We start from the raw sequence: 54,253 nt of genomic DNA, 5'->3' as shown, positions 1-54,253 counted from the left end.
ATGTCGCGCTCGCGCTCCGGCGTCGGGTACCCGATGTGCAGGTAGAGGCAGCGCCGCTTGAGCGCCTCCGACAGCTCCCTGGCGGCGTTCGAGGTGAGCACCACGTACGGCCTGCGCACGGCGCTGATCGTGCCCAGCTCCGGGATCGTCACCTGGAAGTCCGACAGCAGCTCCAGCAGCAGGCCCTCGACCTCGACGTCCGCCTTGTCCATCTCGTCGATCAGCAGCACCGACGGCTCCGCCGACCTGATGGCCTTCAGCAGCGGGCGTTCCAGCAGGAACTCCTCGGTGAAGATGTCGTCGTCGGCGCTCGTGGCCTGGATGCGGAGGAGCTGCTTCTTGTAGTTCCACTCGTACAGCGCGCGGGCCTCGTCGAGGCCCTCGTAGCACTGCAGGCGTACGAGGGCGGACCCGGTGGCCTGCGCCACCGCCTTGGCGAGCTGCGTCTTGCCCACCCCGGCCGGCCCCTCGACCAGCAGCGGCTTGCCGAGCGCGGCGGCCAGGAACACCGAGGTGGAGATGGCGTCGTCGGAGAGGTAGCCCACGGCGGCGAGCCGCTGCGTCACGTCGGCGGGGGAGTCGAACATGGATGCTCCTGTCTGCAGGCCGAACTTTATTCTAGCGACCCGCTCCCCATCGATGCCGATTCGACCAAGATGCGGAGTGCCGGTATATTCCTCTCTGCAGGCGCCGCTAGCTCAGTTGGTCAGAGCAGCTGACTCTTAATCAGCGGGTCCGGGGTTCGAGTCCCTGGCGGCGCACTGGCGAGAAACCCCAGGTCAGTTCTGCTGACCTGGGGTTTTTGCATGTGGTGACGTCTCCACGGCGCCCGCGCTCAACCGTGATAGCCGAGCGCGGGCTTGCCGGGCACGTCGACCCGGGCCGCGAAGAGCGAACCGGCTGCGGGTTCCTCCGCCGGGTCCACGCCGTGCGCCGAGGTCGTGACGTAGAGGGTGCGCAGCCCCTCCCCGCCCAGGGTGCAGGCGGAGACCTGACTGACAGGCAGCTCGATCACGGCGTCCAGGTCCCCCGACGCGCGGTAGCGGCGGACGGCCGCGCCGCCCCACAGCGCCACCCAGACGTTGCCGGCGGAGTCGACGGTGAGTCCGTCCGGAAGCCCCGCCTCGACCGGTACCTGGACGAAGCGGCGCCGCTCGGCGAAACCGTTCTCCGCGTAGCCGAAGACGTCGATCCTCCTGGTGGCGCTGTCCGTGAAGTACGCCAGACGGCCGTCAGGACTGAAGTCGATGCCGTTGGAGATCGTCAGGCCACCGAGCACCGGGCCGGCCGTGCCGTCCGGATCGAGCCGGTACAGCGTGCCCGCGCCCGGCCGTGCCTCGTCGTGCATGGATCCGCAGTAGAAGCGCCCAAAGGGGTCGCAGCCGCCGTCGTTCATGCGCACGTCGGGGTCGGTCCACAGCGGTGGCAGCCTCCGCTCGACGTGCAGGTCCGCGTCGAGCAGGACGAACCGCCGCCTGGTGGCCACCACCACTCCGCCGCCGGTCCGCGGACGCAACGCCGCCGCGATGTCCCCGACATGGCGCCGGTCGACGCGGCCGGAACGTTCGTCCAGGGTGAGGATGTCCCCGGCCAGCATGTCCACCCACCGCGGCCCGGGCCAGGACGGGTGCCACACCGGGCCCTCGCCGTGATCACTGACCGGGCCGGTGAGCGCGGCGGCGGTGAAGCGCCTGACTACCACTCCGCGAAACTCCCGTCGTCCTCGTAGAGCCAGGTGTCCGCCCCGGCGCTCAGCGGGCCTGCGACCACCGCCTCGCGCACCGCCTCCTCGTCGATCTCGATGCCCAGACCGGGGCCGGTCAGGACCGGGATCCGCCCTGCGACAGGCCTCAGGACCGTCGGATCGCGGAGGAGTTCGAGGCCGAGCCCGGCTCCCGGGTCGTGGACCTCGATGACCGTCTCCTGGGTGTGGAAGTTGGGGACCGCGGCGTCCAGCTGCAGGCACGCGGCCAACGCCACCGGCCCCAAGGGGCAGTGCGGAGCGATCTGCGCGTCATGGCTTTCGGCCAGGGTGGCTATGCGGAAACACTCGGTGATGCCTCCCGCGTGTGACAGGTCCGGCTGAACGATCGCGATGCCGTGCGGCAGCACGCGCAGGAACTCCTCGCGCGAATACAGACGCTCCCCCGTCGCGATCGGGATCGAGGTCGTCGCGGTGATCCGGCCGAGTTGGTCGGAGTGCTCCGGGCGGAGCGGCTCCTCCACGAACGCGGGGTGGAACGGTTCCAGCAGCGGCAACACGTGCCGGGCCAGCGCGGTGGAGAAGCGGCCGTGCAGATCGATGGCGATGTCCACGTCGCCCCCGACCCGCGAACGGAGATCGCGGATGTCCTCCACGAACTCCTCGACGTAGCGCTGGGTCTCGGTGAAGCGGGCCTTCTTGGCGGCAGCCACCTTCACCATGGTGTAGCCGTGAGAAGCGAGCATCGCGGCGCGATCGGGATCGCCGGTGTGCTCACCCCCGCTGTTGGAGTGGGCGTAGATCCGCACGGAGTCGCGTACCGCGCCGCCGAGGAGCTCGTGGATCGGGGCGTTGAGCGACCGTCCTTTGATGTCCCAGAGCGCCTGATCGATGCCGGCGAGGGCCGACAGGATGACCGGGCCACCCCGGTAGAAACCGCCCCGTGCCAGGACCTGCCAGTGGTGCGTGATCCGGCGAGGGTCCTGGCCGACCAGGTAGCCGGCCATCTGCCGTACGGTGGCGTCGACCGGGCGGACCCAGTTCTCCAGCGTCGCCTCCCCCCAGCCCGCGACACCCGCCGAGGTGGATATCTTGACCAGCAGCCGCCGGTTGCTCAGGACGAAGGTCTCCACAGATGTGATCTTCAAAGGGCTCTCCTTGCGAAGCCGAAGGCGGCGGAATCAGTCCTCGACCGACCGGAGTTCCGGCATGGGCATCGAGTAGCGGGGCACGAACCCGATCTCCGCGAAGGCGCGATCGGTGCTGACCGGAACCGCCCGCCCGGGGAAGCCGCGCCTGCGTGGCACCTGCGGCGCGTAGCGGTCGAGCAACTCCTCCGTGGGGAAGGGGACGAGCGTGTCGCGAGCCGCCAGGTGCAGGACCGACGCGCCGGTCGCGGGAGCTTCCAGCGACAGGCGGATGGCTTCGGCGCCGTCGCGGACGTCCAGATAGGCCCAGCCGAGCCGGAGTCCTGCCTCCGGGTCCTCGGTCCATTCCGCCGACACGGCCCGCAGCACCTCCTGGTTGTTCACCAGCGGGAACCGGAGCGCGACGACCGGCATGCCCCAACGGCTGGCGACCATGGCGGCGGTCCGCTCGTCCGAGTACTTCGACAGCGAGTACCAGTCGTCGTGGGCGATGGGCGTCTGCTCGTCGAGCGGGAAGTAGGGCGGAAGGACGCCGTAATGGTTGCCGGCGATCCCCGAGGCGTGGATGCTGCTCGCGATCACCGCTCGCCGCACTCCGGCCGCGGCGGCGTGCGTGAGCACGGTGAACGTGCCGACGACATTGGTGGTGTAGACGGCGTAGGGGGTGCCGGAGTCCCAGTGCGGAAGCGCGGCCAGGTGGACGACGGCGTCCACGCCGCCGCGCAAAGCCTCGTCGACGTCGTGCTCCACCGTGACGTCGCCCGTGACGAGCCGTGCCGCACCGGCGACTCCTGATCCGAAACTCAGCGAGAACGCGACGACCCGCCAGCCGTGCGCGCTCAGATGGGCAACGGTGGCACGCCCGATGTTGCCGTCCGCACCCGTCACCAGGACGGTGCGTTCCCCGATGGTCATGATGTGACTTCCTAGCCTTTGTTGGTGAATCCGGGCCGATCTCCGGCGCGTCCTGTCCTCGGTGTCATGAGAGGTACGTGATCCGCGGCGCCCAGGTCGTCGAGTCGTAGGCCGGGTCGCCGCCCTGGTCCAGGCGGAAGGAGATCACGTCGCCGGCCGAGACCGTCAGCCGGACCGAAGGGGAGTAGCCGGTCGTGTCGTCGTGGGCGACCGCCTGCCACGCGCCGTCGCCCGGCCACATGTTGGTCTGGTTCCGCCAGATGCTGACGTTGACGCCGTCGCCGCCGCGGGTGTCGAGCTTGGCCACCCCGCCGGTCACCAGCACCGTCCCGCTGCGCGGGGCCGTCCAGTTCACCAGCACCTGGTCGCCGTCCGGTGACAGTTCGAGGGCGTTGTCGCCCAGCCACACCACGTCGTACGTGGCCGTCCCGTGCCACCGGTTGTCCGCGGTGCTCCATTTCATCGGCGTGAATCCGACGCCCGCGATCCAGGTCTGGTAGGACCACGGGCCGGACCCGTCCTGGGAGCCGATCAGGTAGCCGTGGGAGGCGTCGAAGAGGTCGTCGTTCCAGGCGGCGTCGGGAGTGACGCGGACGGGTCCGGCCGGGAGGGTGACGGACGCGCAGGGGTTCTCGATGGTGACGCTTGAGACATAGGCGTTGATGTTCAGGTGCGGGTCGCTGAAGTCGCAGACCGGCCGCCCCCCGATGGCGACGTTGTCCAGGGTCACGTTCGAGATGCCGTTACGGCGGCTGAAGCCCTCCATGCGGATCTCGTTGGAGCCGCTGGATCCCGAGGTGACGTTCCGGAACGTGACGCCGTGGATCGTTCCCGGCCAGGTCTGGTTCCCGAGCTGGGAGCCGAACCACACGCTGTTTCTGACGGTCAGGTCGATGAGGCGCTTGGCCTGGTTGACCCGGATGTCGCTGAAGGTGATGTCGCGCATGTCGGTGCCGTTCAGCATCAGCACGGTCATGGCGGCGCGGTCGGTGAGGGCGTCCGGATGGCCGGCGTCGTCGAAGCTGTACAGGACGTCGATGTCGTCGAACGTGATGGCCGAGTAGCTCGCCGCCAGGGTCTCCTCACCCACGACCATGGCGTTGTTCGCGTCGCTCCACAACTGGGCGTTCCGATAGGTGATGTTGTGGATCGCCGGGCTGTCGGCGGGATTCGCGAGCGGGTCGTAGCCGTTGGGCGTGAAACCCTTGATGGAGACCGTGTCGTCGGCGCAGCGGACGAACACCCCGTCGAAGGTGACGTCATGGCTGCTGACGATGTCGAAAGCGTCGGTGCTGGCGTACGCGGGGCTCACCACGTGGTAGTTGGTGACCCTGACGTCGCTGGACCGGCTGATGAACCCGGTCCAGCTCGCCACGGACCGGTTGGCGATGACGCCGTCGATGGTCACGTCGCTGGACTTGCTGACCGCCAGAGTGACATCGTCGTCGTCCCGGCCCGAGGGGGTGTGCCGGTAGTCGGTCATCAGCACCCCATGTCCCATGATCCTCGCGCCCGTCGCGTTCTGGACGCGGACGCGGGCGTTGAGGACGGCTCCGGGAGCCAGGTAGAGCGTCTGACCGCTCCCGATGATGATCGGGGAGCCGGTCCGTGCGTGGTATCCCGGCGGGAAGAAGACGACGCCGGGGTCTGTCGGTGAAGGGACGTCGCTCTCGGGGGCCTGAGCGAACAGGTGGAGGACTCTTCCCTGGTAGTCGCCGTCCAGGACGAGGCTGAGGTTCGCCGGTCCGGCCAGGGTGAAGGTGATCGTCCGGCCTGTGGCGGTCGCCCTGACCGGTGGCGAGGCGGGAAGCAGCGAGAAGCCGGAGAAACCGAAGCCGACCGTGATCGCGACGGTGACGGGGCCGCGCGAGAAGTCGAAGGTGGAGAACGACACGTGGTTTCCCCACGAGTTGACGCCGGCGTCGTAGACGCCCGCGCCGACCCCGTTCGCCGTGACCGTGAAGTCGCCGCTGGCCCGCGCGCCGGCCGGCACGGGATAGGCCGTCACGGTGGCGGTGTCGGTGGCGGTTTCGGTGGCGGTGGCGGCGTTCGCCGTGTTCCCGACACCTGCGAGGAGGAGCAGACAGGCCATGAGGACTGTCACCGTTCTGGAGATCGCGGATCCGACTGATCGGGTCATCACTGCCTGACCACCTTCTTTGACGTGGTGTGCGTGCTCGGACTCGCCCGCTATCCCTTGAGCGCGCCGCTGAGGCTGGCGCCGCGCAGAAGCTGGCGGTGGAACACGAGGAAGACGAGGAGCGGGATGACGAGCGCGATGAACATGGCGGCCATCTGGACGCTCAGCTCGGCGTTCTCGGCGACCCGCGGCAACGCCACGGAGATCGGCTGCATGTCCGGCTCCTGCAGGGCGAGGCTCGGCCACAGGTAGTCCTTCCAGGCGGCCATCATCACGAGGACCGCCTCCACGACGACCATCGGCTTCGCCAGCGGAAGGACGACGTGCCACAGCGTGCGGAGCGGTCCCGCCCCGTCGACTGACGCGGCTTCGAGGATCTCCCGCGGGAAGTCGTCCATGAAGCGCTTCATGATCAGGACGTTGAAGGCGTTGGCGCCTGCGGGCAGCCACACCGACCAGTAGCTGCTGACCAGGCTGGTGTGCAGCAGGGGCAGATCCGAGATGGTCATGAACAGCGGGACCATCGCCACCGCGACCGGGATGAAGAGCGTCGCCAGTACCGCGCCGTAGACGATCGGCCCCCACGCGGGGCGCAGGATCGCGAGCGCGTAGGCGAGGGTGACGGTGACGACCAGGCTCACCGCGATCTCGCCGATGGTCATCACCGCTGAGTTCAGGATGTACCGGCTGACATCGACCTGGTGCCAGGCCGTGGACAGGTTGTCCCAACGGGTCCCGGAGGGGAACCACCCGTACGGGTGCCGGATGGTGTCCTGCGTGGTGGAGATCGACGCCTTGAACAGCCAGACGAACGGCCCCAGGCTGGCGAGGAGGAGCGACGCCAGGATCAGGACGCGGGAGGTGCCCAGGGTGAGGCGTACCGAGGCGCGGTGCAGGTCGTTGGGCGAGATGATCGATCGGCTCTGTGCCGTCGGCTCAGGCTGACTCGTCCTCATGACCGGGACCACCTTCTGGTCGCGGCGAGGTAGAGGGCCGCCACCAGCGTCAGCACGGCCATGAGCATCGCCGACAGCGCCGCGGCCGCCCCGAAGTTCCCGTACACGAACGCGTAGTTGTAGATCAGCATCAGCACCGTGGTGGTGGAGTTCGCGGGTCCTCCGCCGGTCAGCAGGAAGGGCTCGGTGAACACCTGCAGGGTTCCGATGAGTTGCAGGAGAAGGAGGACGAGGATGAATCCGCGCATCTGCGGCAGGGTCACGTGCCAGATGCGCTTCCAGATGCCGCACCCGTCGATCTCGGCGGCCTCGTAGAGCTCTCCGCCCACCCGGCTCAGGGCCCCGAGGTAGACGACCGTGGTGGATCCGGCGGTGGCCCAGATGACCTCCATCACCACCGCGGGCATGGCCAGGGAGGTGGAGTTCAGCCACGAGTACGGGCCGAGGCCCACCTGACGCAGGAGCGCGTTGAGCGCGCCCTCCGGCGACGGATCGTAGAACACCCGCCACAGCAGGATCGCCACCACCGGCGGGATGACGGCCGGCAGGTACGCCAGCACGCTGAAGGTCGATCGCCAGCCGCGCTGCTCCGAGATGAAGACGGCCAGCGCGATCGGGATCGGGAAGCCGAGGACCAGGCCGAGGAGCGCGAACCACAGGGTGTTGCGTACGGCCTGTGGAAGTGCGGGGTCGTGCAGGACGTAGGCGAAGTTCCGAAGGCCGACCCACGAACCGCCACCGATCAGGTTCGTCTCCTGGAAGGCCATGATGCCCGAGCGGATCATCGGCCACCACGAGAACAGTCCGAAGACGGCCAGACCGGGTAAGGCGAGCACGATGGCGGTCGTCCAGCCGTGCCACCGGCGGCGCCGGGCAGGCGCCCGCCGCACCGCCGCCGCAGGTTCGCCCGTCGCGGTGGCCTGGAGCGCGTCGGTGAGCATCCCTACCTTCTCTCTGAGATCTTCATTGCCTCGCCCCGGTCTCGCCGGCAGGTCTCGTGCGCCGGCACGGCCCGGCCCGCGAGACGGCGGCCGCTAGTGACCGAGCCGCCCGTCGACGTTCTGCTCGGCGGTGCGCAGGAGCGCGTCGATGTCCGCGTCCTTGTTCGTCAGGACGGCCTGCAGGACCACGTCCAGCTGCCCGTAGAGGTACTGGGCGTTGCCGCGAGGTTCCGGGACGATGCTCTGCTTGTCCGCCACCGCCGTGTATCCCGCGAAGTTCGCCACCGGCACGTTGGCGAGGGGCTTGATCCACTCCTGGTACTGCTGGTACTTGGCCTGGCTCAGGGGGGTGAGCGCGGGCAGGCCGACGAGTGCTCCGTCCTTGGTCGCGGCCTGGGCGGCGGCCACGGCGGCGGCCTGGCTGGAGTACTGGTTGAAGCGGTTGAACTTGATCCACTTCAGGCCGGCCACGATCTCCGCCTCGCTCGCGCGGGGGTTGAAGACCTGGACGATGCCACCGGACAGGGAGACGCTCGTGCCCGTCTGCTGGGGCAGGGCGGCGAACCCGTAGTCGTCGGGGTCCATCTTGTAGTTCTGCACGATCGCCGGGTAGTCCTGAGGCAGATTCAGGATCATGCCGATCTTGCCCGCCGCGAAGTCCTGGAGCGCGGGTTTGGCACTGTAGTTGAAGTTGGAGCCCATGCTCGTGTCGGTCCATCGCATCGTCTTGACGAGGTTCAGGTAGGCCTTGAGCTCCGGGATGGCGAGGGTGGCCTTGGTCCCGGCGGCGTCCTCCAGCCTGCCGCCGAAGCTGTAGGTGGCCGCGGTCGTCATCCAGCCGCCGAAGTGGTCCTGGTCGTAGGTCGCGTAGCCGGCCTGATGGGTGGCCTTGGCGATGGCGGCGGCGTAGGTCCGGACCTGCTCCCAGGTGGCCGGGGGCCGGTCGGGGTCGAGCCCCGCCTGCTTGAACAGCGCCCGGTTGTACGCCAGGCCCACGGAGTAGACGTCGGTCGGGACGCCGTAGGTGGCGCCGCCGCTCTGCGCGACGCTCAGCACCGACTGGTTGAGCTCGCCGTCCAGGCCGGTCGCCTTCAGGGCGGCGGTGATGTCCGCGACCTGGTGGTTCTTGATCAGCGATGCCGGCTCGGTGAACGGCACGCCCATCACCGTCGGCATCTGGCCGCCGGCCAGGAGGGCCTGGAAGGTCTGGGCGTTCCAGGAGGTCTCCTTGGAGACGACCTTGATGTTCGGATTGGCTGCCTGAAACTGCTGGATGGAGGTGTCCAGCGCCTTCTGCAATTCGGGCTGGCTGCTGGGCGGCCGGTCGCCCACCGTGACAGTGATCACGCCGTTCTTGTCTGAGCCCTGAGATTCGGCGGCTGACGAGCACCCGGTGACAACCAAGGCGATCGCCGCCACGCCGGCCATGACCACGTTTCTCTGCACAGCAATCCCCTTGGGGTGGGCCGACGATGTCGGGGGCTTGAGGAACCCGGGTTGCGCAACCGGTTGCTCAGAGATGTTGCCTTGACGTTTCACGAGTGTCAATAGCCAGTTCAGCCCGCCCTTATCTGGGATTCCAGGAAGATGACGGTTTGGGCAACCGGTTGTGCACATGGGGTCGGCCGCGGCCTTGCCGTCCGCTCGGGATGCCGGGCCGCGCGACCGTTCGTCAGACCCGGTCGGACTCGGGCGTGCCCGTCGAGTGGCCGACCACGAGCCGGCACGGCAGCTCGTGCACGCCGCCGGACAGCGCCGTGTCCGCGATCAGTCCGAGAAGGTGCGACGCCACCGCTTCGCCGAGCGCGCCCAGCATGGGGTCGATCGAGGTGAAGTACGGTTCGTCGCCGATGTACTGCTCCCACAGGTCATGCCCGACGATCGCGAGGTCGTCGGGGATCCGGGCTCCCCGTGCCGTCAGCACCTCGGTCAGGCCCATGGCGATGAAGTCGTTGCCGCAGACGACGGCGTCCAGGGAGCCCAGACGGCCCACGATCTCCTCGGCGGCCGTCCGTCCCCACTTCCTGGTCCAGCCGCCGTGCATCACAGGACGCGCCCAGTCGAGACCCGCCGCGCGGAGCGCCTCCTGCGCCCCCTCGACCCGGCGGCCCATCGCGTCGGACCTCGCCGGGCCGGCGACGCACGCGATCCGACGCCTGCCGATCGACAGCAGGTGCTCCACGGCCAGCCGGCCGGCCATCCGGTCGTCCGGAATGAACGCCGGATCCTCCGCGTGGTCGCTGACGCCGAAGGCGTAGACCGCCGGAGGATCCATCAGATGCGAGATCGACGGCAGGACGCGGTCGTTGCCGTCTCCGACGACGATCAGGCCGTCGATCTGCCGTGCGTGCAGCTTCCTGATATTCTCCGGCCGGGCGCCGACGTCGTCCTCCTCGGCGCCGTAGACGACGACGGCGACGTCCTCCTTCGCGAGCCGGCCCGCGATGCCGAGGATGACCGGCATCGAGAAGGTGCCCGTCGCCTTCTGCGCGAGCACCGCGACCGTGTGGCTGCGACCGGTGGCGAAGAACTGGGCCAGCGCGTTCGGGCGGAACTCCAGCCGCCGCGCGGCGTCCATCACCCTCTTACGGGTCTCCGTCGACACGCGGCCGGTGCCGTTGAGCACGCGCGAGACAGTCGAGACCGAGACCCCTGAGATCGCGGCGATGTCACGGAGCGTCGCGGCACTGCGGACCTTCACTCGGTCATTCCTCCCAGACGGCGACCGACTCGTGGGGCGAGTCGGGACGCGACGTGGCAGCAGTGTAATCGCCGCCGTCCGGCGAGGGAGGAATCGCGTTCTCCAGACGCGTCAACGGGTGGCGTCAATAGGTGGCGCGGCCCCCGCTGATGTCGTACACCGCGCCGGTGGAGAAGCTGACCTTATCGGAGGCGAGCCAGGCGATCAGCTCGGCGACCTCTTCCGGATGCCCGATCCTCCGCATCGGGATGAGGCTCGTGATGTGGGCGAGCGCCTCGGGAGCGGTGGCCGCGTTCATCGGGGTCTCGATCACCGCCGGGGCGATGACGTTGGCCAGCACTCCGCTGGTGGCCAGCTCCTTGCCGAGGGACTTGGTCAGCGCGATGACGGCGGCCTTCGAGGCGGAGTAGGCCGCCATGTTCGGGTTCCCGTCCTTGCCGGCCATGCTGGCGATGTTGACGATGCGTCCCCAGCCCCGATCCCGCATGCCCGGCGCGAAGGCGCGGCAGGTGTTGAAGGTGCCGTGGACGTTGACCTCGAAGGTGCGTCGCCAGCCGTCAGGCGGCACCTCCCACAGCGGTGCGTTGGGTCCGACGATGCCGGCGGAGTTGACGAGGATGTCGATCGGCCCCACCTGGTCGGCGGCCGCCTGCACCGCGGCGGCGTCGGTGACGTCGACGACGAGATCGGCTCCTTCCGTGATGTCGAGCGTTATGACCGAAACGCCCTCGCTCTGCAAGCGGTCGGCCGTGGCCTTGCCCAGGCCGCTGACGCCTCCGGTGATCAGTGCGGTGCGAGATGTCGTCATGGCGTTGACTCCAAGGTCGGGTTCGACGGTTCAGTGGGATTCGCGCGGCACGCCGTCGCCGCTCGAACCGATGAGGAAGTCCAGGTCGGCGCCGGTGTCGGCCTGCCGTACCGTCTCGACGTAGAGACGCTGCCAGCCGCGGTCGGGCCGGGCGAAGGCCCGCACCGCGGCCGCCGCCGGCTCGCGCGCGGCCAGCTCCGACGCCGGGACGTCGACGTCGAGCCGGCGGGCGGCCACGTCGAGGACGATCATGTCGCCGGTGCGCACCCGCGCCAGCGGGCCTCCCGCCGCGGCCTCGGGCGCGACATGCAGCACGACCGTGCCATAGGCGGTGCCGCTCATCCGGCCGTCGCAGACGCGGACCATGTCCCGCACGCCCTCGGCCAGCAGCTTCGAGGGCAGAGGAAGGTTGGCCACCTCGGGCATGCCGGGGTAGCCCTTGGGCCCGCAGCCGCGCAGGATCAGCACCGAGTCCGCGGTGACGTCCAGGTCCGGATCGTCGATCCTGGCGTGCAGGTCCTCGACGGAGTCGAAGACGACCGCGGGGCCGCGGTGGCGCAGCAGGTGCGGCGAGGCCGCGGCCGGCTTGACGACGGCGCCGTCGGGGGCGAGGTTGCCGTGAAGGACGGCGATTCCCGCGTCCTCCCGCAGGGGTTCGCGGAAGGTGCGGATGACGTCGGGGTCGTGGATGCGGGCTTCGCCGACGTGGTCGAGCAGCGGCCGTCCGGTGACCGTCAGCGCGGCGGGGTCGAGCAGGTGGCGGACCTCGCGCAGCACGGCGTGCAGGCCGCCGGCCCGGTACAGGTCGTCCATCAGGAAGCGGCCCGCCGGTTGCAGGTCGACGAGCAGCGGCACCCCCGAGCCGGTGCGGTCGAAGTCGTCGAGGGTGAGGTCCACGCCGAGGCGACCGGCGATGGCCAGCAGGTGCACCACGGCGTTGGTGGAGCCGCCGAGCGCGGCGAGGGCCACGATGGCGTTGAGGAACGAGGCGCGGGTCATGACGGCGTCGGGCCGGCGGTCGGTCGCGACCAGCTCGACGGCGAGGGAGCCCGTGACGTGCGCGGCCTCCAGCAGGCGGCTGTCGGAGGCCGGAGTGCCGGCGACACCTGGCAGGGTCATGCCCAGGACTTCGGCGAGCAGCCCCATGGTGGAGGCGGTGCCCATCGTGTTGCAGTGGCCCTTGCTGCGAATCATCGACGACTCCGACTGGAGGAACTCCGCCTGACTCAGCGTGCCGGCGCGGACGTCCTCGCTCAGCCGCCACACGTCGGTGCCGCAGCCCAGGGGCGCTCCTCGGAACGTCCCGGTGAGCATCGGCCCGCCGGGGACCACCACCGCCGGCAGGTTCACCGAGGCGGCGGCCATCAGCAGAGCGGGGATCGTCTTGTCGCAGCCGCCGAGCAGCACCACGCCGTCGATCGGGTTGGCGCGCAGCATCTCCTCGATGGTCATCGCGGCGAGGTTCCGCCACAGCATGGCCGTCGGCCGCACCTGCGTCTCGCCGAGGGAGACCGTGGGCAGGTCGAGCGGGATCCCGCCCGCCTCGTACACGCCGTTCGCCACGCTCCGCCCCACCTCGTCGAGGTGGGCGTTGCAGGGGGTCAGATCGGAGGCGGTGTTGGCGATCGCGATGTGCGGACGTCCGTCGAAGGCGTGCGGAGGCAGTCCGCGCCGCATCCACGCCCGGTGGATGTAGGCATTCCGGTCCGTACCCCTGTACCACTGCGCACTACGGGGAGTAACCAACTGAGATCATCTTCCAATAATCGGAATCTGAATCTGTTATTCAGAATGTGGTGGCACATTAGCCCCATGCGTGCCGGAATGGGAAGGGAGGAGACGCCTGCTTCCGATTCCCGGAACGATGGTCTACTCTTCGAAACGTGAATGAGGGAGTGGCCGACGGCGAGTCCAGGCTCGTCGGATCCGACCGTGTTCTCGCGGTCCTGGCCGAGCTGGCCCGTCACCCCGACGGCATCGGCCTGGACGAGATGGCGCGCAGGGTCGCGAGCCCGAAGCCGACGGTGCACCGGGCGCTGGCCTCGCTTCGCCGCGCGGGCTTCGCCTCGAAGGACGGCCACGGCCGCTACATCCTGGGCGACGAGTTCCTTCGGATGGCGTTCGCCCACCACGAGGCACGGCCCGATCACGTCCGTGCCGTGCCCCTCCTCCAGGCGCTGTGCGAACGGTACGGCGAGACCGCGCACTACGCGGTGCTGGACGGCGCCTCGGTCGTCTACCGTTCGAAGCTCGACCCGCCGGCCGGCGCCGTGCGCCTGACCTCCGTGGTCGGGGGGCGCAACCCCGCCCACTGCACCGCGGTGGGCAAGGTCCTGCTCGCCGACGCGCTCAGGGACGAGGACGCGGTGCGCGCCTGGGCGGGCGACCGGAGACTCGAGCGCCGCACCGAGCGCTCCCTCGGCACCGTCGAGGACCTGCACGCCGAACTCGTGCGGATCCGCGAACAGGGCTACGCCGTCGACGACCAGGAGAACGAGCCCGGCGTCAACTGCGTGGCCGTCCTGGTCCACCTGACCTCGCCCACCACACCCAGTGGCGCGATCAGCGTCAGCGGGCTGACCTACCGCACACCCCTGTGGAAGCTCGTCGAGGACCTCCCCGCCATCCGGGCCATCGCCGCCGGCGGAAACCCCTCCTGACCCCCACCGGCACCACCAGCTCCCCACCAGAAGAGGACCTCTTGTATCTCATGCGCATAGGCGCGCCAGGCGCCGAGAAGCCGGTCATCCGCGTCGACGAGTCCCACTACGTCGATGTGAGTGACCTGACTCCCGACTTCGACGAGAAGTTCTTCGCCACGGGAGGCCTCGACCTGCTCGCCGCACCCGTCGCCGACCGTGTCGCCCGCGGCGAACTGCACTCCTTCGCGGGCGAGCGGATCGGCGCGCCGATCGGCCGCCCGCACCAGATCCTCTGCGTCGGCCTCAACTACAGCGACCACGCCGCGGAGACCGGGCAGGCCGTGCCCGACGAGCCGATCCTGTTCACGAAGTCGCCCAACACCCTGGTCGGCCCGAACGACGACGTCCGCGTCCCCCGCGGATCCACCAAGCTGGACTGGGAGGTGGAACTCGGCATCGTCATCGGCAGGCGCGCCTCCTACCTCGACACGGCGGAGGAAGCGGCGGAGGCCATCGCGGGATACCTCGTGGTCAACGACGTCAGCGAGCGCTCCTTCCAGTTGGAGCGCGGCGGCCAGTGGGCCAAGGGCAAGTCGGCCGAGACGTTCAACCCGGCCGGCCCCTGGCTGGTCACTCCCGACGAGATCGGCGACGTCCGCGACCTCGGCCTGTGGCTGGACGTCAACGGCGTGCGGCGGCAGACCGGCAACACCAAGACGATGATCTTCGATCCCTTCTTCATCGTCCGCTACCTGAGCCAGTTCCTCGTCCTGGAACCCGGCGATCTGATCAACACGGGCACCCCGCCCGGCGTCGGGATGGGCCACACCCCACCGATCTGGCTGAAGCCGGGCGATGCCATGGAGCTGGGTATCGACGGCCTGGGCAGCCAGCGCCAGCGTGTAGTGGCGCCGCGGTAGGGCCGCGGCGTGCGGGCACTGGTTCTCACCGGCCCCGGCCGGGCGGAGGTCCACGACGTCGAGCCACCGGTCGCCGTACCCGGCCAGGTGATCGTCGACGTCGAGCGAGTCGGGGTGTGCGGCACCGACGTGGAACTGTTCGCCGGCACGATGAGCTATCTGAGCACCGGCCGGTCCCGGTATCCGCTCCGCCCCGGTCACGAGTGGTGCGGCCGGGTGGCGGCGATCGGTGAGGGCGTCGACGGGTCATGGCTGGGCCGCCGGGTCACCGGCGACACGATGATCGGGTGCGGCACCTGCCACCGGTGTCGGGCCGGCCGCCACCACGTCTGCGCCGATCTACGCGAGATCGGCATCAGCGGCGGCGTCCCCGGCGCCCTGGCCGAGCAGCTCAGGGTGCCGGTCGGTGCCCTGCACACGCTGCCGGACACCGTCGACGAGACCGCGGGCGCGCTGGTGGAACCCGGCGCCAACGCCCTGCGCGCCGTCCTGGGCGCGGGGGCAGGACCAGGTGGACGACTGCTGATCCTCGGCACGGGAGCCATCGGGTCGCTCGTCGCGCAGTTCGCGCGGGCGCGCGGGGCCGAGGTCCACATGATGGGACGCGACGAGGAGGCGCTGCGTCTCCCCCGGCGCCTCGGTGTCGACGGTGCCTGGCTGCGCGAGTCGTTGCCGCCCCTTCCGTGGCACGCCGTCATCGACGCCTCCAACGCCCCGCAGCTGCCGGCCCTCGCGCTGGAGCTCGTGGAGCCGGCAGGTCGCGTGGTGTACATCGGCCTCGCCGGGACACCGAGCACCCTCGACACCCGCGATCTGGCGCTCAAGGACATCGTGGCCGTCGGCATCCTCGGCGGCTCCTCCGGGATTCCCGGCGCCATCGCCGCCTACGCCGACGGCTCGGTCGACCCCCGCCCCCTCGTCGCCGCCACGGTCGGCCTGGGCGAGGCGGCCGGCGTGCTGGCCGGGAACCGCTCGGCCGCCGGCCCGGGCCCGAAGATCCACATCGACCCTCGACACTGACCCGGCACCGAGTCCGCCGCGCAACGGGGCCGGGTGTCAGGCCGGGTGATCCAGGGCGTCGCGGGCCGCCATCAGGGCGAAGCCGAGGAGGTTGAGGCCCTGCCAGGTGGTGGGGGAGGCGGCGCGGTCGTCGCCGGCGGCCAGGCCGATGCCCCAGACGCGGTCGCGCGGGCTGGCCTCGACCAGGACCCGGTCACGGGTCCCCAGCAGGTACGCCAGCAGCTCCGGGTGCTGCGAGAACTTGGCCGTGTTGCCGCGCGCCACGATGCCGGACCGGTGGGCGTCCCAGGTCTCCTGGTCGAAGCCGCGTACGGCCCTGCCCAGCGCCTGCGCCTCGCCCGGGTGGCCGGCGGCGAGGATCTCGGCGGCCTTGGCGTCGTCGCCGAACAGCCACGCCTTGTGCGCCATCATGTAGTGCTCGGCGGAGGCGAAGGAGCGGCCGTCCTCGGTGAAGACGACGGGCCACCACTGCGACAGGCAGCCCGGCCCCGCCTCGCCGTCGCGGGACGGCTGGTGCCGCCAGAAGTTCAGGTAGCGCAGGCGCCGACCCGACCGCTCCGCCGCGATCGCCTCGGCCACGCTACGGGGAAGTCGATCAGTCACCCCCCAACCGTGCCACGCCCGGATGAACGGTGTCATGTCCATTTCCCGTGGGGGGGTTCCCTTCCGGCGGGGGGCTTCTAGGGTGTGGGTCATGGCCGATCATCGGGACGTCCGGGCGGGCGACCGCGACCGGGAGCGCGTGGCCGAGCTGCTCCGCGTCGCCGTCACGGAGGGGCGCATCAGCCTGGACGAGCTGGGCGAGCGGATCGACCGCGCGTACGCGGCCAGGACGCTCGGCCAGCTCGACGACGTGGTGTCCGACCTGCCCCAGGAGGAGCCCCCCGGCCTGCCGGCCGCGGCCGGCGGCGCCGAGCTCGTCCTGCACACCGTCAGCAGGAGGGTCAGCCGGACGGGACGCTGGACGGTGCCGCGGCGGATGAGCGCCAAGGCTGGCAGAGGCGGCACGGTCCGCATCGACTTCACCGGGGCCGACTGCCCGCACAGGGAGGTCGTCCTGGACGTGGAGATCACGTCCTGGTTCGGCGACATCAGGCTGGTGGTGCCGCGCGGCTGGTGGGTCAGGGACGAGGAGGTGGTGCGGGTGGCCCTGGGCGCCGTGCACAACAGCCCGCCGGAGCCGCTCGCGCCCGACGGCGTCACCGTACGGCTCACCGGCTACGTGAAGACGGGCGACGTGTGGGTGAGGTACCGCCGCCGCGTCACCGGGGGCGCGTCGCCCGCGGGGTGACCGGACGGCTGCCGCCTGCCGCCTGCCGCACGGAGGCAAGGGGGTACGGCCGGTGCCGCGGCGGAAATCGCAGGGCCGCGGCGTGAACTCTTCGGCGGAGCAGCGGTAAGAACAGGCGAATCTGCCCGCACCCGCGAGAAGGAGCTGAACTGTTCATGGCCGAACCGGCGACAGCCGAGGCCGCCGACACCGACCTGATCCGTCGCTCCCTGCGGGAGCCGCAGGCATTCGCCGCGCTGTTCGACCGGCATGCTCCCGCCCTGCATCGTTACGCGGCCCGCAGGCTCGGTCCGGAAGCGGCCGAGGACGTGGTGTCCGAGACGTTCCTGGCGGCGTTCGAGCACCGGCACCGCTACCGGTCCTGCCAGGCCGACGCCCGGCCCTGGTTGTACGGCATCGCCTCGAACGTGATCGGCAAGAGGCGCAGGCGCGAGGCGGCCCGCTACCGGGCGTACGTGCGTGGCGGCGTACACCCGGCGGAGATCGGCGGCGGGCTGGTGGAGGACGGCGTGAACACGCTCGCGGTGAACAAGCCGCTGGTGGCGGCCCTGGCCGGGTTAGGCGCCCGCGACCGGGACACGCTGCTGCTGGTGGCGTGGGCGGGGCTGACGTACGAGGAGGTGGCCGAGGCGCTGGACGTCCCGGTCGGGACTGTCCGCTCCCGGCTCAACCGGGCGCGCAAGAAGATCCGGCAGGCTCTGGAAGGGACAGGCCATGAATGAGATGGAGGAGCTCGGCCGCCTGTGGGCCGACACGCCCGAGCCGGGCGCGCACGACCTGGCGGCCTCCCGGGCTGCCCTGATGTCCGCGATCGCCCGTCCCGGCGGACGGGGAGCGCTCGCCCGTCCGCGTGGCCGTGGGGTGCTCGCCCTTCCCGGCGCCTTCCTGCGTACCAGGCGAGTCGGCCTGGCCGGCGCCATGACGGCGGCGCTCACCGCCGGCATCCTCGCCGCCCAGGTGGGCCTGGGCGGCTCCGATCCGGGCAACCCGCTCGCCGCGCCTCCCGCCGACGCTCAGACGCTGCTCAAGCTGGCCGCGCGGGCCGCCGCCGAGCAGCCGGACATGGTGCCGCCCCGCGGCCAGTACGTGCACACCAGGAGGCTGACCCAGCGCAGCCTGTTCACGGCGGACGAGGCAGGCACGCCGCAGTACACCGACGTGCTGGTGCTGGTCAACGAGGAACGCTGGGAGGCCGCCGACGTCGGCAAGCCCTGGCTGAGCCGCGAGCAGGCCGTGTCGGCCACGGGATCGGCGCCCCGCAACCGCTGGGACCACGGCGTCGAGGACACCGTGTACGAGCCCGCGGCCTGCCCCGGCCAACCGGCCTACGCCCGGCTGCGCAGCTGGCCCACGGACCCCGCGCGGGTGCGTGCGAAGATCTTGGCCGACACCGGCCCGGATCCGCTGCGCATGTGGTCCTCCCTCCAGGGCCTGGTCGCCGAGTCGGTGGTCCGCCCCAGCTTGAGCGCCGCGCTCTACGAGGTGGCCGCGGGGCTGGACGGCATCGTGCTCATCCCCGACACCGTGGACGTCGCCGGCAGGCCCGGCCTGGCCGTCGGGATGGACCAGGGCGACGGCACCCGCTCGGACCTGATCTTCGACAAGCGCACCTATCGCTACCTGGGCGAGCGCACGGTGAACACCAGGGACAGAAAGGCGAGACTGCCCCTCGGCGAGGTCATCGAGAGGAAGGGCACGGCGAACGGCACCGCGGTGCTCACCGTCGAGGTCGTCCCCGGCCTGCCCGAGGTGTCGCCGAACGCGTCCCGCATGCAGATCCCCTGCTGAGACTTCCCCCCGACCCGGCCTTCCGGCCGGACGTTCTGTTTCGCATGCGTGTTTTCGCATGCCCAAGTGAAGGAGCAAACCATGTTGATCGCAGCGAAGGCCGTCGCGGCCACCCTGCTCGTCGGTACGTTCAGCGGTCTCCCCTCGCCGGAGACGCAGGCCGCCTACGAGAAGAAGGCCGCCATGGAGGAGACCAGGGTGGCCTGCATGCAGGAGAAGGGGTTCACCTACCTGGCCGAGCCGGTCGTCAAGCGCAAGTGGCAGCCGGGAGAGCTCGAGCGGCTGGACGGCGACCATGAGGCGCTGCGCGCGTACCGGGCCAGGTACGGGTTCGGCGTCTGGTCCAAGCTGGTCTATCCGGGTGACCCGGTGGTCAACCCGGTGTCCGGGGAGAACGTGAACAACAAGAACCTGATGGCGATGCCGGCGGACGAGCTCAAGAAATGGCGCACGGCCGACGACGCCTGCTTCGCCGAGGCGGCCGAGAAGCACCTGGGCCTCACCGTCACCTCGCAGCAGGGCGACTACCTCACCCAGCTCAACGCGGCACTGGACGAGTCCGTGGCCGCTCTCGACAAGGACGAGCGGCTCGCGCGGCTCGGCAAGCAGTTCGGCGCGTGCCTGGGCATCAGCGAAACCAGGCCTTCGGCCCTCGCCGAACGCGGTCGGTCGGCGTTCACGAAGCAGGCCACGCAGGTCGCCAAGAAACTGCGCAAGGGCCCGCTGCCGAAGGTGCCCGAGGGCCGCACCCTGGTCCTGATGCCGCCGCTGAAGCCGGAGCAGGCCAAGCCGTACCTGGAGAAGGAGATCAAGGCGGCGCTGAAGGACCTCGAATGCGGCAAGTCCTTCTACGCCGCCTACTCGCCCAGGGCGAAGGCGGCCAACGAGCAGGTGTACCAGAGGTTCGCCGCGGACTTCGCGCTCTGACCGGGGCGGGCGCGAGGGCCTGGTCGCTCGGGGCGAGCGAGCGACGTTCGAGGTGATGGAGGGGGCCGCGGGGTGAGCCGGCCTGCGGTCAGTGGGGTGCGCGGGGGAGCACGGCGGTGACCACGAGGCCCCCGTCCTCGCCCGGCCTGGCGGTCACGTCGCCGCCGTGGGCCAGCGCCACCGACCGGACGATCGACAGGCCGAGCCCCGCGCCCCTGCCCGTCACGACCCGCTCGGGCCCCAGCCGGTGGAACGGCTTGAACAGCAGCGGGATGTCGTACGGCGGCACGTGCGGCCCCGAGTTGCTCACCTCCACCTCGACCAGGCCGCCGGGGACGGTCCTGCTGGCCACGCGCACCCAGCCGGTGCCGTCGTCCACGTTGTGCCGGACGCCGTTCTCGACCAGGTTGTGCACCAGGCGTTCGAGCAGCAGCGCGTCACCGGTGGTCGGCGCGGGCCCGGCGTCCTCGCGCACGCTCACCCCGGCGCCCGCGGCCTCCATCGCGGTCTGGGCGACGACGTGCGCGACGACGTCGGCGAGGTCCACGTGTGAGCGGTCCGCGATCTCCTGCTCGGAACGGGCGAGCAGGAGCAGGCCGCTGATGAGCCGCTCGTGCCGCGCGTTGATCTCCAGCAGGCTCTCGCCGAGCCGCTTGACGTCGGCGGAGGCGTCGTGGCGGTGCATGGCCAGTTCGACGAGGGCCCGGTTGAGCGTCAGCGGGGTGCGCAGCTCGTGCGAGGCGTTCGCGACGAACCTGCGCTGCCCGTCGAAGGAGTGGTCCAGCCGCTCCACCATGGTGTCGAACGTGTCGGCCAGCTCCTTGACCTCGTCGGGAGGCCCGCCCAGCGCGATGCGTTCGTGCAGGCCGCGCTCCGCCATGGGGGCGGCGGCGATCCTGCGGGCGGTCTCGGTGACGACCCGCAGCGGAGCCAGCACGCGGCCCGCCACCACCCAGCCCAGCCCGACGGCGAGGGCCCCGACCATGGTGAGCGCCACCGTGCCCTGCGTGAGCAGCGACGTCACGGCGGCCTCCCGCAGTCCCGCCTCCTGCCTCCGCATCCAGGCCGAGGCCGCGTCGCCGGTGATCAGGGTGCCGTCCTGGATGATGCGGATGAACTTCCTGTCGCCGGGACCGATGCCGAAACGCGACTCGAATGTCTGGTTGAGCTGCTGGTCGAACAGCAGGTACGTTACGCCGAGCAGCGCCAGCCCGGCGACCAGGAACAGGGCGCCGTACACGACGGTGAGCCGCAGCCGCAGCGTGGGGTGCGGGCGGGGCGGCCACGGCAGGGCGGGCCGGCTCACGCGACGCGGTACCCGACGCCGGGCACGGTCTCGACGACCTGCGGCTCGCCCAGCTTGCGGCGCAGCTTGAGTATCGTCAGCCGGACCGCCCCCGTGAACGGGTCGGCGTGCTCGTCCCACGCCTTCTCCAGAAGCTGCTCCGCCGACACGACGGCGCCGTCGGCGCGCATGAGCTCGGTCAGCACCGCGAACTCCTTCTTCGACAGCGGGACGAACCGCCCGTCACGGAACACCTCCCTGCGCGCCGGGTCGAGCGTGATCCCGGCGCGGCGCAGCACGGGCGGCACCGCGGGCCGCGACCTGCGGCCGAGCGCCAGCACCCGCGCGGCCAGCTCGGGGAACGCGAACGGCTTGGTCAGGTAGTCGTCGGCGCCCAGCGACAGGCCCGTCACCCGGTCGTCGAGCTGCGCGGCGGCCGTGAGCATCAGCACCCGGGCGTCGGGGCGGGACGCCACCAGCTCCCTGCACACGTCGTCGCCGTGGACGCGCGGCAGGTCGCGGTCGAGCACCACCACGTCGTAGTCGTTGACCGCGATCCGCTCCAGCGCCGCCTCGCCGTCGTGCGCGAGGTCGACGGCGTGCGTCTCGTCGCGCAGCCATTCGGCGATCGCGCCGGCGAGCATCCGCTCGTCCTCGACCACCAGCACCCGCATTCGTCACCTCCCGTGTCGCCAGGCCGATTGTTGCGCGAGCCGTGTTCGCCCGGAGTAAGGCGAACCGGAGTAGGGCGAACCGGAGTGAGTCACGCCGGAGTACGGCGAAACGGAAACGCCGGGGAAACAGCGCCGCCTGTTGCATCTCGCCGTACGACACCTGATGGATCAGACGGAGGAGACGGTCCCATGCGAGCAACAGTCCTGGCCACCGTGCCGCTCGCGTTCGTCCTGCTGACGGGCTGCGGCTCGGGCGGCGACGGCGGCGCGGACGTGGCCTCGGCGGGCGGCGGCGCCAGCCCGGCCGCGAGCAGCGCCGCGTCCGGCCCCACGCCCGGCGGCGACCCGTACGAGCGGAACCTCAAGTACGCGCAGTGCATGCGCGAGAACGGCGTGAACGTGCCCGACCCCGAGCGGGGCAAGGGCCTGATGATGCGTTTCGGCAAGGAGACGTCCCCGGAGAAGGTGCAGAAGGCCCAGGAGGCGTGCAAGCAGTACGCGCCGAGCGGCATGGCCGGGGACAAGGCGGACCCGAAGCGTGCCGAGGCGATGCGCAAGCTGGCGCAGTGCATGCGTGACAACGGCGTCGAGGCGTTCCCCGACCCCGAGGGCGGCGCGGTGCGGATCACGCCGGAGGTCGGCGACGACCCCGACTTCAAGGCGGCGCAGGACAAGTGCCACAAGGAGTTCTCCGACGCCGGGCCTGGAGGGGCCTGATGGGCACGGCGACGCTCGACCAGCGGCCCAGGGCGCCGCGCCGCCGCCGCGGCAGGCTGCTGCTCGGCCTCGCGACGGTGGCGGCCGCGGCGGCCGCCGGGTTCGCGGTGCTGAACGGCCCCGGCCTGCTCCGGGGCGGCGCGGCGGGGACGGGCGGGACGGCCGCCGCGCCGCCCCCGGCCACGACGACGGTCACCAGGCAGACGCTGAACGACACCGAGGACGCCGACGGCGAGCTCGGCTACGGGCCCGTCACCACGGCGGTGGTCCGCAAGCCCGGCACGATCACCTGGCTGCCGGAGGGCGGCGCCGAGATCACCCGCGGCCGGTCGCTCTACCGGCTCGACGACCAGCCGGTCGTCCTCATGTACGGCCGCACGCCCGCCTACCGCGACCTGCGGGTCGGGACGGAGGGCCCGGACGTGGAGAGCCTGGAGCGCAACCTCGCCAAGCTCGGTTACGACGGTTTCACCGTGGACGACGAGTTCACCACGGCCACCGCCGCGGCCGTGAGGGAGTGGCAGGAGGACCGAGGGCTGGACGAGACCGGCGTGGTGGAGCTGGGCCGGGTCGTGTTCGCGCCGGGCGAGGTGCGGGTGGAGAGCCTGGAGGCGGAGAAGGGCCAGCCGGCCGCGCCGGGGCAGAAGGTCCTGACCTACACGGGGACGTCCAAGGTGGTCACCGTGCGGCTGGACACCGAGGACCAGCGGATGGCCAGGAAGGGCGCCAAGGTCGAGGTGACCCTGCCCGGCGGGACGTCCGTCCCCGGCAGGGTCACGGAGGTCGCCACCGTCATCGAGCCGGGGGAGGGCCAGAACGACGAGCCGAAGACCCGGCTGGAGGTGCTCGTGGCGCTGCGCTCGGGCAAGGCGGCGAAGGGGCTGGACAAGGCGGCCGTCGAGGTGACGTTCACGGCCTCGCGGCGCAAGGGCGTGCTGACCGTGCCCGTGTCGGCGCTCGTCGCGCTGAAGGAGGGCGGTTTCGGGGTGGAGGTCGTGGAAGGCGGCAGGTCCCGGTACGTCGGCGTCGAGACGGGGCTGTTCGCGGGCGGGCGGGTCGAGGTGTCCGGCGACGGGCTCGCCGAGGGCATGACCGTGGGGGTGCCGCGATGACCTCGCCGGGGTTCCCCATGGTCTCGCTGGAGGACGTCTCCAGGACCTACCCGGGCGGGGTCGCCGCGCTCGACGGCGTGTCGCTGGAGATCCGGCACGGCGAGCTGGTGGCCATCGTCGGCCCGTCGGGGTCGGGCAAGTCAACGATGCTGAACGTCGTCGGCACGCTCGACCGGCCCACCTCCGGCGGCGTCAGGATCGACGGCTACGGCGTGTCCGACCTGTCGGACAGCGAGCTGTCGGCGCTGCGGGCCACCACGATCGGGTTCGTGTTCCAGCACTTCCACCTGGCCGCCCGGGTCCCCGCGCTGGACAACGTCGCGGACGGGCTCGTCTACACCGGGCTCGCGCGGGCCGAGCGGCGGCGCAGGGCCGCCGCGGCGCTGGAGCGGGTGGGGCTCGGGCACCGGGTCCACCACGAGCCGCACGAGCTGTCCGGCGGGGAGCGGCAGCGGGTGGCGATCGCGCGGGCCGTGGCGGGTGACCCGCCGCTCCTCCTCGCCGACGAGCCCACCGGCGCGCTCGACTCGGCCTCGGGGGCGGGCGTGATGGGCCTGCTGCGCGAGCTGAACGCCTCCGGCACGACCATCGTGATCATCACGCACGACCGTGAGATCGCCGCCGGACTGCCGCGCCGGGTCGCCATGCGCGACGGCCGCGTCGTCTCCGACTCAGCCACGGAACACGAGAAACCGTACAGTCCCGGACGGGAGGAACCGCACGTCACCGGACGGGAGGAACGGCAAGGTGCTGGGCGGGGGCAGCCTCATGGTGCTGGGCGGGAGGCGCCGTCGTGGGGTGCCGCTGCCAGTGGAGGGGCGGCGTGATGGCGGCGCCCGCGCGGTCCCGGCCCCCGCACCCCCGCCCCCGGCCGGTCCCCGCTCGCATGCGGGCGGGCGACGTCCTGCGGGTCGGCGCCGTCGGCCTGCGTACCCGCCCGCTGCGCGCGTTCCTGTCGGCGCTCGGCATCGCCATCGGCATCGCCGCCATGATCGGGGTCGTCGGCATCTCGTCCTCGTCCGGCGCCGAGGTCGACCGTACGCTCTCGGCGCTCGGCACGAACCTGCTCACCGTCTCGTCCGGCACGACGCTCATGGGCGAGGCGGCGCGGATGCCGGTGGAGGCGGAGGCGATGATCGAGCGGATCGGTCCCGTGCGGGCGGCCTCGGCCATCGGCAAGATCGGCGATGCGAAGGTCTACCGTTCCGAGGAGATCCCCGAGGCGCAGACCGGCGGCATCTCCACCTACGCCGCCCGGCTCGACCTGCTGAGCACGGTGGGGGCGACCGTCCATCGCGGCACCTGGCTCAACGCCGCGACCGAGCGCTACCCGGCGGTCGTGCTGGGCGCGTCGGCCGCGCAGCGGCTCGGCGTGGGCGCGGTCGGCCCGGACACGCAGGTGGTCGTCGGCGGCATCCGCTTCAGCGTCGTGGGCGTGCTCGCCCCGGTGCCGCTGGCGCAGGAGCTCGACGCGGCCGCGCTGGTCGGCTGGCCGGTCGCGGAGTCGAGGCTGGCCTTCGACGGGCACCCCACCACGCTCTACACGCGCTCGGACGAGTCCAGGCTGGAGTCCGTACGGGCGGTGCTGGCGAGCACCGCGAACCCGGAGGCGCCCAACGAGGCGGACGTCTCGCGTCCCTCAGACGCGCTGGCCGCCAAGCAGGCCACCAGCCAGGCTTTCGCGGGGCTGCTGCTGGGCGTGGGCGCGGTCGCGCTGCTCGTGGGCGGCGTGGGCGTGGCGAACACCATGGTGATCTCGGTGCTGGAACGCCGGGCCGAGATCGGCCTGCGGCGGTCGCTCGGCGCGACCAGGGGGCAGATCCGGCTGCAGTTCCTCGCCGAGTCGCTGCTGCTGTCGGCCGTGGGCGGGGCGGGCGGCATCGTCCTGGGGGCGGGCGTGTCCACCGGCTTCGCGGCCTACCGCGGCTGGCCGGCCGTGGTGCCGCTGTGGGCGACGGGGGGCGGCCTGGCCGCCACCCTGGTCATCGGCGCGCTGGCCGGGCTGTATCCGGCGGTACGCGCCTCGCGCATGTCGCCCACCGAGGCCCTGGCCACGCCATGACGTGAGGGGGTAAGGCGGGCCGCCGGCGCAACGCGGGCCGCCCGCGCACCCCCTCGCGCCTCCCGCGCCGCCTGGGCCCGCCGGGCCGTCGACGTCGCGGGCCCGGTCAGGGCTGCTTGCGGTAGCAGGTGGTCTTGCCGACGATCTCGACGTTCGGCGTGGCGTGCGGGTGGACGGTCAGCTCGAAGACCAGCCGGGAGTCGGGGTGGCGCAGGACGGCGATCTCGTCGTCCTCGTCGCGCAGGTCGAGGTCGTCCTCGATCTCGGCGTACCCCATGGAGCTGAGGACTTCCAGCAGGCCGGGGGCGGGGTCGGGCAGGTCGCCCGCGGCGCGGTAGAGGCGCCGCACCTCGCCGGGCAGGCAGGAGTCGTCGTCGACGGCGCCGTCCTGGGCGGCCCGCAGCCGGGCCGCTTCGAGCAGCCGGGTGGCGTCGCCGACGAGCTGCTGGGTGGCGGCGTCCAGGGAGCCGGTTGCGGACGCCCCGCTGGACGTGGGGTCGGCGGCGGGACCGCAGGCGGCCAGGGCGCAGACGGCCGTCGCGGCGAGGCAGGCGATCGAACGCCGTGCGTGCGCTCCTCGCCGACGGGAGGATGACATTCGCGCGCCCCTTTCCCGGCTGCGCCACAAATATCGCTTTTATCGCACAAGTTGTAAATAGCACCACAAATAGCAATTCGCCGCAGGCTTCGCGCCCGCCGGTCGTTTCGCAGGTGCAGTCAGGAGCGCTGGAGGTCGGCGATCGTCTCGTCCGCCCATTCCAGGACGGAGCGGATCTGCCCGACCCCGAGCGCGAGCGCGTAGCGGCCCAGCACGCCCCGTGGCTGGAAGTCGAGAGCCGCCAGGCGCTCCGCGTGGCAGTCGCGGATCCGCTGGACGACGGCGATGGCCTCGTCCCTGTCGAGGAGCGGGAGCAGGAACGCCTGGAGCCCGGTGTCGCTGCGCACGGTCAGCGAGGGCGAGTGCCCGACCAGCCACTCGTGCAGCACCCGTCGCCCTTCCGGGGTGACCGAGTAGATCTTGCGGCCTCGCGCCCCCTCCGACTCGACGGTCACGAGCCCGTCGGACGTCATCTTGACCAGCTCCGGGTAGATCTGGGTGTGCCCGGCCTGCCAGACGTGGTTGAGCGACCTCTCGAACGACTTGGTCAGGTCGTAGCCGCTGGCGGGGCCCTTGCCGCACAGCAGCCCGAGCAGCGCGATCCGCAGGGACATGGCTGCCAGCATACCGAAGATTTGACATGTAACGACTTACATATCAGTCTTCACCTGTGAGTCGTGACATGAAGCCTCGGGGCGACGCCCTCCTGTTGCTCGCCGTCCTCGGCGGGATGTTCCTGGCGATGCTGGACCAGACGATCGTCGGCACCGCGCTGCCGCGCATCGTCGGCGACCTGGGCGGCACCTCCCTCTACACCTGGGTGGTGACGGCCTACCTGCTCACCTCCACCGTCACCGTGCCCCTCTACGGCAGGCTCTCCGACCAGTACGGCAGGAAGCCCCTGCTGCTCGTCGGGATGACCGTGTTCGTGATCGGCTCGGCGCTGTGCGGGGTGGCCCAGGACATGCCGCAGCTCATCGCCTTCCGCGCGCTGCAGGGCCTGGGCGCGGGAGCGCTGATGCCGCTGTCGCTCGCCCTGGTGATGGAGCTGTTCCCGCCCTCGCGCGGCGGCGCGCGCGTGCAGGGCGCGCTGGGCGGCGTGATGGCGCTGACGTACCTGGCGGGGCCGTTCCTCGGCGGGTTGTTCACCGACCACGCCACCTGGCGCTGGGCCTTCTACGTGAACGTGCCGCTCGGGGCCGCGCTCATCGCCGTCGTGACGCTCAGGCTGCCGCGCACGGCGGGCACGGGCGCCGGCGGCCGGCCCGACTACCCGGGCATCGCCATCTTCACCGTGGCCGTGACCGCGCTGCTGCTGGGCCTCACCGAGAAGGGGCTCGACGGCAACGGCTGGCTCTCGCCCGCGGTGGCGGTGCCGATGGTGGCGGCCCTCGCGCTGCTGGTGGTGTTCGTGCTGGTGGAGCGGCGTACGGCGAGCCCGATCGTGCCCGTGCACCTGTTCGCCAACCGCACGTACACACTGGTGAACCTGACCTCGTTCATGACGGCCTTCTCCATGTACGCGGGCGTGGTCTTCCTGCCGAGGTACTTCCAGGAGGCGCTGGGCGCCAGCGCCACGGAGTCGGGCCTGCGGATCTACCCGATGACGCTCGCCATGGTCGCGGGCAGCATGCTCATGGGCACGCTGATGGCCAGGACGCGCGTGTACAAGCCGTGGCTGGTGGCGTCCCCCTTCCTCATGGCGGCGGGCGCGCTGCTGTGCGTGAACCTGTCGCTGGACACCGGCGGCCTGGCGCTGGCCGGGTGGATGGCGCTGCTCGGCCTGGGCATGGGCCCGATGCTGTCGGGGCTGACCGTGGCCGTGCAGCAGTCGGTGCCGCCGGAGCACATCGGCACGGCGTCGGCGAACCTGACGTTCTTCCGGCAGATCGGCGGGTCGGTGGCGCTGGCGCTCGCGGGCACGGCGTACACGTCGGTGGTGGAGCACGACGCCCCGCTCCACGGACTGGCCGCGGCGCACGCGTCGGCCGCCGCGACGGTGGTGCCCGCGCTGGGGGCGGCGGGCGCGGTGATCGCCCTGGTCGCGCTGCTGGCCCTGCCGTCGAAGCGGCTGGAGCTCCCCGCCACGCCGCAGAGCAAGGTCGAGGCCGGTTTCGCCTCGTGACCTCCGCCGTGCGAAGCTGTGAGGGTCCCAACACCATGGAGGTCCTCATGGCGGAATCGTCGGAGCCGGAAGTCAACGAGACTTCCGAGGACGAGATGAAGCGCAAGTTCCGCGAGGCGCTGGAGCGCAAGCGCAACCAGCACGCCGGCTCGGGCGCGGGTGGCAGGGGCGGCGATCCGTCGAAGATCCACGGGTCGCACGGACCGGCCGCGAGTAAAAGGTCGTTCAGGCGCAAGAGCGGCGGCTGACGCCGCTCACGACTGATGGCGTGAGCGTCCGGAATCCGGCGTTCACAGGGGGTACGGCAGAGCCGTGCCCCCTTTCTCTTTACCGTTATAGGTAGATCTTCGCCTCATTCGTGACGAAACGTTTGCGTTTGTCCGGTTTAGACACTAATCTCAAGACTCGTTACTAGCTGGTGACAGTCCTAGCCCATGAGGGACGGCCGGCTGGCGCCGAATCCCGGGAGTTCCGGGAACCGAGGACCCACTTCTCTGGGGTGAATCCGGCACTCGTGCCGGTAGGGCATCTCCACGCCCGAACCCGTCAGCTAACTCGGTAGGCGAGATGGAGAGGACACCTTACCTATGCGTACCCGCGTCATACCCCCAGACCGCGTCGTGCCGGCCGCCTGGTGATCGGCCCCTTCCCACAGACCTTCAAGCGCTCCGCGTAGCGACCGTTCGGCCTTCTGCCCGGCTACGCCTGCTGAAGCGCGCCTTCCCCGTCCCCGCACAAAGGACCTTACTTCTTCATGTCTCGATTTGGCCTGCGTTCCATCGCCCTGATCGCCGCGTCCGCCGCCGGCGCCCTGACCATCGGCACCGCGGCGCACGCCGACACTCGCGACGACGAGAAGGTGCTGCTCAAGGGCTCGACCACCGCCTCGTACTTCTGGGACGACTCCTCCGGCCGCGCCGGAGACACCGGTCTTCCCGCCAGCGGCAAGCCCATGCAGCAGGGCCTCGTCGCCAGCCCGAGCTGGCCGCTCTTCACCGAGGGCTACGTCATGTACAAGGGCAAGAAGCTGCCCTTCTTCGTCGGCGACCGCGGACCGGGCGTGCCCTCCAGCAACGGCGTCATGCTCGACCTCGACGCCAAGACCTTCGCCCACCTGACCGGCGGGCGCTTCAACTCCAGCACGCTCGGCGTCGACGGCGTCGGCGGCGAGGGCCACATCAAGGTGGACTACGTCATCACCAAGTGGGGCACCGGCGCGGGCAAGAAGAACTACCCCGTCTCCTTCGCGAGCGGCGCCTGGGCCAAGGTCGACCGCAACCCGGCCAAGCCGCCGCAGCAGCTCCTGGCCGAGAAGAAGCCCAGTGTGAAGACCGCCCCGGTCGGCGAGGGACGGGCCGCCGAGGCTCCCGTCCGCCAGACCGGGTACGTCCGCAAGGACGAGCCCGCGAGCGCCCCTGTGGCCAAGTCCGAGCCGGTCGAGCAGGCGCAGTCTGCGGGCGGCAGGGCCGTCGAGGCCGTCGAGGCCGCCGCCAAGCCTGAGGCGGGCGGGTCCGACGGGACCGGCGGCGCCCTCGTGGCCGTCGCTCTGGCCGTGGCCGGCGGCGGTGCGGTGCTGGGCAGCGAGCGCGTCCGCAAGCTCGTCAGGGGCTGATTCCCGAACGGGCCCGAGGCTCTTCGCGGTGGCTTTACGGCACAGGTACCAGAATGACATTCTGGTACCTGTGACGACCCGCGTGGCAGCCAACGGCATCGAGATCGCCTACGAGAGCTTCGGCTCACCGGAAGGGCGGCCGCTGCTCCTGATCATGGGCCTCGGCGCCCAGCTTGTGCACTGGGACGACGAGTTCTGCGAGCTCCTGGCCGGGCACGGGCACCACGTCGTGCGGTTCGACAACCGCGACGCCGGACTGTCCACGCACTTCCACGACGAGGGCGTCCCCGCCATGGGGGCGCCCTCTCCGTATCTGCTGGCCGACATGGCCGCCGACGCCGCCGGGCTCATGGACGCCCTCGGCTGGCCCGCCGCCCACCTGGCCGGCGCGTCGATGGGCGGGATGATCGCGCAGACGCTGGCCATCAGGCACCCGGAGCGGGTGCTCAGCCTCACCTCGATCATGTCCGCGCCGGGCCCCGCCATCGCCCTGCCGACCGAGGCCGCCATGGCCGTGCTGCTCGCCGCGCCGCCCGCCGAGCGCGAGGCGGTGATCGAGCAGTCGCTGCGGACCTGGGCCGTCCTCGGCTCCCCGGGCTTCGAGCGCGACGAGAAGCAGGTCGCGCGGCTGGCCGGGCTCGCGTACGACAGGTGCCACGATCCCGCGGGCACGGCCAGGCAGTACGCCGCCATCGTCGCCTCGGGCGACAGAACCGAGGAACTGGGCGGGGTGCGCGTGCCGGCCCTGGTGCTGCACGGCGAGCAGGACCAGCTCATCCCGGTGGCGGGCGGCCGGGCGACGGCGGAGGCGATCCCGGGCGCCAGGCTGGTGACCTACCCCGGCATGGGGCACGACCTGCCGCGCCCGCTCTGGCCGGAGTTCGCGCGCGAGATCGCCGAGCTGACCTCCGGCTGACTCCGGCCGTTCCGGGTCCGCCCCCGAGGCGGCCCCCTGAAGCCGCCCCCGAGGCCCCCGGAGCCGCTCCCGGGCCGACCTCGCCTCGGCCCGGGGCCCTCGCGTACGGTCAGACCTCCAGCCGCTCCTCGATGCCGCGCAGCTGGTGCCTGGCCATCGCCAGGTTGGCGCGGCCGCGGTCGAGCGCGAGGTAGAGGAACAGGCCCTTGCCTCCGCGCCCGGTCATCGGGCGGATGATGTGGTACTGGCCGCTCAGCGTGATGAGGACGTCCTCGATGGCGTCCTGCAGGCCGAGAGAGTCCATCGTACGGAGCTTGGCCTTGATCACCTCCGTGTTGCCCGCGGCGGCGACCTGCAGGTCGAGGTCCTTCGATCCGCCCAGCGTGCCGAGGGCCATGCCGCTGCCGTAGTCGACGACGGCCGCGCCGAGCGCGCCGTCGATGCTCATCATCTCTTTGAGAGAGATGTCCATGTTGGCCATGATTTCTCCCTTTCTGCAGGGATCGCGGTCGGAACGGTTCAGTGCTTGCGTGCCGCGGCGGCCAGCGCGGCCGCCGTCTTCCTGCCCTCCAGTCGCAGCAGGCCGACGTTCGCGCCGGGCCCGGCGAGGACTGCGAGGACGATGGTGGGGCCCGCGGCGTAGAAGGCCACGAAGCCGGCGTTGCCGGAGACGATCGTCTCCTCGAACGCTCCCCGGTCGGCCAGGGTGAGCATCCGCTTGCTGAAGGCGAGCAGCGCGGCCGACAGGGCGGCGGTCCGCTCGCCGATGTCGTCGGCCCGGTCGCTCGCCAGGCACAGCCCGTCCACGGTGCAGGCGACGCTGCCGGTGACGTCGGGCGTGCGCTCCCTCAGGAGCACCATCTCGCGCAGGACTTCGTCGCGCAGCTCCATCGAGGACCTCCTCCGCGTGCGGAACCGTCTCATGTCAGTTCCTCCAGCGCCTTCTTCAGCCGCAGCAGCAGCGCCAGGTCGGCGGGGTCGCCCGTGACCTGGGGGCCGAGCGGCTGGTGGGCGGCCCTGGGATCGTGCGGCGGGCGCCGATCCTCCGGCCGCCTGGCCCGCTTCGGCAGGGCGGGGGCCTCGGGTGGCGCGAGCAGCCCGGCGGCGGCCAGCCTGCGCACGCCCAGCAGGATCGAGTAGCCCGACCTGCCGATCTGCCTGGCCAGCTCCAGCGGGGTGGAGACCTGGTCGGCGCGTACGAGGATCTCCCACTGGGCCTTGCTGAGCGTCACGCTCTGCCCTGGCGGGCACGGCACCGGGCGCACCGGCGCCGTGTCCAGGTCGGCCGACGGCCAGATCCTGGCGAGCTGCTCGCGCCGCCGCGCGCACTCCCGCACCAGCCCGGCCACGTCGAAGAACCACTGGCCGCCCAGCCAGTGCTGCTCGCCGGGGCGGAACTTGGGCCGCGTCCCGACGCCGGGCAGCAGGAAGAACGCCGCGTCCAGCACCGCGCCGAGCACCGCGTACTGCAGCTCGCCGCGGGTCACGCAGCCCTCCTCCAGCAGCCGGGCGCAGCCGCCGTCCGCGCGGGCCCTGCGAAGGGCGGCCTCCGTCACCAGCCCGCCGGCCGCGAGCAGCCGCTCGGCCCCGGGTGTCTGCGCGCACTCCATGTACGTCACGCGGCCTTCCGACAAGAAGATCGTCCCGTTCCTCCCCACGCGCAGCGCGCCGGTGGCGCGTTCGCGGGCGAGCCCGGCCAGGAGCGTGTCCAGGGACGTCATGGGTCACGTCAGGAGCTGGTTGGAGATCGCCTGGAGGCGATGGCGGGCCAGGGCGAGGTTCGACCGTTCCATGTCGAGCCGCACGTACAGCGCGAGCGGCCCCTCGAAGGCCGTGTCGAGCAGCCGGAGCAGGTGGTGGCCCTTGTCGGTGGTGATGAGCATCTCGTCCACCCGGACGTAGTCGCCGGGGGAGGAGCGGGACAGGCCGTCGGACGTGGCGCGCAGGGCCTCGGTCAGGGCCTCGGCCGAGCGGTCGGCGTCCACGCCCGAGGCGGTGCTGAAGGCCACGGCCATGCCGCTCGTGTGGTCGATGAGCATGGCGTCGAGTGCCCCTGGGATGGACATGACCTCGGCCAGGCATGTGTCGAGTCCGAGCACCGGGACCTCCCTCGCCGTCTTGGGACGGAGACAGCGTAGGGGGACCGAAGAGGGCCGATCTTTCGCAAGTTACGGATTTATACGGCTAGGGCGGAGAAAAGCATCACCGTATTGGAGAAGGTTCTAATTCATGAAAACTTCTCGCGACAGCGCAGGATCTCGTGCACGTTCCGCTCGGCCCAGCCGGCCACCACCGACAGCGGGCCGTGCAGGGAACGGCCGAGGTCGGTGAGGGTGTACTCCACCCGCGGCGGCACCTCGGCGAACACCTCGCGGGTCAGCAGCCCGTCCTGCTCCATCGACCGCAAGGTCTGGGTCAGCACCTTCGGCGTCACACCGCCGATGCGCCCGCGCAGCTCGGTGAACCGCATCGGCCCCCCGTCGAGACTCAGCAGCACGAGCACCGACCATTTATCCCCGATACGGTCGAGGACCACCCGGGTGGGGCATTCCGGGTCGAAGACATCGCCAGTATCCACAAGGTACTTATAGCACGATGAAGTAACCAGTATCCGATGGATACTGTGCAGGTATGAGAATCCTGCTCTTCGGCGCGACCGGCATGATCGGTCAGCGCATCGCCGCCGAACTCACCGCCCGCGGCCACGAGGTGACCGGCCTCAGCCGCTCGGGCCCCGTCAAGGGCGACATCCGCGACACCGCCACGCTCGCCCCCGGCCACGACGCCGTCGTCTCCGCCATCGCCCCGCCCCGCGACGGCACCGAGCCCGAGGCCCCCTTCCTGGCGGCCAACCGCGCGCTCATCGAGGGGGCGCGCGCCGCAGGGGTACGCCGCCTCGTCGTCGTCGGCGGCGCGGGGAGCCTCCAGGTCGCCCCCGGCGTGGACCTCGTCGACACGCCCGGGTTCCCGGAGATCTACAAGAAGGAGTCGCTGGCGGCGCGCTCGGCCCTGCGCCTGTTCCGCGAGGTGGACGACCTCGACTGGACCTACGTCTCGCCCGCCGCCGAGATCGCGCCCGGGGAGCGTACCGGCCGCTACCGCCTCGGCGGCGACGAACTGCTGACCGACGCGGAGGGCCGCAGCTTCGTCTCCGCCGAGGACTACGCGGTGGCCGTCGCCGACGAGCTGGAGAAGGGCGCCCACCCGCGCCGCCGCGTCACCGTGGCCTACTGACCCGCCCGCGCCGCGCCGCCGAGATCGCCGGGGGCGTCGAGGCGGTCGAGGCGGTCGTGGGCGCCGAGGTCGTCAGGGTCGTCATGGTCGTCGGGGTCGTCGGGGAGGAGGGCCCGCTCGTCCGGCTTGTGGACGAGGATGTTGTCCACGTACGACTTCACGGCCGTGGCCAGGCCGACGTCGCCGCCCGCCGACTCCGACAGGTACCAGCGGTGGTCGAGGATCTCGTGGAAGAGCTGCGCGGGGTCGAGCTTGCCGCGCAGCCCGGCCGGGATCGCCTCCACCGTCGGCTGGAACACCTCGGCCAGCCAGCGGTGCGCCACGATGGCCTCGTCCTCGTGGCGCAGGCCCTTGGCCACCCGGAAGCCGTCGAGGTCGTTGAGCAGCCGCCGCGCCTGGTTCTCCTCCACGTCCAGGCCGGTCAGCCTGAGCAGGCGCCGCTGGTGGTGCCCCGCGTCCACGACCTTCGGCCGCACGATCAGCCGCCCGGTGCCGACCTTGCGGCGCACCATCATCTCGGCCACGTCGAAGCCGAGCAGGTTGAGCCGGCGGATGCGCTGCTCCACGCGGTGCCAGTCCACCTCCTCGATGATCTCGCTCTGCGTGATCTCGTCCCAGAGGCGGTGGTAGCGGTTGACGATGTCCTCGGCGGTCTCCATCGGGTCGACGGACGGGTGGAGCAGCCCGCCGGCCTCCAGGTCGAGCATCTCACCGAAGATGTTGGTGTGGGCGACCTCGATGTCGGCCAGCCGCTGCCCCTCGCTGATCATGGGGTGCATCTCGCCGGTCTCGGCGTCCACCAGGTAGGCGGCGAACGCGCCCGCGTCCCTGCGGAAGAGCGTGTTCGACAGCGAGCAGTCGCCCCAGTAGAAGCCGATCAGGTGGAGCCGCACCAGCAGCACGGCCAGCGCGTCGAGCAGGCGGGTCAGCGTGTCGGGGCGCAGCGTGCCCGACATGACCGCCCGGTACGGCAGCGAGAACTGCAGATGCCGGGTGATCAGGGCCGCGTCGAGTCCTTCGGCCCGGCCGGTGACGTACGCGACGGGCTCGACGGAGGGCGCGTCCAGCCTGGCCAGGTCCCACAGGAGCTGGTACTCCCGCTTGGCGTACCGCTCGCTGATCTCCTTGATCGCGTACACCTTGCCCGAGAGCCTGGCGAAACGCACGACGTGCCGCGAGATGCCGCGCGGGAGGTCGACGAGGTGATGGCGGGGCCAGTCCTCCAGCGGGACCTCCCAGGGGAGGCGGATGAGGTCGGGATCGCCTAACGCGCCGGTCATCTGCAGGGGCATTTCGTCAGGATAAGGTGCGTTGGTGGACGAGTTTCTCAAGTGGTACTTCTCCCAGCGTCCCGTCCTCGCGAGCCAGCTCGGAGCGGACGGCCACGACCACACACTCGGCGACTTCTCCGCAGCCGGGCTCACCGCCCGCGAGCGGGAGGAGGAGTGCTGGCTCGACCGGCTGTCCAGGACCGAGACCCCCACCCTCGACGACGCCATCGACAGGGACCTCGTGCTGTCCCACCTCAGAGGGTCGATCGCCATGCAGTCGTGGCCCGAGTGGCGCCGCGACCCCTCCGCCTACCTCGGCCCCGTCTTCGCCTCGATGTTCAACCCCTTCCAGCAGCGGCTGAAGCCCGAGCCCGAGCTGGTCGCGGCCGCGATCTCCCGGCTGGCCGAGGTGCCCGCCGTGCTCGCCGCCTGCCGCGCCAACCTCGACCCCGACCTCGCCGCGCCCCTGCTCGTCCAGCGGGGGCTCGGCCAGGCCCGCACCGGACGCAACTTCCTCACCAGGACCGTGCCGTCCATGGTCGAGGACCCCGACCTGCGCGCCCGGCTGGCCGCCGCCGCCGAACCGGCCGCCGCCGCGTTCGACGACCTCGTCACCTTCCTGGAGGGCTTCACCTGCGGCGGCACCTGGCGCATGGGCGAGAAGCTCTACTCGACGCTCCTGCGCGAGCGCGAGCTGCTCGGCTACGGCGCCGCCGAACTGCACGAGAAGGGCAGAGCCGCCTGGGCCGAGCTCGACGCCAGGATGCGCGAGGTCGCCCTCCGCGTCAACGGCACGCAGGACTGGCGGGCCGCCATGGAGACGCTCATGGACGACCACCCGCCCACCCTGGAGGACATGCGGGCCGAGTACGAGGCCGAGACGCTGCGCGCCCGCGACTTCGTGCGCGAGCGGGAACTCGTCACCTTCCCCGAGGGGGAGGAGTGCCAGGTGCTGCCGTCCGCCGAGTACGCCAGGCCGATCCTGGCGGTCGCCCACTACCTGGCGCCGCCGCCGCTCAGCAGCTCGCGCACCGGCGTCTTCTTCGTGCCGTACACGCCCGACGGTTTCACCCCTGAGCAGGTGCGGCAGCGGCTGCGGACGAACTGCAGGGCGCAGATGCCGTCGATCGCGGTGCACGAGGCGTACCCCGGCCACCACTGGCACCTGTCGTACCTCGCGGCCGGCTCGCGCACCGCGCGCAAGGTCTTCCGCACGCCGTACTTCACCGAGGGCTGGGCGCTGTACGTCGAGAAGATGCTGCACGAGCAGGGCTACTTCGACACCCCGGCCACCGAGCTGGCCCACCTGGACTGCCGGATCTTCCGGGCCGCCCGCATCGTCGTGGACACCGCGCTGCACTGCGAGGACATGTCGATCGAGCAGGCCGAGGAGTTCATGGCGACCAGGGCGTCGCTGTCGCCGGGCACCGCGCAGGGCGAGGTCAACCGGTACTGCGCCTGGCCGACCCAGGCGCCCTCGTACCTGACGGGCGCCATCGAGATCGAGCGGATCAAGGAGTCGTTCACCGGGACGCCGCGCGAGTTCCACGACCGGATCGCCGGCTCCGGGGGCCTGCCGCTCGGCCTGGCCGAGCAGGCGGCGCTCGCCTGACGGTCAGCGCCTGCCCTGAGCACCCGCTCGTGCCTTTGAGCGCCCGCTCGCCTGACGGTCAGCGGGTGCTCGGGGTCAGGGCGTGCCGGCCTGGGCGTCGAGGGCGCCGGCCCGGCGGCCGGGCGTGCGGCGCGGGAAGCTCGGCGGGTTGAGCGAGCGCTCGACCACGGCGGCCAGCTGCTCGTCCGTCAAGACGGTCGGCCGTCCGGCCCCGAGCGACCGCACGTACACCTCGCACAGCCACTCCAGCAGCCGGGTCGCCTCGAACGCCTGCTCCAGCGTCGCGCCGATGGTCACCCCGCCGTGGTTGGCCATCAGCGCGGCCTGCCTGCCGCGCAGCGCCTCCTCGACGTGCGCGGCCAGCTCGGGCGTGCCGTACGTGGCGTACGGCGCCACCCGCACCGTGCCGCCGAGCAGCAGCGCGTTGTAGTGCACCGGCGGCAGCTCCGTCATGGTCGAGGCCACCACGGTGGCGAACACCGAGTGCGTGTGCACGACGGCACGCGCGGCCGTGGTGCGGTAGACGGCGAGGTGCATCGGCGTCTCCGAGGACGGCTGCAGGTCGCCCTGCACCAGGTGGCCGTCGAGGTCCACGACGGGGCACGAGTCGGGGGTCAGCCGGTCCAGCGCCACACCCGACGGCGTGACCGCCACGAGGTCGCCGTCGCGGACGCTGAGGTTGCCCGACGTGCCGATGACCAGGCCGAGTTCGGCGGCCCTGCGGCCGTACTCGCACAGCTGCTCGCGGGGAGTCATGCGCGGCAATGTAGTCGGTCGTCCGAAATCCATCTACGGCCGACACCCGGCGGACCGGCCCGCGGTCAGCGCAGGAGGCGGTCGAGGGCCTTGAGCAGGAGGCGTTCGAGGTCGACCCGGGTCAGCCGGTCGGGGTAGAGGAGCAGGTGCAGGCTGAGGCCGTCGACCAGGGCGAGCAGGTGCTCGGCGAGGTCGTCGAGGCTGTCGTCGCAGGTGCCGAGCTCGCCCGCCGCCCGCGCCTGCCCGAGCAGGTGGCACACCGCGGCCCGCAGGTCGGCGGCCTCGGCCCGCTGCACCTCGGCCAGGCGCTCGGAGGCGAGGCTGCGGCTCCAGAAGCTGACCTCCAGGCGGGTCTCCTGCGTGCGCTCGGCGTCGAGCGGCAGGTTGTCGAGCAGCAGCTCGCGCAGCGCCGCCAGCCCGGAGACGCCCTCCACCTTCCCGGTCAGCCGCGCCCTGATGCGCTCGTGCGACTCGCGCAGCGCCGACAGCAGGATCTCGTCCTTGTCGGCGAAGTAGTGGGCGAGGACGCCGTTGGAGTAGCCGGCCTCCTTGGCGATGGCGCGCGTGGTGGCGGCGTCGATGCCGTCCCTGACGATCACCCGGCGCGCCGCCGACATGACCTCGCGCCTGCGCTCCTCGTGGTCGACGATCTTCGGCATCGGGCCCCCTCTCGTGCTGCTCTCCCCAGCATATTGACTTTTTATTCGGACGTCTGTCTATTTAGACGCATGACCGTGGCCACCGTCGGCGTCCACATCGTCGACATCCTCGCCAGGCCCGTGGAGCACATCCCCGAGGGCCAGGACACCGTACTGGTCGACCAGATCCGCATGACGGCCGCGGGCTCCGCCGCCGGCACCGCGGTCGACCTGGTCAAACTGGGCAACGACGTCGTCACCATGGGGGCGATCGGCGACGACGAGCTGGGCGGCTTCCTCCTGACCGTGCTGGGCAGGCACGGCGTGGACGCCTCCCGCCTCGTCCGCAGGGCGGGGGAGCAGACGGCCGCCTCGATCCTGCCCATCAGGCCCGACGGCGGACGTCCCAGCTTCCACGTCCCCGGGGCGAACCTCGGCGTCACGCTCGCCGACCTCGACGCCGCCGCGCTGCGCGGCGCCAGGGCCGTCCACCTCGGCGGCATGGACGTCACCTTCGGCCTCGGCGACCCGGCGTTCTTCGCCCTCCTGGACGAGCTCCGCGCGTCCGGGACGATCGTCACCATGGACCTGCTGTCCGAGCTGCCCGACCTGCTGGGCATGGCCAGGGCGTTCCTGCCGCACGTCGACTACGTTCTGCCGAACGAGACCCAGGCCGCGCTCATGGCGCCCGCCACGGAGGAGCCCCGGCCCGCCGGTGACGCGACCGTCGCCGCCGCCGAGCGGGCGGCGCGGGCGCTCCTCGCCGAGGGCCCGCGCGGGGTGATCGTCACGCTCGGCGCCGAGGGCAGCCTCGTCGTCACGGCCGACGGCGCCCGGCACGTCCCGGCGATCAAGACCGAGGTGGTGGACACGACCGGCTGCGGCGACGCGTACTGCGCCGGGTTCCTCACCGGGCTGCTCCACGGCCACGACGTCATGACCGCCGCGACCTGGGGCACGGCCGCCGCCGCCCGCGTCGCCACCGGCCTCGGCTCCGACGCCGGCATCACCGGCCTCGACTCCACCCTCGCCCTGCTCGACTGACCTGAGGACATCCAGATGACAGACGCCGACCTGCGCCTGCGGGCCGCCAAGGTGGTGCCCGGCGGCATGTACGGGCACCTCAACGCCGCCATCTTCGCCCCCGGCTACCCCCAGTTCTTCCAGCGCGCCGAGGGCTGCCGACAGTGGGACGCGGACGGACGCGAGTACATCGACTTCATGTGCAGCTGGGGCCCCGTCGTGCTCGGGCACCGGCACCCCAGGGTGGAGGAGGCGGCGGCCCGCCAGCTCGCCCTCGGCGACTGCCTCAACGGCCCCGCCCCGGTGATGGTGGAGCTGGCCGAGCTGCTGGTGGACACCGTGCCGAGCGCCGACTGGGCGATGTTCTCCAAGAACGGCACCGACGCCACCACCCAGGCGCTCATGGTCGCGAGGGCCGCCACCGGGCGCACCAAGGTGCTGATGGCGCACGGGGCGTACCACGGGGCCGACCCGTGGTGCACGCCGTCGCCGGCGGGCACGACGCCGAACGAGCGGGCCGACCTGGTCGAGTTCACGTACAACTCGCTGGAGTCGCTGGAGGCGGCGGCGGCCACGGTCGAGGGGGACGTCGCGGCGATCATCGTCACGCCGTTCAAGCACGACTCGTTCGAGGACCAGGAACTGGTCGAGCCGGCGTTCGCGCGGGGCGCGAGGGCCCTGGCCGACCGCATCGGCGCCGCCCTGGTGATCGACGACGTCCGCGCCGGGTTCCGCGTCGACCTGCGGGGCTCCTGGGAGCCGTACGGCGTGCGCCCTGACCTGACGGCCTGGTCGAAGGCCATGGCCAACGGGTACGCCATCGCGGCCGTCACCGGAACCGACGCGCTGCGCGGCGCTGCGCAGACGCTCTACTCGACCGGCTCGTTCTGGTTCTCGGCCGTGGCCATGGCGGCGGCGAAGGCGACCATCGAGACGCTGCGCGACACCGACGGCATCGCCGCCATGGAGCGGGCGGGCACCCGGCTGCGCGAGGGCCTGTACGAGCAGGCGAAGGCGCACGGCTTCACCGTCAACCAGACCGGCCCCGTCACCATCCCGTGGCTCAGCTTCGACGGCGACGCCGACCTGTCGGTCGCGCTGCACTGGAGCGACGCCTGCCTGCGGCACGGCGTGTACCTGCACCCGTGGCACAACTGGTTCATGTCGGCCGCCCACACCGAGGAGGACGTGGCGCGGGCCCTCGAAGGCACCGACCGGGCGTTCGCGGAGACCCGCGCCCACTTCGGCTGACCGGCGGCGTCGCGTTCAGTGAGTGCTCCGCTCTCCTCCCGCCGCCGCCTTCGGGGCGGGCCGCGCCGCCCCGGCCCACCCCTGCGTCCGCCACGGAAATCACGGCAAGGTCACGTCTGGATCGCGCCCCCTTGACGGCTGTCGGGGGCCGTCCGTACGTTCGGGCAAACGTTTAGGAAACTTTCCTAATTGACGCTTCCCTGGAGCCCCCCATGACCCATCCGGGCGAGATCACACGGCGTCAGCTGCTGCGCCGCATCGGCATCACCGCGTTCGCCGCCGGGCCCGGCGCGGCCCTGCTGAGCGCCTGCGCCACCAGCGGCGCGGGCAGCGAGCCCTCGGCGGCGCCGTCCACGTCGGTGGCGGCCTCCTCGGACCCCGCGAACCCGTTCGGGGTCGATCCGAAGAAGCCGCTCGAAGTGGTCATCTTCGGCGGCGGCTACGGCGACGCGTACGCCAAGGACGTCCACGAGCCGCTCTACACGAAGGCGTTCCCCGGGGTCACGATCAAGCACACCGCCACCCAGCAGATCGGCACCCAGCTCCGCCCCCGCTTCGTCAGCGGCGACGTGCCCGACGTCGTCAACAACTCGGGCCCCGAGGCCATGGACCTCGCCGCGCTGGCCGCCGAGGGTCACCTCGCCGACCTCTCCGCGCTGTTCGACGCGCCCTCGGCCGACGACCCGTCGAGGAAGGTGCGCGACACCGTGACGCCCGCCGTCCTGGACAACGCCAAGATCAACGGCAAGGACCTGGTGCTCAACTACACGGTGTCGCACCGGGCGCTGTGGTACAACGCCAAGCTGTTCGAGTCCAAGGGGTGGTCGCTGCCGAAGACCTGGGCGGAGTTCACCGCGCTCGGCGAGACGGCCAAGAAGGAGGGCATCCTGCTCTTCGCCTACCCGGGTCAGAAGGGGCCGTACTACCAGCTCTGGAACGTCCTGTACACGGCGGCGAAGATCGGCGGGAACCAGGTCCTCATCGACATCGACAACCTGGTGGACGGCGCCTGGAACGCCGACGCCATGAAGAAATCGGTGACCGCCTGGGTCGAGATTCAGGCGAAATATGGCGACAAAGCGTACTTTGGGCTCGACCACACCCAGACCCAGGTGAAACAGCTCCAGAACAAGCTGCTCTTCTACCCCGTCGGGTCCTGGATCGAGAACGAGATGGCCAAGGACAAACCCCTCGACTTCGAGTACGCCATCGCCCCCATCCCCGACGTCACCTCCTCCGACGCGATGCCGTACGGCGCCGTCCAGGTGGGCGTCGGCGAGAACTTCGTCGTCGCCGCCAAGGGCAGGAATCCGCAGGGCGGCCTCGAATACCTGCGCCTCATGCTCTCCAAGGAAGGCGCCAAGGGCTTCACCCAGAAGACCCAGAACCTCACCGTCGTCAACGGCGCCGCCGAAGGACTCGACCTGCCCCCCGGCCTGATGAGCGCCGCGAGGGCCCAGGACGCCGCCGGGCAGAACATCATCACCGACGCCCGCTTCGAAGGCTGGTACAAGGAGCTCTTCGACCACGGCACCGAGCAGATCAACGTCGTCATGGCCGGGCGCGTCACCCCCGAGGAGTTCTGCGCCAGGATGCAGAAGAAGGCCGACGAGATCAAGAAGGACTCGTCCGTGGCCAAGCAGACCCGGAGCCAGTAGCCGATGGAGCGGTTGCGCAGGTACGGGTTCGTGATCGGGTTCCTCGCGGTCCCCGTCACCCTGTACGCGGTCTTCGTGATCAGCCCCTACGTGCAGGCGTTCCAGCTCTCCCTGACCGACTGGAACGGCTACCGCTCGAAGCTCACCTACGTCGGCCTGGACAACTTCGCCAAGCTGGTCCACGACGAGGTCTTCTGGCGGGCCCTGCGCAACCACGGCGTCCTCCTGCTCGTGCTGCCGGTGGCCACCATCGTCATCGCGCTCTTCCTGTCGTACCTGCTGAACCTCGGCGGGGGCACGCGCGGCGACGGCATGCGGGGCGTGTGGGGGTCGCGCTTCTACCGGGTGGTGTTCTTCTTCCCGCAGGTCCTGGCCGTGGCCGTGGTCGGCGTGCTGTTCAAGGCGGTCTACCGGCCCGACGAGAGCGGCGTCGTCAACGGCCTGCTCGCGCGGTTCGGCGCCGAGCCCGTGGGCTGGCTCACCGAGCCCGGCCTCGCGCTGTGGTCCGTGATCGCGGTGATGGTGTGGCAGGCCGTCGGCTTCTACGTCGTGCTGTTCTCCGCCGGCATGGCCGCCATCCCCAAGGACTACTTCGAGGCCGCCGCCCTCGACGGCGCCGGGCGGGCGCGGCTGTTCTTCTCCATCACGCTGCCGCTGCTGCGCGACACCGTCCAGGTCGGCTGGGTGTACCTGGGCATCGCCGCCTTCGACGGCTTCGCCCTGATCCAGGTGCTGGCGGGCGACAAGGGCGAGCCCGACGGCGCCACCACCGTCCTGCCCATCCAGATCTGGAAGACCGCCTTCACCTACAACAAGTACGGCTACGCCTCCGCGATGGGCGTGGCGCTGTTCTTCCTGACCGTGACGTTCGCCGTGCTCACCCTGCGGACGACCAGGCGCGAGAGGATCGAGCTGTGACCGCCCGACGCGACCGCCTTCCCGCTCGGGGCCGGGCGCGCGCCGGCGTGCTCGGCGGCCTGTCCCACCTCGCGCTCGCCGTCTGGACGGCGCTCGTCGTCCTGCCGCTGCTGTGGACCTTCCTCGCGTCGTTCAAGAACAACACCGAGATCTTCGGCGACGCCCTGCAACTCCCCGGCGAGCTGCGGCTCGACTCCTGGGGACGGGCCTGGTCGAAGGCCCACATCGGGCAGTACATGCTGAACACGGTGATCGTGGTGTCCCTCAGCACCGCCGGCACCATGCTGTTCGGGTCGATGGCGGCGTACGTGCTGGCCCGCTACCGGTTCGTCGGCAACCGGGTCGTCTACTACTTCTTCGTGGCAGGCATGGCCTTCCCCGTGTTCCTCGCGCTCGGGCCGCTGTTCTTCGTGGTCAACCAGCTCGGGCTGCTGAACACGCACCTCGGCCTGGTGCTGGTCTACATCGCGTACTCGCTGCCGTTCACGATCTTCTTCCTGGCGGCGTTCTTCCGCACCCTGCCGGACGCCGTCGCCGAGGCAGCCATGATCGACGGCGCCTCCCACACCAGGACCTTCTTCCAGATCATGGTCCCGATGGCCAGGCCGGGCCTGGTCAGCATCACCGTCTTCAACGTGCTCGGCCAGTGGAACCAGTACCTGCTGCCGCTCGTCCTCCTCGCCAGGGACCAGGACAAGTGGGTGCTCACGCAGGGCATCGCGAACATCTCCACCCTCGCCGGGTACGAGGCCGACTGGCCCGGCCTGTTCGCCGCGCTCAGCATGACGATCCTGCCCGTCCTCGTCGTGTACGTGATCTTCCAGCGGCAGATCCAGTCCGGTCTCGGGTCGGGGGCGCTGAAGTAATAGCGTGGGACCCGGACATGCCCGACCTGAGCACGCGAGCACCGGAGGACCCATGGACATCGACAGGCGGATGCAGGACCTGCCGGCCTGGCGGCGCGAGGGCGACGAGATCAGGCGCACCGTCAACGCGCCCGACTTCCCGGCCGCCATCCGCATCGTCGACGACATCGCCGTCAAGGCGGAGGAGCTCAACCACCACCCCGACATCGACATCCGGTGGCGCACCCTCCACCTGACCCTGACCACCCACGACAAGGGCGGCCTGACCGACCTCGACTTCACCCTGGCCGCCCTCATCGACGACATCGCCGCCAAGCACGGAGCCTGACCCGGCGAAGTGAGTTGGCCGAACACGAAGCGTGTTCGGTCGATCACTGACTAGAGTGGTGCCCCACTCTGACCCGCGTGCCGTAAGCGGGTCATGTTTGGGGGTTCACATGCGCCTGCCCGCGCTCCTGCTCGTCCTGCTGGCCGCCGGCTGCTCGGGTTCGCCCGACGTGGTCCAGCACGTCCCCGCCGCCGCGGGCGGCCCCGACGGCCCCGCCGGGGCGGTCACCCTGAGCGGCAGTGGCGAGTTCGCCGCCGGCAACACCGCCGCCATCGCCTACGACCGCCGCCTGGCCCCCAGCGGGGCCCAGGCCAGCCTCAAGGCCGAGTCCACCGGGGGCACCACGCGCACGTCGCTCGTCGTCGAGGGTTTCGTCCCCAACCGGCGTTACGGCGCCCACCTGCACACCGGCGCCTGCGCCACCGACCCCGAGGCGTCCGGCCCGCACTACCAGCACCACCCCGGCCAGGTCACGCCGTCCAGCGAGGTGTGGCTCGACTTCAAGACCGACGCCTCGGGGGCGGGCCGGGCCACCGCCAGGCACGAGTGGGCCCTCGACCCGGCCGCCCTGCCCAAGTCGCTGGTGATCCACGCGCAGCCGACGAAGAAGAAGGGCGAGCAGGCGGGCACCGCGGGCCCCCGCATCGCCTGCCTCACACTGAGCTGACCCACCGCGCCCGGGTCGGGCGACGAAGGAAGGCCGGGCCTCACCGCCCGGCCTTTCCCCATGGAGGCGGGGAGGGCGTCGGGGTCGCCCCTCTCCGCCTTCGGTTTCTCGGTGGAGGCGGAGGGGACGGTTGGGGCATAATTACACAATTACATAGGGCTGGAGGTCCATGTGACGAGCCGGTGGCAGCCGCCGCGTCTTCGACTGTTCGACCCGGCCCCGCGCCGCGCCACCTGGCTGGAACTACTTTACGATCTCGTCTTCGTCGTCGCGGTCGCCGAGGTGGCCGACGTGCTCGCCGGCTCGGACCCCGGACGGGTGCCGACCTTCGTGGGGCTGTTCGTCCCGATCTGGTGGGCCTGGGCGGGGTACGTCTTCTACGCCAACAGGTTCGACTCCGACGACGTCAGCCACCGCCTGCTGGCCCTGCCGCAGATCCTGGCCGTCGCCGCCATGGCGGCGAGCGTGAGCGACATCGCCGGGCGCTCCGCCCTGTTCGCCGTCTCGTACGTGGCCGCCCGGCTGGTGCTCGTCGCGGCGTACGTGCGCGCCGGCCGGCACGTGCCCGACGCCAGGCCGCTGACCACCCGGTACGCCGCCGGTTTCACGCTGGCGGCGGCCGTCTGGCTGGCGTCGCTCGCGGTCGAGCCGCCCGCCCGCTACGCCGTCTGGGCGGCGGCGATGGTGATCGACCTGGCCACGCCGCTCCTGGCCCGTACGCAGCAGGGCAGGCTGCCGCCGCAGAGCGAGCACCTGCCGGAGCGGTTCGGGCTGTTCGTGGTGATCGTGCTGGGCGAGGTGGTGGCGGCGGTCGTCACCGGGCTGAAGGGCCACGAGGTCACGCCGGGCGTGCTGCTGGTCGCGCTCGCCGGGGTGGCGGTGGCGATGGCGTTCTGGTGGCTGTACTTCGGCCACGTGGACGAGTCCGTCGTGCTGCGCACCCGGTTGGCCGGGCAGGTGTGGGTGTACTCGCATCTGCCGCTCTCGCTGGGCCTGGTCGCGTTCGGCATCGGCATCGAGCAGGCGATCGAGCACCCGTCCGGCGCGAGCTGGGCGGTGGGGGTGCCGGCGGCGCTGGTTTTCGCGGTGCTGGGCGTGCAGCACCTGTGCTCGGGCGACCGCCGGGCCGCCGCCGTCAGGCTGGGCGCCGCCGCGCTCACGCTCGCCACGGCGGCGCTGCCGGTGCCGGCGGCGCTCGCCCTCATCCTCCTGTACGGCGCCGCGCAGGTCCTGGGCGACCTGCGCCGCCCGATCACCGAAGGGGTCGCATGACCGTCCACGACCTGTTCGAGCGTCAGCTCGACGCCATCGCCGCCGCCGACCTGGAGGCGCTGCTCGCGCAGTACCACGACGAGGCGGAGGTCGTCAGGTTCGACCGGGTGGCGCGCGGCCCGGCCGAGATCAGGGAGCTGTTCGCCGCCTACCTGGCCGCCGGGCCGCGGGTGGAGGAGGTGACGTCGCTCGCCACCACGGACGACGTCGTCCTCTACCGGGCCGCCATGACGGTCGGCGGCGGCCGGGTCACGGCGTTCGGCACCCTGGTGGTCAGGGACGGCCGGATCTGGCGGCAGACGGCCGTCGCCCTTCCTGCGCCGTAGCCCTGCCACCGCGGGTGCTCAGCCGATGGCGGACGCCATCGGCTGCCACGGCGCCGAGTCGAAGATCAGCGTGATGCTCGTGATCCTCCCGCCGGTCAGGCGGAAGTGCTCGGCCGTGCGCTGGGTGCCCGGGCCGCGGCGGCGGCGACGTCGCCGCGGAAGCGGGCCTCGTGGTACGCCCGTACGGCGTCGCGGGCGCTCATCGCGTCTCCCTGGCGGCGTTCAGGTGCTCTGACAGCCGCTGCTGGTTGGCGGCCAGCCGCAGGCACAGGTGGCGCAGTCCGCCCAGCTCGTCCGGGGTGAAGCCGTGGAAGACGGCCGCCATGGCCCGCTCGGTGGGCGTGCGGAACGCCTCGATCCAGGCGCGGCCCTCGGGCGTGACGCGGACGAGGACGGAGCGCCGGTCCTGCGGGTCGGGGCCACGGCGGGCGAGCCCCTCGCGTTCGAGGGTGTCCACCAGGCCGGTCACGTTGCGGGAGCTGACGCCCGCCGCGGCGGCGAGGTCGCCGATGCTGAGCCCGTCGTCGCCGGCGAGGCTGAGCCGCATGAGGAGGTCCATGGCGCCGCTGCTGAGGCCGCGGCCCTCGCTGCCGTGGGCGCGCATGCGTTCGAGCGCCTGGGCGGCGGTGCGCACGGCGGCGGCGGCCTCCAGGGCGAGGGTGTCACCGCCGCCGGCGAACGCCGTCATGGCGGATCGGCTGCCGGGATCGAAGAGGAGCCCGTCGGGGTCATGGTCAAATTTATGTACGTCCTTCATAATGAAGGAGTTCTATATCAACGGGAGGGGCGATGGCAAGGACGGCAGGAACGCGGACGGGCCCGCACCCGAAGGTGCGGGCCCGTCGAGGCGGGGCGTGCGGGCCGTCCCAGGTCAGGCGTGCTCGGCCGGGATCATGCCGAGGCGTCCCGCCTGGTAGTCCTCGAAGGCCTGGACGAGCTCGGCCCTGGTGTTCATGACGAACGGGCCGTAGTGCGCCACCGGCTCTCCGATGGGCTCACCGCCGAGGACGATCACGTCGAGGGTGTCCCTGGCCGTGATCGTGATGGTCTCGCCCGCGGTGGTGAGACCCGGCCGGTTGCCGAAGCCGTCGAACACGGCGAGCTGGCCGCTCTGGAACGGCCGCCCGTCGGAGCCGACGGAGCCGCGCCCGGACAGCGCGTAGACCAGCGCGTTGAAGTCCTTGCGCCACGGCAGGGCGAGCCGGGCGCCGGGGCTGAGCGTGGCGTGCAGCAGCGTGATCGGCGTCTGGGTGCTGCCGGGGCCGACGTGGCCCGCGACGTCGCCGGCGATGAGCCTGACCAGCGCGCCGCCGTCGTCGCTGCTCAGCAGCACCACGCTGGACCTGCCGATGTCCTGGTACTTCGGCGCGATCATCTTCTTGGCGCCGGGCAGGTTCACCCAGAGCTGGATGCCGTGGAACAGCCCGCCCTTCTGCACGAGCCACTCGGGCGGCGCCTCCTTGTGGAGGATGCCGCCGCCGGCGGTCATCCACTGGGTGTCACCGTTCGTGATGCTGCCGCCGCCGCCGTTGGAGTCGAGGTGGTCCATCACGCCGTCGATCATGTACGTGACGGTCTCGAAGCCGCGGTGCGGGTGCCACGGCGTGCCCTTCGGCTCGCCGGCGGCGTAGTCGACCTCGCCCATCTGGTCCATCATGACGAACGGGTCGAGGTACTCGGGCTTGATCGCCGCGAGGGCGCGGCGCACGGGGAAGCCCTCGCCCTCGAACCCGCTGGGCGCGGTCTCGATGGCGAGCACCTTGCGCTCGGGCGTCGCCGCGTCGGGCTTGGGCAGGCGGGGGAGGGTCAAGAGGTTGTCCACGGTTACGGCGGGCATGTCGCGCTCCTTTCGGCGTCGTGCACCGGACAACCAAGTTTATGTTTCAACTATTCCGGGACGGCGCCGCCGGGTGTCCCGCCCGGGGGCTCCTCAGCCGAAGACGGCGGGAGGCGGCACGGGCGAGAGCACCGCGTCGCCGTCCCTGATGGGCGCGGCCCCGGCCAGGAACCTGGTGAGGTCGTCGCCGTGGACGCACCTGGCCTGGGTGAGCCCGCCCGCCGCGCGGCGCGTGAGCAGGTCCACGGGCAGCTCCTCGCGGGACGCGGCGAGGATCAGGTTGCCGAAGCGGCGCCCCCGCATGATTCCCGGCTCGGCGAGCAATGCCACGTGACGGAACGCGCCGCGCACCGTCGCCGTCACCCGCCTGGCGAACGCCAGCCCCTTGCCGTCGGCGATGTTGACCAGCAGGGTGCCGCCGGGCCTGAGCACCCGGGCCACGTCGCCCATGTACTGCTCGGTGGCCAGCTCGACCGGCATGGTGGCGCCGCTGAAGGCGTCGAGCACGAACAGGTCGGCGCAGTCGTCCCACAGGCCGGCGGTGCCCTCGCGGCCGCCCTTGACGATGACCTTCAGCTTGGGCACCGAGCGCAGGTCGAGCTGCTCGCGCACGAGGTTGACGAGCAGGCCGTCGGGCTCGACGACGAGGTGCCTGGAGCCGGGACGGGTCGCGCTGACGTACCGGGGGATCGTGCAGGCGCCGCCGCCGACGTGGACGCAGGACAGCGGGCCGTCCGGGAGCAGGTCGATGACGTCGGCCATCAGGCGGACATAGTCGAATTCCAGATAGGTGGGGTCTTGTAGATCGACGTACGACTGCGGTACGTCATCCTTGGACAGCATCCAGCCGTCCTGCCTGTCCAGATCCCGGAGCAGCTCGACCTCGCCGAACGTCACCGGGTAACGGCCGGGCATCGGTTCCCGGTGTGCACGTGCCACGTCATCCCCTCCTGGGAGAACCGTATGCGACGACGAAGGCTGATTGTGCTCGCTGTAGCGCTCGTCGCGGTACTCGGGGCGGGTGCCTTCGCCTTCGTCGCGTCCAACCGGGTGAAGGGCGGCCCGTCCGAGATCGCCGACGCGTACTTCGCGGCCTGGCGCAGAGGCGACCTCGGCGCCATGGCGCTCCTGGTGTACCGGCCGCCCGGCGACTTCGCCGCCCGCCACCGGTCGTTCACCGAGGACCTGCACGTCGAGTCCCTCACGCTGACGCCCGGCAGGCCGCGCGGCACCGGCGAGGAGGCGGCCGAGGTGCCGTTCTCGGGCGTGCGGCAACTGCACGAGCTGGGGGCCTGGCCGTTCGAGGGCACGCTGCGGCTGGCCGTGCGCGACCGGGCCTGGCGGGTGCTCTGGTCACCCGAGACCCTGCACCCGCTGCTCAAGGACGGCGGCACGCTGGCCCTGACCGAGATCCCCGCCCCGCCCGCCAGGCCGGTCACCAGCGAGGGCGACGACATTCCGCGGCGCAGCTACGCCGACAGCTACCTCAGGCAGCTCGAACCGGAGTCGCAGCAGGCCGGGCACGGGTGGGAGCTGGTCGCCGGCGCGCCGGGGCAGCCGCCCAGGCGGCTCCTGGCCCGCAGCCCCGAGGCGCCCGTCCAGCGGACCACGCTGTCGCGGGCGGCGCAGGCCGCCGCCGCGCGGGCGCTGGACGGCGTGGACGACTCCGCCCTCGTCGTGCTGCGGCCCAGCACCGGGGAGATCCTGGCCCTGGCCGACCGGCTGAAGGACAACTACAGCGCCGTGCGCGACGTCTTCCCGCCGGGCTCCACGTTCAAGACGATCACCGCGGCGGCGCTGCTCGGCAAGGGCCTCGGCCCGGCGGAGCAGGTCGGCTGCCCGGCCCGCTACACCATCCCGCTCCACCGGTCCTTCGCCAACGACGGGCTGGTGGAGCGCGGCCAGGTCAGCTTCGCCGACGCGTACGCCTACTCGTGCAACACGACCTTCGTCCAGCAGGCGACCACGCGGCTGACCGGCCGCGACCTTCGGGCCACCGCGGACGAGTGGGGCTTCTCGCACCCGATCGCGACCGGCGTGGGCGGCACCTGCGGCTCGATGGACGACACGGACGACCCGGACGCGCTCGGCGAGAACGCGATCGGCCAGGGGACGGTCGTCGTCACCCCGCTCTGCATGGCGGCGGTGGCGGCGGCCGTGCAGAGCGGGACCTGGCGCTCGCCGCGCCTGCTGGAGGAGGCGGAGGTCCGCAGGCTGGACGGGGAGCCGGGCCGTCCCGTCCGGCTCGACGAGGGCGTGGTGGCGGCGCTCAGGGACATGATGCGGGACGTGGTGGACCACGGCACGGCGAGCGGCGCGGGCCTGCCGGGGGACGTGTCGGGCAAGACGGGCACGGCGGAGAACGACGGCGGACGCTCGCACGCCTGGTTCATCGGCTTCCGCGGCGACCTGGCGTTCTGCGTGTTCGTCAAGCACGGGGGCTCGGGGCGGTCGGCGGCGGTGCCCGTGGCCGTGCGCTTCCTCAACGGGCTCTGACCCGCGTCGGGGGCCCCGCGGGACGGCCGGGCGGCTCCTGGGGCGGCGCTAACCTACGGTACCGTAGGTTGCATGACGACCATCTCCGTCAAGCCCTTGCTGCGTGGCTGGTTGCACATCGGAGCGCTGCCCGTCGCGCTGGTCGCGGGGTTCGTGCTCGTGGCGCTCGGCCCCACCGTCCAGGCCCGCCTGGCCTCCTCCGTCTACGCCATCACCTCGGCCCTGCTGTTCGGCGTCTCCGCCACCTACCACCGCGGCAGGCTCGGCCCCCGCCTGGCCGAGGCGCTGCGCCGCTTCGACCACGCGAACATCTACCTGATCATCGCGGGCACGTACACGCCGTTCGCGCTGCTCGCCCTCGACGGCGTGGCCCGCGTCGCGGTGTTCTCCGTCATCTGGGGCGGCGCCCTGGCGGGGGTGCTGTTCCGCGTCCTGTGGATGAGCGCGCCGCGCTGGCTCTACACCGTCCTGTACCTGGCGCTGGGCTGGACGGCCGTCTTCGTGATGCCGCAGCTCCTGCGGGGCGCGGGGGTGGCCGCGGTCGTGCTGGTCGCGGTCGGGGGCGTCCTCTACTCGGCCGGGGCCGTCGTGTACGGCCTGCGCAGGCCCGACCCGTCGCCCCGGTGGTTCGGTTTCCACGAGGTGTTCCACGCGTTCACGATCGCCGCGTACCTGGTGCAGTACATCGCGGTGTCGATCGTGGTGTACTCCCACGGCTGAGGGGGGGTCGCCTCGGCGGGCATCACCGACATTTGACCGGGTGCTGGCGTAATCTCCGGGCGATAGCGGAGAACACCCCCAGTATGCGAGATATTGCGCAATCCTGGTCACTGCTCCTCGTCCGCGGCATCGCCGCCATCATCCTCGGCGTCCTGGCGATCGTCTGGCCCGGCATCACGCTGCTCGTGCTCGTGATCATCTTCGGGTTGTACGCCATCATCGGCGGCATCTCGTCGCTCGTCGCGGGGCTCCGGCACCGATCCGACTCGCGGGTCTGGCTGATCCTGTCGGGCGTCCTCGGCATCATCGCCGGCATCATCGCGTTCGTCTGGCCGGGCCTCACGTCGCTCGCCCTGCTGTACGTGGTGGCGTTCTGGGCCATCTTCAGCGGCGTCTCCGAGATCGTCGCCGGTATCCAGCTCCGCAAGCGCATCCAGAACGAGTGGATGCTGATCGTCGGCGGAATCCTGTCGCTGATCTTCGGTCTGCTGCTGCTCTTCTTCCCCGGCGCGGGCCTGCTGAGCCTCGTCTGGCTGCTCGGCATCTTCGCGATCCTGTACGGCATCGCGATGATCATTCTTTCGTTCACCCTGAAGAAGTTCACAAAGCGGGCAGGTATGCCGTAAATTTTTCTGGTATACCGGCGTTCCAGCAGGGAACGTACGGCCTGTCTAGCTCAGTGTGGAGAGACATGGACGTACACAAGCGCCTCGCCCGCCACCTCCTCGTCGACGGCTACCGGCTGATCCTCGATCTCGAACGAAGCCAGGGCTCCTGGATCGTCGACGCCAGGACCGGCCGCAGGTACCTGGACTTCTACACCTTCTTCGCCTCCGCGCCGCTGGGCGTGAACCCGCCGTTCGACCCGGAGTTCGTCGAGCTCCTCGGCCGGGTGGCGCGCAACAAGCCCGCCAATCCCGACATCTACACCGAGCACCTGGCCGACTTCGTCGAGACGTTCGTCCGCGTGCTGGGCGACCCGGCACTGCCGCGCCTGTTCTTCGTCGAGGGCGGCGCCCTGGCCGTCGAGAACGCGCTCAAGACCGCCTTCGACTGGAAGAGCCGCCGCAACGAGGCGGCGGGGCGCCCCTCCACGCTGGGCACCAAGGTCATGCACCTGACCAGGGCCTTCCACGGCCGCAGCGGCTACACGCTGAGCCTCACCAACACCGAGCCGATCAAGACCGAGCGCTTCCCCGTCTTCGACTGGCCGCGCATCGACGTGCCCGCCATCCACCTCGGCGACGTCGAGGCGGCCGAGGAGCGCGCGCTCGCGCAGGCCAGGGCCGCCTTCGAACGGCACCCTCACGACATCGCCTGCTTCATCGCCGAGCCCATCCAGGGCGAGGGCGGCGACAACCACATGCGCTCCGAGTTCCTGCAGGCCATGCAGCGCCTGTGCCACGAGCACGACGCCCTGTTCATCCTCGACGAGGTGCAGACCGGCGGCGGCACCACCGGCACGCCGTGGGCGTACCAGCAGCTCGGCCTGGAGCCCGACGTCGTGGCCTTCGCCAAGAAGGTGCAGGTGGGCGGCATCATGGCCGGTCGCAGGGTGGACGAGGTGCCCGGCAACGTCTTCGAGACGAGCGGCAGGATCAACTCGACGTGGGGCGGCGGCCTGGTGGACATGGTCCGCAGCCGCGGCATGCTGGAGATCGTCGAGCGCGACGGGCTGATCCCGCGCGCGGGCACCCTGGGCGCCGTGATCCTGGAACGCCTCACCAAGCTGGAGGCCGAGCGTCCCGAGACCGTGGCGAACGTCCGCGGCAGGGGCCTGATGTGCGCTTTCGACCTGCCCGACACCGCCGCCAGGGACTCCCTGGTCACCCGCCTGCGGGAGGACCACGGCGTGCTCGTGCTGCCGTGTGGCCCGCGCTCGGTGCGGCTGCGTCCCGCGCTGAACATCTCGGAGGCGGACGTGGACCACGGCCTCACCGCGCTGGGCGAGGCGCTGGCCGCCTGACCCCGGCCCGGGGCCCCCGTCACCGGGGCCCCGGCCCGGAGGGCCGTGCGGGCGCGGCTAGTGGCCCGTCACCGAATCTCGGACGGGTAATTGATCTCCGGCGGTGAACCCGTCAGGCTGGCTGCCTCTTCGACATTGGGAGGTGGTCGTGGCTCGCCGACCGGAAGTGTTCGTCCGGCCATTAACGATGGAGGAAGGCCGCAAGCTGCAGCGGATCACACGGAGCGCGAAGGATCCGGTCAAGCTGCGGCGGGCGATCGTGGTGATGATGTCCGGCCAGGGCCAAAGCGTCCCGGACATCACCTCGTTGATGCAGGTCAGCGACGACTACGTGCGCGATGTCATCCACGCCTTCAACGAGAAGGGGTTCGACGCTCTGGACCCAAAATGGAACGGGGGCCGTCCACCGACGAT

General features: G+C 71.3%; 58 protein-coding genes, 1 tRNA gene and 1 riboswitch (1 of these 60 cut by a window edge). Of the genes, 32 read left to right on the top strand and 27 right to left on the bottom strand.

The window, feature by feature from the left end; genetic code table 11:
- On the bottom strand, positions 1–587 hold the 5' portion of the coding sequence (locus tag BMX74_RS28775) for an AAA family ATPase (protein ID WP_055509724.1). The gene continues 253 nt to the left of window position 1, outside the view; only the first 587 of its 840 coding nucleotides appear in the window; it begins with the start codon at positions 585–587; its stop codon lies beyond the left edge, outside the window.
- A 100-nt stretch (positions 588–687) separates the two neighbouring features.
- Between BMX74_RS28775 and BMX74_RS28770 the strand changes: the two genes are divergently transcribed.
- Positions 688–761, top strand: a tRNA-Lys gene (locus BMX74_RS28770).
- Positions 762–835: 74 nt separating this feature from the next.
- Here BMX74_RS28770 and BMX74_RS28765 read toward each other — a convergent pair.
- The 10 genes from BMX74_RS28765 to BMX74_RS28720 all read right to left on the bottom strand — a co-directional run bounded on the left by BMX74_RS28765 (position 836) and on the right by BMX74_RS28720 (position 13,057).
- Complete coding sequence (locus BMX74_RS28765; RefSeq protein ID WP_091103846.1) at positions 836–1,702, bottom strand: SMP-30/gluconolactonase/LRE family protein; 867 nt, start codon at positions 1,700–1,702, stop codon at positions 836–838.
- Complete coding sequence (gene dgoD, locus BMX74_RS28760) at positions 1,696–2,850, bottom strand: galactonate dehydratase (protein WP_055509728.1); 1,155 nt, start codon at positions 2,848–2,850, stop codon at positions 1,696–1,698. The genes BMX74_RS28765 and dgoD overlap by 7 nt, the downstream gene beginning before the upstream one ends.
- Before the next feature lie 33 nt (positions 2,851–2,883).
- Positions 2,884–3,765: an NAD-dependent epimerase/dehydratase family protein gene (locus BMX74_RS28755; protein ID WP_091103845.1), complete on the bottom strand. Its 882-nt coding sequence runs from the start codon at positions 3,763–3,765 to the stop codon at positions 2,884–2,886.
- 64 nt (positions 3,766–3,829) lie between these two features.
- Positions 3,830–5,857 carry a glycosyl hydrolase family 28 protein gene (locus BMX74_RS28750; RefSeq protein WP_091103842.1) on the bottom strand — a complete coding sequence of 676 codons (2,028 nt, stop codon included), beginning with the start codon at positions 5,855–5,857 and terminating at the stop codon, positions 3,830–3,832.
- Positions 5,858–5,955: 98 nt separating this feature from the next.
- Positions 5,956–6,861: a carbohydrate ABC transporter permease gene (locus tag BMX74_RS28745; RefSeq protein ID WP_055509734.1), complete on the bottom strand. Its 906-nt coding sequence runs from the start codon at positions 6,859–6,861 to the stop codon at positions 5,956–5,958.
- The gene (locus BMX74_RS28740) at positions 6,858–7,802 is read right to left on the bottom strand and encodes a carbohydrate ABC transporter permease (RefSeq protein WP_091103840.1); all 945 of its coding nucleotides are present in this window, start codon (positions 7,800–7,802) and stop codon (positions 6,858–6,860) included. The genes BMX74_RS28745 and BMX74_RS28740 overlap by 4 nt, the downstream gene beginning before the upstream one ends.
- Positions 7,803–7,895: 93 nt before the next feature.
- Positions 7,896–9,149, bottom strand: coding sequence for an ABC transporter substrate-binding protein (locus BMX74_RS28735; RefSeq protein WP_143078797.1), 1,254 nt, complete (start codon positions 9,147–9,149; stop codon positions 7,896–7,898).
- A gap of 325 nt (positions 9,150–9,474) precedes the next feature.
- Positions 9,475–10,503: a LacI family DNA-binding transcriptional regulator gene (locus BMX74_RS28730; protein ID WP_055509740.1), complete on the bottom strand. Its 1,029-nt coding sequence runs from the start codon at positions 10,501–10,503 to the stop codon at positions 9,475–9,477.
- Between the two features lie 124 nt (positions 10,504–10,627).
- A complete protein-coding gene (locus BMX74_RS28725; protein ID WP_091103837.1) occupies positions 10,628–11,311 on the bottom strand; it encodes an SDR family NAD(P)-dependent oxidoreductase in 684 nt (227 codons plus the stop codon).
- 30 nt (positions 11,312–11,341) lie between these two features.
- Positions 11,342–13,057: an IlvD/Edd family dehydratase gene (locus tag BMX74_RS28720; protein WP_091103835.1), complete on the bottom strand. Its 1,716-nt coding sequence runs from the start codon at positions 13,055–13,057 to the stop codon at positions 11,342–11,344.
- Positions 13,058–13,194: 137 nt separating this feature from the next.
- On the opposite strand from BMX74_RS28720, the gene BMX74_RS28715 reads away from it, so the two are divergent.
- From BMX74_RS28715 to BMX74_RS28705, 3 genes are read left to right on the top strand one after another with little or no spacing between them, the layout of a single operon-like run.
- Complete coding sequence (locus BMX74_RS28715; protein ID WP_091103833.1) at positions 13,195–13,971, top strand: IclR family transcriptional regulator; 777 nt, start codon at positions 13,195–13,197, stop codon at positions 13,969–13,971.
- Between the two features lie 50 nt (positions 13,972–14,021).
- Positions 14,022–14,873: a fumarylacetoacetate hydrolase family protein gene (locus BMX74_RS28710; RefSeq protein ID WP_420538145.1), complete on the top strand. Its 852-nt coding sequence runs from the start codon at positions 14,022–14,024 to the stop codon at positions 14,871–14,873.
- Positions 14,874–14,882: 9 nt separating this feature from the next.
- Positions 14,883–15,893, top strand: coding sequence for a zinc-dependent alcohol dehydrogenase (locus tag BMX74_RS28705; RefSeq protein ID WP_091103832.1), 1,011 nt, complete (start codon positions 14,883–14,885; stop codon positions 15,891–15,893).
- 36 nt (positions 15,894–15,929) lie between these two features.
- On the opposite strand, the gene BMX74_RS28700 is transcribed toward BMX74_RS28705, so the two are convergent.
- Entirely contained in the window at positions 15,930–16,496 is a 567-nt protein-coding gene (locus BMX74_RS28700) for an NADAR family protein (protein ID WP_236715153.1), read from the bottom strand.
- A 91-nt stretch (positions 16,497–16,587) separates the two neighbouring features.
- Between BMX74_RS28700 and BMX74_RS28695 the strand changes: the two genes are divergently transcribed.
- The 4 genes from BMX74_RS28695 (at position 16,588) to BMX74_RS28680 (ending at position 19,899) form a co-directional block, all read left to right on the top strand.
- On the top strand, positions 16,588–17,184 hold the full coding sequence (locus BMX74_RS28695) for a DUF1707 SHOCT-like domain-containing protein (RefSeq protein ID WP_055509753.1): 597 nt from the start codon (positions 16,588–16,590) through the stop codon (positions 17,182–17,184).
- A gap of 155 nt (positions 17,185–17,339) precedes the next feature.
- Positions 17,340–17,906 carry an RNA polymerase sigma factor gene (locus BMX74_RS28690; protein ID WP_055509755.1) on the top strand — a complete coding sequence of 189 codons (567 nt, stop codon included), beginning with the start codon at positions 17,340–17,342 and terminating at the stop codon, positions 17,904–17,906.
- Positions 17,899–18,972, top strand: a complete 1,074-nt coding sequence (locus tag BMX74_RS28685; protein WP_143078796.1) for a CU044_5270 family protein — start codon at positions 17,899–17,901, stop codon at positions 18,970–18,972. The genes BMX74_RS28690 and BMX74_RS28685 overlap by 8 nt, the downstream gene beginning before the upstream one ends.
- Positions 18,973–19,053: 81 nt before the next feature.
- Positions 19,054–19,899: a hypothetical protein gene (locus tag BMX74_RS28680; RefSeq protein WP_055509759.1), complete on the top strand. Its 846-nt coding sequence runs from the start codon at positions 19,054–19,056 to the stop codon at positions 19,897–19,899.
- A gap of 88 nt (positions 19,900–19,987) precedes the next feature.
- Here BMX74_RS28680 and BMX74_RS28675 read toward each other — a convergent pair whose 3' ends face one another.
- Together BMX74_RS28675 and BMX74_RS28670 are read right to left on the bottom strand one after the other, a co-directional pair.
- Positions 19,988–21,205, bottom strand: a complete 1,218-nt coding sequence (locus BMX74_RS28675) for a sensor histidine kinase (protein ID WP_256257313.1) — start codon at positions 21,203–21,205, stop codon at positions 19,988–19,990.
- Positions 21,202–21,858, bottom strand: coding sequence for a response regulator transcription factor (locus BMX74_RS28670; RefSeq protein WP_055509761.1), 657 nt, complete (start codon positions 21,856–21,858; stop codon positions 21,202–21,204). Before BMX74_RS28670 ends, BMX74_RS28675 begins: the two co-directional genes overlap by 4 nt.
- 189 nt (positions 21,859–22,047) lie before the next feature.
- Between BMX74_RS28670 and BMX74_RS28665 the strand changes: the two genes are divergently transcribed.
- The 4 genes from BMX74_RS28665 to BMX74_RS28650 are packed head-to-tail and all read left to right on the top strand — an operon-like array spanning position 22,048 to position 25,749.
- Positions 22,048–22,575, top strand: a complete 528-nt coding sequence (locus tag BMX74_RS28665; RefSeq protein WP_091103830.1) for a hypothetical protein — start codon at positions 22,048–22,050, stop codon at positions 22,573–22,575.
- Positions 22,575–23,687: a peptidoglycan-binding protein gene (locus tag BMX74_RS28660; protein WP_091103829.1), complete on the top strand. Its 1,113-nt coding sequence runs from the start codon at positions 22,575–22,577 to the stop codon at positions 23,685–23,687. Before BMX74_RS28665 ends, BMX74_RS28660 begins: the two co-directional genes overlap by 1 nt.
- On the top strand, positions 23,684–24,514 hold the full coding sequence (locus BMX74_RS28655) for an ABC transporter ATP-binding protein (RefSeq protein WP_218154096.1): 831 nt from the start codon (positions 23,684–23,686) through the stop codon (positions 24,512–24,514). Before BMX74_RS28660 ends, BMX74_RS28655 begins: the two co-directional genes overlap by 4 nt.
- Complete coding sequence (locus BMX74_RS28650; protein WP_256257329.1) at positions 24,514–25,749, top strand: ABC transporter permease; 1,236 nt, start codon at positions 24,514–24,516, stop codon at positions 25,747–25,749. Before BMX74_RS28655 ends, BMX74_RS28650 begins: the two co-directional genes overlap by 1 nt.
- Positions 25,750–25,855: 106 nt before the next feature.
- On the opposite strand, the gene BMX74_RS28645 is transcribed toward BMX74_RS28650, so the two are convergent.
- Positions 25,856–26,347 carry a hypothetical protein gene (locus BMX74_RS28645; RefSeq protein ID WP_091103827.1) on the bottom strand — a complete coding sequence of 164 codons (492 nt, stop codon included), beginning with the start codon at positions 26,345–26,347 and terminating at the stop codon, positions 25,856–25,858.
- 119 nt (positions 26,348–26,466) lie between these two features.
- Positions 26,467–26,961: a PadR family transcriptional regulator gene (locus tag BMX74_RS28640; RefSeq protein ID WP_055510432.1), complete on the bottom strand. Its 495-nt coding sequence runs from the start codon at positions 26,959–26,961 to the stop codon at positions 26,467–26,469.
- A 56-nt stretch (positions 26,962–27,017) separates the two neighbouring features.
- On the opposite strand from BMX74_RS28640, the gene BMX74_RS28635 reads away from it, so the two are divergent.
- The 4 genes from BMX74_RS28635 (at position 27,018) to BMX74_RS28620 (ending at position 31,000) form a co-directional block, all read left to right on the top strand.
- Positions 27,018–28,472, top strand: a complete 1,455-nt coding sequence (locus tag BMX74_RS28635) for an MDR family MFS transporter (protein ID WP_256257312.1) — start codon at positions 27,018–27,020, stop codon at positions 28,470–28,472.
- 47 nt (positions 28,473–28,519) lie between these two features.
- The gene (locus BMX74_RS28630) at positions 28,520–28,720 is read left to right on the top strand and encodes a DUF5302 domain-containing protein (RefSeq protein ID WP_055509773.1); all 201 of its coding nucleotides are present in this window, start codon (positions 28,520–28,522) and stop codon (positions 28,718–28,720) included.
- 195 nt (positions 28,721–28,915) lie between these two features.
- Positions 28,916–29,052, top strand: a riboswitch (cyclic di-AMP (ydaO/yuaA leader).
- A gap of 174 nt (positions 29,053–29,226) precedes the next feature.
- Positions 29,227–30,084 (top strand): hypothetical protein, encoded by an 858-nt coding sequence (locus BMX74_RS45885; RefSeq protein WP_256257311.1) that lies wholly within the window; start codon positions 29,227–29,229, stop codon positions 30,082–30,084.
- 70 nt (positions 30,085–30,154) lie between these two features.
- Positions 30,155–31,000, top strand: coding sequence for an alpha/beta fold hydrolase (locus BMX74_RS28620; protein ID WP_218154095.1), 846 nt, complete (start codon positions 30,155–30,157; stop codon positions 30,998–31,000).
- A 109-nt stretch (positions 31,001–31,109) separates the two neighbouring features.
- On the opposite strand, the gene BMX74_RS28615 is transcribed toward BMX74_RS28620, so the two are convergent.
- The 5 genes from BMX74_RS28615 to BMX74_RS28595 all read right to left on the bottom strand — a co-directional run bounded on the left by BMX74_RS28615 (position 31,110) and on the right by BMX74_RS28595 (position 33,578).
- Positions 31,110–31,481: a hypothetical protein gene (locus tag BMX74_RS28615; protein WP_091103826.1), complete on the bottom strand. Its 372-nt coding sequence runs from the start codon at positions 31,479–31,481 to the stop codon at positions 31,110–31,112.
- 38 nt (positions 31,482–31,519) lie between these two features.
- Positions 31,520–31,891 (bottom strand): roadblock/LC7 domain-containing protein, encoded by a 372-nt coding sequence (locus tag BMX74_RS28610; RefSeq protein ID WP_055509780.1) that lies wholly within the window; start codon positions 31,889–31,891, stop codon positions 31,520–31,522.
- Positions 31,892–31,920: 29 nt separating this feature from the next.
- A complete protein-coding gene (locus BMX74_RS28605; RefSeq protein ID WP_055509782.1) occupies positions 31,921–32,721 on the bottom strand; it encodes a hypothetical protein in 801 nt (266 codons plus the stop codon).
- A 3-nt stretch (positions 32,722–32,724) separates the two neighbouring features.
- Positions 32,725–33,099, bottom strand: coding sequence for a hypothetical protein (locus tag BMX74_RS28600; protein ID WP_055509785.1), 375 nt, complete (start codon positions 33,097–33,099; stop codon positions 32,725–32,727).
- 128 nt (positions 33,100–33,227) lie between these two features.
- Entirely contained in the window at positions 33,228–33,578 is a 351-nt protein-coding gene (locus BMX74_RS28595; protein ID WP_082535659.1) for a winged helix-turn-helix transcriptional regulator, read from the bottom strand.
- A 53-nt stretch (positions 33,579–33,631) separates the two neighbouring features.
- Between BMX74_RS28595 and BMX74_RS28590 the strand changes: the two genes are divergently transcribed.
- Positions 33,632–34,234 (top strand): NAD(P)-dependent oxidoreductase, encoded by a 603-nt coding sequence (locus tag BMX74_RS28590; protein WP_055509788.1) that lies wholly within the window; start codon positions 33,632–33,634, stop codon positions 34,232–34,234.
- Here the strand turns inward: BMX74_RS28590 and BMX74_RS28585 are convergent.
- Positions 34,228–35,526 (bottom strand): DUF4032 domain-containing protein, encoded by a 1,299-nt coding sequence (locus BMX74_RS28585; protein ID WP_236715155.1) that lies wholly within the window; start codon positions 35,524–35,526, stop codon positions 34,228–34,230. The two genes, BMX74_RS28590 and BMX74_RS28585, sit on opposite strands and share 7 nt — an antisense overlap.
- 22 nt (positions 35,527–35,548) lie before the next feature.
- Here BMX74_RS28585 and BMX74_RS28580 point away from each other — a divergent pair, with 22 nt between their 5' ends.
- Positions 35,549–37,117, top strand: coding sequence for a DUF885 domain-containing protein (locus BMX74_RS28580; protein ID WP_091103824.1), 1,569 nt, complete (start codon positions 35,549–35,551; stop codon positions 37,115–37,117).
- A 75-nt stretch (positions 37,118–37,192) separates the two neighbouring features.
- Here the strand turns inward: BMX74_RS28580 and BMX74_RS28575 are convergent, their stop codons facing one another.
- Positions 37,193–37,873: a class II aldolase/adducin family protein gene (locus tag BMX74_RS28575; protein ID WP_091103822.1), complete on the bottom strand. Its 681-nt coding sequence runs from the start codon at positions 37,871–37,873 to the stop codon at positions 37,193–37,195.
- Between the two features lie 65 nt (positions 37,874–37,938).
- A complete protein-coding gene (locus BMX74_RS28570; protein ID WP_091103821.1) occupies positions 37,939–38,532 on the bottom strand; it encodes a TetR/AcrR family transcriptional regulator in 594 nt (197 codons plus the stop codon).
- Between the two features lie 69 nt (positions 38,533–38,601).
- On the opposite strand from BMX74_RS28570, the gene BMX74_RS28565 reads away from it, so the two are divergent.
- From BMX74_RS28565 to BMX74_RS28525, 9 genes are all read left to right on the top strand, one after another.
- Positions 38,602–39,555, top strand: coding sequence for a carbohydrate kinase family protein (locus BMX74_RS28565; RefSeq protein WP_091103819.1), 954 nt, complete (start codon positions 38,602–38,604; stop codon positions 39,553–39,555).
- A gap of 15 nt (positions 39,556–39,570) precedes the next feature.
- On the top strand, positions 39,571–40,785 hold the full coding sequence (locus BMX74_RS28560) for an aminotransferase class III-fold pyridoxal phosphate-dependent enzyme (protein WP_055509796.1): 1,215 nt from the start codon (positions 39,571–39,573) through the stop codon (positions 40,783–40,785).
- Between the two features lie 212 nt (positions 40,786–40,997).
- Positions 40,998–42,443 carry an N-acetylglucosamine/diacetylchitobiose ABC transporter substrate-binding protein gene (gene ngcE, locus BMX74_RS28555; protein ID WP_091103818.1) on the top strand — a complete coding sequence of 482 codons (1,446 nt, stop codon included), beginning with the start codon at positions 40,998–41,000 and terminating at the stop codon, positions 42,441–42,443.
- A 3-nt stretch (positions 42,444–42,446) separates the two neighbouring features.
- Complete coding sequence (locus BMX74_RS28550) at positions 42,447–43,361, top strand: carbohydrate ABC transporter permease (RefSeq protein WP_055509800.1); 915 nt, start codon at positions 42,447–42,449, stop codon at positions 43,359–43,361.
- Complete coding sequence (locus BMX74_RS28545) at positions 43,358–44,227, top strand: carbohydrate ABC transporter permease (protein ID WP_055509802.1); 870 nt, start codon at positions 43,358–43,360, stop codon at positions 44,225–44,227. The genes BMX74_RS28550 and BMX74_RS28545 overlap by 4 nt, the downstream gene beginning before the upstream one ends.
- 52 nt (positions 44,228–44,279) lie before the next feature.
- Complete coding sequence (locus tag BMX74_RS28540) at positions 44,280–44,555, top strand: 4a-hydroxytetrahydrobiopterin dehydratase (protein ID WP_055509805.1); 276 nt, start codon at positions 44,280–44,282, stop codon at positions 44,553–44,555.
- A 109-nt stretch (positions 44,556–44,664) separates the two neighbouring features.
- Positions 44,665–45,222 carry a superoxide dismutase family protein gene (locus BMX74_RS28535; protein WP_055509807.1) on the top strand — a complete coding sequence of 186 codons (558 nt, stop codon included), beginning with the start codon at positions 44,665–44,667 and terminating at the stop codon, positions 45,220–45,222.
- Between the two features lie 171 nt (positions 45,223–45,393).
- Positions 45,394–46,494 (top strand): low temperature requirement protein A, encoded by a 1,101-nt coding sequence (locus BMX74_RS28530; protein ID WP_177227562.1) that lies wholly within the window; start codon positions 45,394–45,396, stop codon positions 46,492–46,494.
- A complete protein-coding gene (locus tag BMX74_RS28525) occupies positions 46,491–46,820 on the top strand; it encodes a nuclear transport factor 2 family protein (RefSeq protein WP_091103815.1) in 330 nt (109 codons plus the stop codon). The genes BMX74_RS28530 and BMX74_RS28525 overlap by 4 nt, the downstream gene beginning before the upstream one ends.
- 199 nt (positions 46,821–47,019) lie before the next feature.
- Here BMX74_RS28525 and BMX74_RS28520 read toward each other — a convergent pair whose 3' ends face one another.
- From BMX74_RS28520 to BMX74_RS28510, 3 genes are all read right to left on the bottom strand, one after another.
- Positions 47,020–47,508 carry a MarR family winged helix-turn-helix transcriptional regulator gene (locus BMX74_RS28520; protein WP_218154094.1) on the bottom strand — a complete coding sequence of 163 codons (489 nt, stop codon included), beginning with the start codon at positions 47,506–47,508 and terminating at the stop codon, positions 47,020–47,022.
- Positions 47,509–47,691: 183 nt separating this feature from the next.
- Positions 47,692–48,657: a pirin family protein gene (locus BMX74_RS28515; protein WP_091103811.1), complete on the bottom strand. Its 966-nt coding sequence runs from the start codon at positions 48,655–48,657 to the stop codon at positions 47,692–47,694.
- 93 nt (positions 48,658–48,750) lie between these two features.
- Positions 48,751–49,596, bottom strand: a complete 846-nt coding sequence (locus BMX74_RS28510; RefSeq protein WP_337959863.1) for a spermidine synthase — start codon at positions 49,594–49,596, stop codon at positions 48,751–48,753.
- Positions 49,597–49,641: 45 nt separating this feature from the next.
- On the opposite strand from BMX74_RS28510, the gene BMX74_RS28505 reads away from it, so the two are divergent.
- From BMX74_RS28505 to BMX74_RS28485, 5 genes are all read left to right on the top strand, one after another.
- Positions 49,642–51,153, top strand: a complete 1,512-nt coding sequence (locus BMX74_RS28505) for a penicillin-binding transpeptidase domain-containing protein (RefSeq protein ID WP_091103809.1) — start codon at positions 49,642–49,644, stop codon at positions 51,151–51,153.
- Between the two features lie 72 nt (positions 51,154–51,225).
- Positions 51,226–51,873 (top strand): PAQR family membrane homeostasis protein TrhA, encoded by a 648-nt coding sequence (trhA, locus tag BMX74_RS28500; protein WP_091103808.1) that lies wholly within the window; start codon positions 51,226–51,228, stop codon positions 51,871–51,873.
- 83 nt (positions 51,874–51,956) lie between these two features.
- Entirely contained in the window at positions 51,957–52,499 is a 543-nt protein-coding gene (locus tag BMX74_RS28495) for an HdeD family acid-resistance protein (protein ID WP_055509823.1), read from the top strand.
- A gap of 65 nt (positions 52,500–52,564) precedes the next feature.
- Positions 52,565–53,839, top strand: a complete 1,275-nt coding sequence (lat, locus tag BMX74_RS28490; RefSeq protein ID WP_055509825.1) for an L-lysine 6-transaminase — start codon at positions 52,565–52,567, stop codon at positions 53,837–53,839.
- A gap of 148 nt (positions 53,840–53,987) precedes the next feature.
- Positions 53,988–54,253: helix-turn-helix domain-containing protein (locus BMX74_RS28485; RefSeq protein WP_143078794.1), on the top strand; the 266-nt coding region annotated here is incomplete at its 3' end.

The organism is Nonomuraea pusilla, from assembly GCF_900109355.1.
Taxonomy (GTDB): domain Bacteria; phylum Actinomycetota; class Actinomycetes; order Streptosporangiales; family Streptosporangiaceae; genus Nonomuraea; species Nonomuraea pusilla.
The sequence above is the reverse complement of the archived record's forward strand: the minus strand, read 5'-3'. Positions and strand labels throughout refer to the sequence as shown.

What these genes read in the sequence shown, in the direction of transcription:
- BMX74_RS28740 (WP_091103840.1), bottom strand. Translation starts at nt 7,802, where the DNA reads ATGCTCACCGACGCGCTCCAGGCCACCGCGACGGGCGAACCTGCGGCG.
- BMX74_RS28640 (WP_055510432.1), bottom strand. Translation starts at nt 26,961, where the DNA reads ATGTCCCTGCGGATCGCGCTGCTCGGGCTGCTGTGCGGCAAGGGCCCC.
- BMX74_RS45885 (WP_256257311.1), top strand. Translation starts at nt 29,227, where the DNA reads ATGTCTCGATTTGGCCTGCGTTCCATCGCCCTGATCGCCGCGTCCGCC.
- BMX74_RS28585 (WP_236715155.1), bottom strand. Translation starts at nt 35,526, where the DNA reads ATGCCCCTGCAGATGACCGGCGCGTTAGGCGATCCCGACCTCATCCGC.
- BMX74_RS28660 (WP_091103829.1), top strand. Translation starts at nt 22,575, where the DNA reads ATGGGCACGGCGACGCTCGACCAGCGGCCCAGGGCGCCGCGCCGCCGC.
- BMX74_RS28605 (WP_055509782.1), bottom strand. Translation starts at nt 32,721, where the DNA reads ATGACGTCCCTGGACACGCTCCTGGCCGGGCTCGCCCGCGAACGCGCC.
- ngcE (WP_091103818.1), top strand. Translation starts at nt 40,998, where the DNA reads ATGACCCATCCGGGCGAGATCACACGGCGTCAGCTGCTGCGCCGCATC.
- BMX74_RS28685 (WP_143078796.1), top strand. Translation starts at nt 17,899, where the DNA reads ATGAATGAGATGGAGGAGCTCGGCCGCCTGTGGGCCGACACGCCCGAG.
- BMX74_RS28670 (WP_055509761.1), bottom strand. Translation starts at nt 21,858, where the DNA reads ATGCGGGTGCTGGTGGTCGAGGACGAGCGGATGCTCGCCGGCGCGATC.
- BMX74_RS28575 (WP_091103822.1), bottom strand. Translation starts at nt 37,873, where the DNA reads ATGACTCCCCGCGAGCAGCTGTGCGAGTACGGCCGCAGGGCCGCCGAA.
- BMX74_RS28615 (WP_091103826.1), bottom strand. Translation starts at nt 31,481, where the DNA reads ATGGCCAACATGGACATCTCTCTCAAAGAGATGATGAGCATCGACGGC.
- BMX74_RS28610 (WP_055509780.1), bottom strand. Translation starts at nt 31,891, where the DNA reads ATGGAGCTGCGCGACGAAGTCCTGCGCGAGATGGTGCTCCTGAGGGAG.
- BMX74_RS28755 (WP_091103845.1), bottom strand. Translation starts at nt 3,765, where the DNA reads ATGACCATCGGGGAACGCACCGTCCTGGTGACGGGTGCGGACGGCAAC.
- BMX74_RS28495 (WP_055509823.1), top strand. Translation starts at nt 51,957, where the DNA reads ATGCGAGATATTGCGCAATCCTGGTCACTGCTCCTCGTCCGCGGCATC.
- BMX74_RS28590 (WP_055509788.1), top strand. Translation starts at nt 33,632, where the DNA reads ATGAGAATCCTGCTCTTCGGCGCGACCGGCATGATCGGTCAGCGCATC.
- BMX74_RS28520 (WP_218154094.1), bottom strand. Translation starts at nt 47,508, where the DNA reads ATGACGGCGTTCGCCGGCGGCGGTGACACCCTCGCCCTGGAGGCCGCC.
- BMX74_RS28645 (WP_091103827.1), bottom strand. Translation starts at nt 26,347, where the DNA reads ATGTCATCCTCCCGTCGGCGAGGAGCGCACGCACGGCGTTCGATCGCC.
- BMX74_RS28565 (WP_091103819.1), top strand. Translation starts at nt 38,602, where the DNA reads ATGACCGTGGCCACCGTCGGCGTCCACATCGTCGACATCCTCGCCAGG.
- BMX74_RS28650 (WP_256257329.1), top strand. Translation starts at nt 24,514, where the DNA reads ATGGCGGCGCCCGCGCGGTCCCGGCCCCCGCACCCCCGCCCCCGGCCG.
- BMX74_RS28570 (WP_091103821.1), bottom strand. Translation starts at nt 38,532, where the DNA reads ATGCCGAAGATCGTCGACCACGAGGAGCGCAGGCGCGAGGTCATGTCG.
- BMX74_RS28515 (WP_091103811.1), bottom strand. Translation starts at nt 48,657, where the DNA reads ATGCCCGCCGTAACCGTGGACAACCTCTTGACCCTCCCCCGCCTGCCC.
- trhA (WP_091103808.1), top strand. Translation starts at nt 51,226, where the DNA reads ATGACGACCATCTCCGTCAAGCCCTTGCTGCGTGGCTGGTTGCACATC.
- BMX74_RS28710 (WP_420538145.1), top strand. Translation starts at nt 14,022, where the DNA reads ATGCGCATAGGCGCGCCAGGCGCCGAGAAGCCGGTCATCCGCGTCGAC.
- BMX74_RS28750 (WP_091103842.1), bottom strand. Translation starts at nt 5,857, where the DNA reads ATGGCCTGTCTGCTCCTCCTCGCAGGTGTCGGGAACACGGCGAACGCC.
- BMX74_RS28560 (WP_055509796.1), top strand. Translation starts at nt 39,571, where the DNA reads ATGACAGACGCCGACCTGCGCCTGCGGGCCGCCAAGGTGGTGCCCGGC.
- BMX74_RS28695 (WP_055509753.1), top strand. Translation starts at nt 16,588, where the DNA reads ATGGCCGATCATCGGGACGTCCGGGCGGGCGACCGCGACCGGGAGCGC.
- BMX74_RS28665 (WP_091103830.1), top strand. Translation starts at nt 22,048, where the DNA reads ATGCGAGCAACAGTCCTGGCCACCGTGCCGCTCGCGTTCGTCCTGCTG.
- BMX74_RS28540 (WP_055509805.1), top strand. Translation starts at nt 44,280, where the DNA reads ATGGACATCGACAGGCGGATGCAGGACCTGCCGGCCTGGCGGCGCGAG.
- BMX74_RS28655 (WP_218154096.1), top strand. Translation starts at nt 23,684, where the DNA reads ATGACCTCGCCGGGGTTCCCCATGGTCTCGCTGGAGGACGTCTCCAGG.
- BMX74_RS28535 (WP_055509807.1), top strand. Translation starts at nt 44,665, where the DNA reads ATGCGCCTGCCCGCGCTCCTGCTCGTCCTGCTGGCCGCCGGCTGCTCG.
- lat (WP_055509825.1), top strand. Translation starts at nt 52,565, where the DNA reads ATGGACGTACACAAGCGCCTCGCCCGCCACCTCCTCGTCGACGGCTAC.
- BMX74_RS28630 (WP_055509773.1), top strand. Translation starts at nt 28,520, where the DNA reads ATGGCGGAATCGTCGGAGCCGGAAGTCAACGAGACTTCCGAGGACGAG.
- BMX74_RS28725 (WP_091103837.1), bottom strand. Translation starts at nt 11,311, where the DNA reads ATGACGACATCTCGCACCGCACTGATCACCGGAGGCGTCAGCGGCCTG.
- BMX74_RS28525 (WP_091103815.1), top strand. Translation starts at nt 46,491, where the DNA reads ATGACCGTCCACGACCTGTTCGAGCGTCAGCTCGACGCCATCGCCGCC.
- BMX74_RS28550 (WP_055509800.1), top strand. Translation starts at nt 42,447, where the DNA reads ATGGAGCGGTTGCGCAGGTACGGGTTCGTGATCGGGTTCCTCGCGGTC.
- BMX74_RS28690 (WP_055509755.1), top strand. Translation starts at nt 17,340, where the DNA reads ATGGCCGAACCGGCGACAGCCGAGGCCGCCGACACCGACCTGATCCGT.
- BMX74_RS28745 (WP_055509734.1), bottom strand. Translation starts at nt 6,861, where the DNA reads ATGAGGACGAGTCAGCCTGAGCCGACGGCACAGAGCCGATCGATCATC.
- BMX74_RS28680 (WP_055509759.1), top strand. Translation starts at nt 19,054, where the DNA reads ATGTTGATCGCAGCGAAGGCCGTCGCGGCCACCCTGCTCGTCGGTACG.